This is a genomic window from Pseudomonas sp. PSB11, assembly GCF_014596605.1.
Lineage (GTDB): Bacteria > Pseudomonadota > Gammaproteobacteria > Pseudomonadales > Pseudomonadaceae > Aquipseudomonas > Aquipseudomonas umsongensis.
Genome location: NZ_NOIO01000004.1, coordinates 57,672 through 115,075, shown reverse-complemented (window position 1 = coordinate 115,075; position 57,404 = coordinate 57,672). Strand labels below are relative to the sequence as shown.

At 56.1% G+C, this 57,404-nt stretch carries 55 protein-coding genes and 3 pseudogenes (2 of these 58 cut by a window edge); 33 read left to right on the top strand and 25 right to left on the bottom strand.

Annotated features, from left to right (window positions below; translation table 11 throughout):
• From CGA21_RS07235 to rclC, 12 genes are all read right to left on the bottom strand, one after another.
• On the bottom strand, positions 1-242 hold the start of the coding sequence (locus CGA21_RS07235; protein ID WP_188263869.1) for a pyridoxamine 5'-phosphate oxidase family protein. Its footprint begins 1,831 nt before the window's first position; the window shows 242 of its 2,073 coding nt (coding positions 1-242); the start codon lies at positions 240-242; the stop codon falls past the left edge of the window.
• A 65-nt stretch (positions 243-307) separates the two neighbouring features.
• The gene (locus CGA21_RS07230; RefSeq protein ID WP_188263868.1) at positions 308-598 is read right to left on the bottom strand and encodes a glutathione binding-like protein; all 291 of its coding nucleotides are present in this window, start codon (positions 596-598) and stop codon (positions 308-310) included.
• 151 nt (positions 599-749) lie between these two features.
• Entirely contained in the window at positions 750-1,373 is a 624-nt protein-coding gene (locus CGA21_RS07225; RefSeq protein WP_110750126.1) for a DJ-1/PfpI family protein, read from the bottom strand.
• Positions 1,374-1,595: 222 nt separating this feature from the next.
• On the bottom strand, positions 1,596-2,507 hold the full coding sequence (locus CGA21_RS07220; RefSeq protein ID WP_188263867.1) for a LysR family transcriptional regulator: 912 nt from the start codon (positions 2,505-2,507) through the stop codon (positions 1,596-1,598).
• Positions 2,507-3,427 (bottom strand): LysR substrate-binding domain-containing protein, encoded by a 921-nt coding sequence (locus CGA21_RS07215; protein ID WP_110750129.1) that lies wholly within the window; start codon positions 3,425-3,427, stop codon positions 2,507-2,509. Before CGA21_RS07215 ends, CGA21_RS07220 begins: the two co-directional genes overlap by 1 nt.
• Before the next feature lie 203 nt (positions 3,428-3,630).
• Entirely contained in the window at positions 3,631-4,260 is a 630-nt protein-coding gene (locus CGA21_RS07210; protein ID WP_110750130.1) for a glutathione S-transferase family protein, read from the bottom strand.
• A 139-nt stretch (positions 4,261-4,399) separates the two neighbouring features.
• Complete coding sequence (cynR, locus tag CGA21_RS07205; RefSeq protein WP_110750131.1) at positions 4,400-5,284, bottom strand: transcriptional regulator CynR; 885 nt, start codon at positions 5,282-5,284, stop codon at positions 4,400-4,402.
• A gap of 234 nt (positions 5,285-5,518) precedes the next feature.
• The gene (locus tag CGA21_RS07200; protein ID WP_110750190.1) at positions 5,519-6,142 is read right to left on the bottom strand and encodes a glutathione S-transferase family protein; all 624 of its coding nucleotides are present in this window, start codon (positions 6,140-6,142) and stop codon (positions 5,519-5,521) included.
• 412 nt (positions 6,143-6,554) lie between these two features.
• Positions 6,555-7,916, bottom strand: a complete 1,362-nt coding sequence (gorA, locus tag CGA21_RS07195; RefSeq protein ID WP_188263866.1) for a glutathione-disulfide reductase — start codon at positions 7,914-7,916, stop codon at positions 6,555-6,557.
• Between the two features lie 46 nt (positions 7,917-7,962).
• On the bottom strand, positions 7,963-8,196 hold the full coding sequence (locus tag CGA21_RS07190; protein ID WP_188263865.1) for a hypothetical protein: 234 nt from the start codon (positions 8,194-8,196) through the stop codon (positions 7,963-7,965).
• A gap of 108 nt (positions 8,197-8,304) precedes the next feature.
• Complete coding sequence (locus tag CGA21_RS07185) at positions 8,305-8,547, bottom strand: hypothetical protein (protein WP_177411616.1); 243 nt, start codon at positions 8,545-8,547, stop codon at positions 8,305-8,307.
• Positions 8,544-9,119: a reactive chlorine resistance membrane protein RclC gene (gene rclC, locus CGA21_RS07180; RefSeq protein ID WP_110750135.1), complete on the bottom strand. Its 576-nt coding sequence runs from the start codon at positions 9,117-9,119 to the stop codon at positions 8,544-8,546. The genes CGA21_RS07185 and rclC overlap by 4 nt, the downstream gene beginning before the upstream one ends.
• Before the next feature lie 294 nt (positions 9,120-9,413).
• Between rclC and CGA21_RS07175 the strand changes: the two genes are divergently transcribed.
• From CGA21_RS07175 to CGA21_RS07160, 4 genes are all read left to right on the top strand, one after another.
• Positions 9,414-10,319 (top strand): AraC family transcriptional regulator, encoded by a 906-nt coding sequence (locus CGA21_RS07175; RefSeq protein WP_110750192.1) that lies wholly within the window; start codon positions 9,414-9,416, stop codon positions 10,317-10,319.
• Positions 10,320-10,628: 309 nt separating this feature from the next.
• Positions 10,629-11,405, top strand: a complete 777-nt coding sequence (locus CGA21_RS07170) for an alpha/beta fold hydrolase (protein ID WP_188263864.1) — start codon at positions 10,629-10,631, stop codon at positions 11,403-11,405.
• Positions 11,406-11,539: 134 nt separating this feature from the next.
• Positions 11,540-12,079 carry a cytochrome P460 family protein gene (locus CGA21_RS07165; protein WP_110750137.1) on the top strand — a complete coding sequence of 180 codons (540 nt, stop codon included), beginning with the start codon at positions 11,540-11,542 and terminating at the stop codon, positions 12,077-12,079.
• A 345-nt stretch (positions 12,080-12,424) separates the two neighbouring features.
• Positions 12,425-13,816, top strand: a complete 1,392-nt coding sequence (locus CGA21_RS07160) for an MFS transporter (protein ID WP_223194053.1) — start codon at positions 12,425-12,427, stop codon at positions 13,814-13,816.
• A 138-nt stretch (positions 13,817-13,954) separates the two neighbouring features.
• Here the strand turns inward: CGA21_RS07160 and CGA21_RS07155 are convergent, their stop codons facing one another.
• The gene (locus tag CGA21_RS07155; RefSeq protein ID WP_188263863.1) at positions 13,955-14,866 is read right to left on the bottom strand and encodes an SDR family NAD(P)-dependent oxidoreductase; all 912 of its coding nucleotides are present in this window, start codon (positions 14,864-14,866) and stop codon (positions 13,955-13,957) included.
• A 275-nt stretch (positions 14,867-15,141) separates the two neighbouring features.
• On the opposite strand from CGA21_RS07155, the gene CGA21_RS07150 reads away from it, so the two are divergent.
• Positions 15,142-16,062, top strand: coding sequence for a LysR substrate-binding domain-containing protein (locus CGA21_RS07150; RefSeq protein WP_110750139.1), 921 nt, complete (start codon positions 15,142-15,144; stop codon positions 16,060-16,062).
• Between the two features lie 176 nt (positions 16,063-16,238).
• Here CGA21_RS07150 and CGA21_RS07145 read toward each other — a convergent pair whose 3' ends face one another.
• On the bottom strand, positions 16,239-17,159 hold the full coding sequence (locus CGA21_RS07145; protein WP_188263948.1) for a LysR family transcriptional regulator: 921 nt from the start codon (positions 17,157-17,159) through the stop codon (positions 16,239-16,241).
• Between the two features lie 70 nt (positions 17,160-17,229).
• On the opposite strand from CGA21_RS07145, the gene CGA21_RS07140 reads away from it, so the two are divergent.
• Positions 17,230-18,144, top strand: a complete 915-nt coding sequence (locus CGA21_RS07140) for an SDR family oxidoreductase (RefSeq protein WP_223194052.1) — start codon at positions 17,230-17,232, stop codon at positions 18,142-18,144.
• Between the two features lie 253 nt (positions 18,145-18,397).
• Here the strand turns inward: CGA21_RS07140 and CGA21_RS07135 are convergent, their stop codons facing one another.
• Positions 18,398-19,282, bottom strand: a complete 885-nt coding sequence (locus CGA21_RS07135) for a LysR family transcriptional regulator (protein WP_188263862.1) — start codon at positions 19,280-19,282, stop codon at positions 18,398-18,400.
• A 166-nt stretch (positions 19,283-19,448) separates the two neighbouring features.
• Between CGA21_RS07135 and CGA21_RS07130 the strand changes: the two genes are divergently transcribed.
• The 3 genes from CGA21_RS07130 (at position 19,449) to CGA21_RS07120 (ending at position 22,704) form a co-directional block, all read left to right on the top strand.
• The gene (locus CGA21_RS07130) at positions 19,449-20,804 is read left to right on the top strand and encodes an MFS transporter (protein WP_042955354.1); all 1,356 of its coding nucleotides are present in this window, start codon (positions 19,449-19,451) and stop codon (positions 20,802-20,804) included.
• Between the two features lie 15 nt (positions 20,805-20,819).
• Positions 20,820-21,275, top strand: coding sequence for a type II 3-dehydroquinate dehydratase (locus CGA21_RS07125; protein WP_188263861.1), 456 nt, complete (start codon positions 20,820-20,822; stop codon positions 21,273-21,275).
• Between the two features lie 133 nt (positions 21,276-21,408).
• Positions 21,409-22,704: an OprD family porin gene (locus CGA21_RS07120; protein WP_188263860.1), complete on the top strand. Its 1,296-nt coding sequence runs from the start codon at positions 21,409-21,411 to the stop codon at positions 22,702-22,704.
• Between the two features lie 170 nt (positions 22,705-22,874).
• Here the strand turns inward: CGA21_RS07120 and CGA21_RS07115 are convergent, their stop codons facing one another.
• Together CGA21_RS07115 and CGA21_RS07110 are read right to left on the bottom strand one after the other, a co-directional pair.
• Positions 22,875-24,236, bottom strand: a complete 1,362-nt coding sequence (locus tag CGA21_RS07115) for a heavy metal sensor histidine kinase (protein ID WP_110750145.1) — start codon at positions 24,234-24,236, stop codon at positions 22,875-22,877.
• Positions 24,233-24,904 (bottom strand): heavy metal response regulator transcription factor, encoded by a 672-nt coding sequence (locus tag CGA21_RS07110; RefSeq protein ID WP_110750146.1) that lies wholly within the window; start codon positions 24,902-24,904, stop codon positions 24,233-24,235. The genes CGA21_RS07115 and CGA21_RS07110 overlap by 4 nt, the downstream gene beginning before the upstream one ends.
• A 150-nt stretch (positions 24,905-25,054) precedes the next feature.
• On the opposite strand from CGA21_RS07110, the gene CGA21_RS07105 reads away from it, so the two are divergent.
• The 14 genes and pseudogenes from CGA21_RS07105 (at position 25,055) to CGA21_RS07045 (ending at position 37,432) form a co-directional block, all read left to right on the top strand.
• Positions 25,055-25,558 carry a GlcG/HbpS family heme-binding protein gene (locus CGA21_RS07105; RefSeq protein ID WP_110750147.1) on the top strand — a complete coding sequence of 168 codons (504 nt, stop codon included), beginning with the start codon at positions 25,055-25,057 and terminating at the stop codon, positions 25,556-25,558.
• Positions 25,559-25,568: 10 nt separating this feature from the next.
• Positions 25,569-25,979, top strand: a complete 411-nt coding sequence (gene uraH, locus CGA21_RS07100; RefSeq protein ID WP_110750148.1) for a hydroxyisourate hydrolase — start codon at positions 25,569-25,571, stop codon at positions 25,977-25,979.
• Between the two features lie 262 nt (positions 25,980-26,241).
• A pseudogene (locus CGA21_RS30335) lies at positions 26,242-27,015 on the top strand (PAS domain-containing protein); the annotation flags it as partial.
• A 33-nt stretch (positions 27,016-27,048) separates the two neighbouring features.
• Positions 27,049-27,558, top strand: a complete 510-nt coding sequence (locus CGA21_RS30330; RefSeq protein ID WP_223194061.1) for a methyl-accepting chemotaxis protein — start codon at positions 27,049-27,051, stop codon at positions 27,556-27,558.
• A gap of 72 nt (positions 27,559-27,630) precedes the next feature.
• On the top strand, positions 27,631-28,401 hold the full coding sequence (locus CGA21_RS07090) for an EAL domain-containing protein (protein ID WP_218278469.1): 771 nt from the start codon (positions 27,631-27,633) through the stop codon (positions 28,399-28,401).
• A gap of 624 nt (positions 28,402-29,025) precedes the next feature.
• Positions 29,026-29,586 (top strand): GTP cyclohydrolase I FolE, encoded by a 561-nt coding sequence (gene folE / locus CGA21_RS07085; protein WP_110750152.1) that lies wholly within the window; start codon positions 29,026-29,028, stop codon positions 29,584-29,586.
• Between the two features lie 35 nt (positions 29,587-29,621).
• Positions 29,622-30,332, top strand: a complete 711-nt coding sequence (locus CGA21_RS07080) for an SDR family oxidoreductase (protein ID WP_188263858.1) — start codon at positions 29,622-29,624, stop codon at positions 30,330-30,332.
• 14 nt (positions 30,333-30,346) lie between these two features.
• On the top strand, positions 30,347-30,652 hold the full coding sequence (locus tag CGA21_RS07075; protein WP_110750154.1) for a DUF6482 family protein: 306 nt from the start codon (positions 30,347-30,349) through the stop codon (positions 30,650-30,652).
• 26 nt (positions 30,653-30,678) lie between these two features.
• Entirely contained in the window at positions 30,679-32,217 is a 1,539-nt protein-coding gene (locus tag CGA21_RS07070) for a cryptochrome/photolyase family protein (protein ID WP_188263857.1), read from the top strand.
• 13 nt (positions 32,218-32,230) lie between these two features.
• Positions 32,231-32,335 (top strand): annotated as a pseudogene (locus CGA21_RS07065) (DUF2256 domain-containing protein); the annotation flags it as partial.
• 49 nt (positions 32,336-32,384) lie between these two features.
• A complete protein-coding gene (locus CGA21_RS07060; RefSeq protein ID WP_110750156.1) occupies positions 32,385-33,320 on the top strand; it encodes a LysR substrate-binding domain-containing protein in 936 nt (311 codons plus the stop codon).
• 170 nt (positions 33,321-33,490) lie between these two features.
• Positions 33,491-34,942: an FAD-dependent tricarballylate dehydrogenase TcuA gene (gene tcuA, locus CGA21_RS07055; RefSeq protein ID WP_188263856.1), complete on the top strand. Its 1,452-nt coding sequence runs from the start codon at positions 33,491-33,493 to the stop codon at positions 34,940-34,942.
• Complete coding sequence (tcuB, locus tag CGA21_RS07050) at positions 34,929-36,086, top strand: tricarballylate utilization 4Fe-4S protein TcuB (protein ID WP_110750157.1); 1,158 nt, start codon at positions 34,929-34,931, stop codon at positions 36,084-36,086. The genes tcuA and tcuB overlap by 14 nt, the downstream gene beginning before the upstream one ends.
• 47 nt (positions 36,087-36,133) lie before the next feature.
• Entirely contained in the window at positions 36,134-37,432 is a 1,299-nt protein-coding gene (locus CGA21_RS07045) for an MFS transporter (RefSeq protein ID WP_188263946.1), read from the top strand.
• Positions 37,433-37,622: 190 nt separating this feature from the next.
• Here the strand turns inward: CGA21_RS07045 and CGA21_RS07040 are convergent, their stop codons facing one another.
• The 4 genes from CGA21_RS07040 to CGA21_RS07025 all read right to left on the bottom strand — a co-directional run bounded on the left by CGA21_RS07040 (position 37,623) and on the right by CGA21_RS07025 (position 42,873).
• Entirely contained in the window at positions 37,623-38,876 is a 1,254-nt protein-coding gene (locus tag CGA21_RS07040; protein WP_110750159.1) for an OprD family porin, read from the bottom strand.
• Between the two features lie 92 nt (positions 38,877-38,968).
• Positions 38,969-40,273: a CitMHS family transporter gene (locus CGA21_RS07035; protein WP_020797484.1), complete on the bottom strand. Its 1,305-nt coding sequence runs from the start codon at positions 40,271-40,273 to the stop codon at positions 38,969-38,971.
• Positions 40,274-40,414: 141 nt separating this feature from the next.
• Entirely contained in the window at positions 40,415-41,746 is a 1,332-nt protein-coding gene (gene dctA, locus CGA21_RS07030) for a C4-dicarboxylate transporter DctA (RefSeq protein ID WP_110750160.1), read from the bottom strand.
• 44 nt (positions 41,747-41,790) lie between these two features.
• Entirely contained in the window at positions 41,791-42,873 is a 1,083-nt protein-coding gene (locus CGA21_RS07025) for a 4-oxalomesaconate tautomerase (protein ID WP_188263855.1), read from the bottom strand.
• A 167-nt stretch (positions 42,874-43,040) separates the two neighbouring features.
• On the opposite strand from CGA21_RS07025, the gene CGA21_RS07020 reads away from it, so the two are divergent.
• Entirely contained in the window at positions 43,041-43,931 is an 891-nt protein-coding gene (locus CGA21_RS07020) for a LysR family transcriptional regulator (RefSeq protein ID WP_110750162.1), read from the top strand.
• A 35-nt stretch (positions 43,932-43,966) separates the two neighbouring features.
• Here CGA21_RS07020 and ilvA read toward each other — a convergent pair whose 3' ends face one another.
• Positions 43,967-44,980: a threonine ammonia-lyase, biosynthetic gene (gene ilvA / locus CGA21_RS07015; RefSeq protein ID WP_110750163.1), complete on the bottom strand. Its 1,014-nt coding sequence runs from the start codon at positions 44,978-44,980 to the stop codon at positions 43,967-43,969.
• Between the two features lie 494 nt (positions 44,981-45,474).
• Between ilvA and CGA21_RS07010 the strand changes: the two genes are divergently transcribed.
• The 3 genes from CGA21_RS07010 to CGA21_RS29880 all read left to right on the top strand — a co-directional run bounded on the left by CGA21_RS07010 (position 45,475) and on the right by CGA21_RS29880 (position 47,005).
• On the top strand, positions 45,475-46,290 hold the full coding sequence (locus CGA21_RS07010; RefSeq protein WP_110750166.1) for a DUF1206 domain-containing protein: 816 nt from the start codon (positions 45,475-45,477) through the stop codon (positions 46,288-46,290).
• A 136-nt stretch (positions 46,291-46,426) separates the two neighbouring features.
• Positions 46,427-46,675 carry a hypothetical protein gene (locus CGA21_RS07005; RefSeq protein ID WP_042955357.1) on the top strand — a complete coding sequence of 83 codons (249 nt, stop codon included), beginning with the start codon at positions 46,427-46,429 and terminating at the stop codon, positions 46,673-46,675.
• A gap of 78 nt (positions 46,676-46,753) precedes the next feature.
• The gene (locus CGA21_RS29880) at positions 46,754-47,005 is read left to right on the top strand and encodes a hypothetical protein (protein ID WP_411157059.1); all 252 of its coding nucleotides are present in this window, start codon (positions 46,754-46,756) and stop codon (positions 47,003-47,005) included.
• Here the strand turns inward: CGA21_RS29880 and CGA21_RS29875 are convergent.
• Positions 46,992-47,228 carry a hypothetical protein gene (locus tag CGA21_RS29875; protein ID WP_411157062.1) on the bottom strand — a complete coding sequence of 79 codons (237 nt, stop codon included), beginning with the start codon at positions 47,226-47,228 and terminating at the stop codon, positions 46,992-46,994. The genes CGA21_RS29880 and CGA21_RS29875 overlap by 14 nt on opposite strands.
• 371 nt (positions 47,229-47,599) lie before the next feature.
• On the opposite strand from CGA21_RS29875, the gene CGA21_RS07000 reads away from it, so the two are divergent.
• Both CGA21_RS07000 and CGA21_RS06995 read left to right on the top strand, forming a co-directional pair.
• Complete coding sequence (locus CGA21_RS07000) at positions 47,600-48,292, top strand: 3-oxoacid CoA-transferase subunit A (protein WP_168758081.1); 693 nt, start codon at positions 47,600-47,602, stop codon at positions 48,290-48,292.
• 8 nt (positions 48,293-48,300) lie between these two features.
• Positions 48,301-48,942, top strand: a complete 642-nt coding sequence (locus tag CGA21_RS06995) for a 3-oxoacid CoA-transferase subunit B (RefSeq protein ID WP_188263854.1) — start codon at positions 48,301-48,303, stop codon at positions 48,940-48,942.
• A 168-nt stretch (positions 48,943-49,110) separates the two neighbouring features.
• On the opposite strand, the pseudogene CGA21_RS30325 reads toward CGA21_RS06995, so the two are convergent.
• A pseudogene (locus CGA21_RS30325) lies at positions 49,111-49,512 on the bottom strand (methyl-accepting chemotaxis protein); the annotation flags it as partial.
• Positions 49,513-50,367: 855 nt separating this feature from the next.
• Between CGA21_RS30325 and CGA21_RS06985 the strand changes: the two are divergent.
• From CGA21_RS06985 to CGA21_RS06970, 4 genes are all read left to right on the top strand, one after another.
• Positions 50,368-51,291: a LysR substrate-binding domain-containing protein gene (locus CGA21_RS06985; RefSeq protein ID WP_188263853.1), complete on the top strand. Its 924-nt coding sequence runs from the start codon at positions 50,368-50,370 to the stop codon at positions 51,289-51,291.
• A 336-nt stretch (positions 51,292-51,627) separates the two neighbouring features.
• Entirely contained in the window at positions 51,628-52,917 is a 1,290-nt protein-coding gene (locus tag CGA21_RS06980) for an MFS transporter (protein WP_188263852.1), read from the top strand.
• Between the two features lie 4 nt (positions 52,918-52,921).
• Complete coding sequence (locus CGA21_RS06975) at positions 52,922-54,100, top strand: amidohydrolase (protein ID WP_188263851.1); 1,179 nt, start codon at positions 52,922-52,924, stop codon at positions 54,098-54,100.
• 202 nt (positions 54,101-54,302) lie between these two features.
• Positions 54,303-55,643, top strand: coding sequence for an OprD family outer membrane porin (locus CGA21_RS06970; protein WP_188263850.1), 1,341 nt, complete (start codon positions 54,303-54,305; stop codon positions 55,641-55,643).
• 20 nt (positions 55,644-55,663) lie between these two features.
• Here CGA21_RS06970 and CGA21_RS06965 read toward each other — a convergent pair whose 3' ends face one another.
• Positions 55,664-57,404: the 3' portion of a sigma-54-dependent Fis family transcriptional regulator gene (locus tag CGA21_RS06965; RefSeq protein WP_110754864.1), read on the bottom strand. 155 nt of this gene lie beyond the right edge of the window; only the last 1,741 of its 1,896 coding nucleotides appear in the window; its start codon lies beyond the right edge, outside the window; the stop codon is at positions 55,664-55,666.

Genomic DNA, 57,404 nt, shown 5'->3' with positions numbered 1-57,404 from the left:
GGAGAATGGATGAAGCCAGTGGGGCCTTCGATCAACGTGGCCCAAGGCATCCCTTGTTCATCGACCGCACCCACCACCAGGTAAGGCAACTGGTTGTAAAACAATCGATGCTGATCAGGCATGAAGTCACGCACGACCTTGCGTCCGAATATCTCCATTTGATCGGCGACGCCGACGCTTTCCTGCAATTCACGCTCACCCGCATGCCAAGGGGATGCTCCTGGCGCGTCCGACTGACTCATGATCACCTCTACGCATTCGTAAACAGGTGCCCTTCACCCGCCGCCCGGCGGGGGGAGCGACCCCGCTATGGAAGCCCATAAAGCTTTTTTCTGTCTTGATCAGTTTGACCAGATGGACGAATTTGCTCCCCTTTAGCGTAGGCCCGAACCACTGCTGGGCGCCTGCTGATTCTCTCTAGCCAAGCAGCGACGTTAGGATAACCATCGAGCATCATTCCTTGCTTGTCATGTTGCAGCACCCAAGGATAGATCGCCATATCGGCAATGGAATACTCGCCGGCGACGTAAGGTCGTTCGCTCAATTTCTGCTCCAGGACGCCATATAAACGTTCGGTCTCTTTACTGATCCGTGCCACGGCGAGCGGCACATGTAATCGACAGCATTGGAAAGACTGAACATTGCGTTACCTTTTTCGGCAGCAAATGAAAACCTAGGCCACATAGTCGTCAGTGCTCAGCACTTCGGCGTACCCTTGATAAAGAGTCGATCGGAGTTGGTGGAACATTTCAGGGCACTTGCGGCGTTTCGTACCAACCACGGTCGGGGGTGGCAAAGCGCATCTTCTTGCGGATGAAAGCGGCATTTTCGACGCTGGTTATTTTTTCGAGCAGTACGAATGCAACTTCGGTGGCAGTGCCCGGCCCGCTTGAAGTGATGATCTGGTCATCGACAACCACGGGGCGATCGACAAAGCGTGCACCGGTTTCCAACAGTTGGTTTTTCCGCTTGCCGCCCTCCTGGTGGTAGGTCGTGGCGTTCCTGTCACGCAGCACGCCGGCCACGCCCAGGCACACGGAAGACACGCAAACGCTCGCAACGGGTTTATCGGCTTCGACGAAATGCCGGATGGTTGCCAGGAAGGGTTCGCTCAAGGCTTCCTCGTAAAAACCCGACGGTTCAAAACCACCCGGCAGTGCCAAGGCATCGAAGCTGCTCAAGTCCAGTTCGCTCAATAAAAAACTCGGATTGAGCGTGAGACCGAAGGTAGTCACGATCTTTCTGCGAAGGCCGGCGTTGACCAGCTCCACAGGGTGATCACCCAGCAGGTTGGCCCAGCCAAGCACATCGGTAAAAGCGGCCATTTCCAGAGGCTCTACGCCGTTGGCCAGTAACATAAGCACGCGTTTCATCGGTCATGAACCTCTGCTGTACAGCATGGAAAAGTATGTGTGCTTATGCTCCGCCTTAACCGTGATGTAGAGAACGACCACAAAATACAATCCACTATTTCGCTCACTGAAATGCCCAAACGGCATGGAACGGCGTGGTCAAGATTCTGGAAAAAGACGACTACCCGGTGATGGCGGCTTCCAACCCGCAGTGAGCTCCGATGTTGCGTGCGCTGCAAGCGTTCAAAGAAAATCCGGCTGCATGGCCGGATGCTCGCGCAGGCCGCCAACGATGTGGTCAACAAAACTGCGCACCCGCATCGAGGCCTTGCGCCCTTCGCGGTACACCACGTGCACCGGCAGCGCCGGTAACTCATAGGTTTGCAATACACGCCGCAATCGCCCGGTGTTCAAATACTCGTACAACGGATAGCTCAGACAACGGGTAATGCCGGCGCCATAAGCGGCTGCATCGATGGCCGCCTGTACCGTCGCGCAACTGATCCGTGCCCGGGCTTTTAAGTGATTCACCTCACCGTCGTGTTGGAAGTCCCACTGGACCCTGTCTCGATAAGCATGGGTGGCGACCAGTCGATGTTTTTGCAAATCCTCAGGTACGCCGGGCTCACCGTGAGTAGCCAGATAAGCAGGGCTGCTGCATACCATCGAGCTTACATAGCCCACCTGTCGTGCGATCAATGAGGAACTTGGTAGATGGCCGACCAGCACCGCCACATCGATGCCCTCTTCATTCATGTTCGGAAAACGATCATGGTATTGCGCGAAGACTTTTACCTCAGGATAAAGACACATGTAGTCCGTCAGAATCGAGGTCATGACATAACGGCTGAACAGCAAAGGCATCAGCACCGTGAGATTGCCTTGGGCCTGAACGTGCAAGCCCCTGGCCGAAGCCTCTGCGTCTTCGATGGCTGCGAGAAGGCGTGAACAATCGGCCATGAAACCGGCGCCGGCCTCGGTCAGCGACACCCCACGGGTGCTTCGAATTAACAGAGGCACGCCAAGACGTTGCTCCAGCCGTGCAATGGCGCGAACGACCGTAGGTCCGGACACACCCAGGCGAAGGGCCGCAGCAGCCAGACTGGGACGCTCCGATAACGCTGCGAACATCAGCATTTCATGATAGCGATCCATCAGTTGGAACCCTTCACCACAGCCTTGAGCGCCGAGTCCTTGCCGAGTCGATCCGCGAGAAAATCCACGAAGGTACGAACCTTTGCCGGTATGCGGGTGCTCTTGAGGTAGACCACTTGAATGGGCAGCGCCGGTGGTTCGAAGTCCTCCAGCACCAGTTCCAGTTCGCCAGCCGCCACTTGGCTGGCCACCTGATAGGACAACACCCGCGTGACACCCCAGCCCAGGCTGGCGATATTGATCGCGGCCTGATTGGCGGTGACCACCAATCGCGGTTCAAATCGAAAGCTCAGGGCGTTGCCGTCGTTGACGAATTGCCAGTCGCTCAGCAAATGGCTGGCCGAAGACATGACAATGTTGGCGTTACTGAGTTCACCGGGATGACGCGGCCTGCCGTAGCGTTCGAAATAATCGGGGGTACCGCAGATCACCTGACGTACTTCGCCGACTTTTATGGCGTGCTGATTAGTCTCACGCAAGTGGCCGATGCGTATCGCCACGTCGATACCCTCGTCCGTCATGTTCACGACACGATCCACCAGCAAGGCATTGAGGTGCACCGAAGGAAACTGGTCCACGTAGTCGGCCAGCAGCGGCGCGATGTACAACTCGCCAAACAGCACCGACGCGGTCACGGTCAAATGCCCGCACGGTATCGAGTAACTACCGGCAGCCGCCTCCTCCGCCTCGTCGATATCACTGAGGATACGCCGACAATCCTCGAGATAGCGTTGACCCGCTTCGGTGAGATGAAGGCTGCGAGTGGTTCGAGAAAGCAGCTGTGTGCCGATTCGCTCTTCCATCGCGGCGATGGCACGGGTCACGCTGGGGGGAGAGATATTCAACAGGCGAGCGGCGGCGGCAAAGCCTTCTTCCTCGGCTACTGCCATGAATATCTGCATTTCTTGAAAACGATCCATAGGCGCCCCTGTCTTGATGAGAGGACAGCGAGGTATCTGGCCGCTTGAGCGGGAAGACCTGATTGCCAGTATCGTCGGCTACAGCGACTTTGGCACGCGCCGTCGGGCTGGCAGCATGTACGTAAAGCGTCCTGGGAGAACTGCGAAACAAGGAAAAGGAGCTTACCGGAATTATTCTCCCGGCAAGCCCCTTCTGAATCGAGTCAAGCCTCTTGCAAGCCTACAGCAGTGCGTTGCATGCCAACGAAGTTCTGCAACCCTTCGATGCGGCTCAACCAGGCACGGACATTCGGGTAGTCAGTCAGCGCCACGTTACCTTCCGGTGCGTGGGACACGTAAGTGTAGGCGGCAACATCGGCGACGGTCGGCTTGTCGCTGGCCAGGAATTTGCTCTGACCCAGCTCCTCCTCCATGACCTTGAGCAGGGCATGAGAACGTTTGATCGTTTCTTCGGCGTCATAACCGGCACCAAACACGGTAATCAATCGCGCGGTGGCAGGGCCCGAATTGATTTGACCGGCGGCCACCGACAACCAGCGTTGAACCTTGGCTTGCTCTAGCGGATCGCTCGGCAGCCATTGGTCCTTGCCATATTTGGCGGCGAGATAAACCACGATGGCGTTAGAGTCTGCCAGGACGGTGCCGTTGTCATTGATCACCGGCACTTGGCCAAAACGGTTGAGAGCCAGGAAGTCAGGCGCTTTGTGCGCACCCTTCATCAGATCCACGAATACCAGTTCGGTTGGCAGTCCAAGCAGGGACAGCATCAGTTCGACCCGATGAGAGTGGCCAGACAAAGGGTGACGATAAAGTTTGATCGCTTGCTGGGACATGACGTGCTCCGATTGTTGTTTGAGTTCGACCCGGTGATCGCGTCGATGGAGTTATCTTCCCCTCCTCTCATAAACAGCGGAATGACCAGCAATTACAATCCAGCATTACGTTGCGTGTAATGATCATTTTTTTCCGAACCTACTGCCCCACCGACACGCCCAGCATCAAGTCCATAAAAGCGACTGACGCCGCGCTGTGATAGTTGTTTTTACGCCGTAACAGGGCGGCGCCGCGCCGAGGCCCCTTGTCCAGCAGCGCGATCCTGCGCAGGGCTCTGTCCTGGGTAGCGATGGGCTCCGGAAGAATAGTGGCGACCGCCGTGTGCCGCATGACTTCCAGCAGAGTGTTGACCGAATTGACCTCGATCACCACCTTGGGTGTGATCTGCGTCTTGGCGAAGTACTCGTCAATACAGATGCGGGTGGCGAAGTCGGGAGTCAGCAACGCAAAGTCCAATTGAGCGACCTGCTCGGCGGTCAACGGTTTCTTACAGTCGTACAACGGATGATCCCGCCCCACCACCAGCCCCAGGGTTTCAATAAACGCTGGGATCGTTTCGATGTCCGGGTTTCGCACCTCATCAAACGCAATGGCGATATCCAGTGAGTCATCCGCCAGGCCGGTTTCGATATCGGCCATGGAGAGTTCAAAGATCTCCAGATGGATATTTGGATAGAGAGCCATGTAGTCGCGCATCAACGGTCCTACCAGGTAAGCCATGAACGTCGGTGTCATGGCCAGGCGCAGGGTGCCGCGGGACAGATCCTTCACATCGTGCAATGCGCGCTTGCCAGCTTCCAACTCAACCAATACTCGACGCGCACATTCGATGTAGGCTTGCCCCGCATCGGTAGGTTTTACCGTGCGCGAGGTTCGGTCGAACAGCACTACGCCGAGCGTCTCTTCCAACTGTCGGATCTGTTGCGACAAGGTCGGCTGGGAAACATGCAGCGCCTCGGCGGCGCGGGTGAAGCCGGCGTTATCGGCGACAGCCAACAAATAGCGCAAGTGTCGTAGCAGCATGGGAGGTTCCCGCTATAGGCCCCGCTTATGCGTACATTGTATATCGGTCTTGGATGCTATCGAGCAACCAGCAGAACATTGCTTCACACCCAAGAAACAGGCTGGATGCGAGCTTTAAAAAACGTTTTTACACAACCTCTATCGAGGATGTGTAAAAACGTCAAAGGGGAATTTTCAGTGCTTATTCCAGGGTGTTCGCATGCTTGGCTTTCGCAAGGGTGACCAACCACATACCTACTGCGGTGGTGTGGCTTTGAAGCTGGGTAGTGCCTGAATCCGATTCCACCAGTCAGCGAATCCGCTGATGGCAAATACTTGCTCCGCGTCCGGAGTCATCGCCAGATAAGCGCACGCCGGTGCCAGGTACAAATCGCCAATGCTCAACGCCGGGCCGGCAAGAAAAGGATCACTGCCTTTGATCTTCATCAACTCGGTTAGCACCAGTTTGGATTTTTCGATGCCTTGGAGGCGGGAGGCATCGTTCTGTCCTCCGATAAAGTCGGGGAACAGGTAATAACCGAAGACTGGAACCATCGAGCCATAGCCATAGGAGTCGTAGATTGACTGAGCCATATGACTTCTGGCTCGATCCCGAGGCGTTTTTGGGGTAAGCGAAGTCCCAGGCAAGACCTCGTCCAGGTAACTCATGATCGCCGCCGTTTCGATCACCCTGAATCCATCGTGATCAATTACCGGCACCTTGCCGAATGCATGACGTGCAAGATGTTCCGGTGAATGCGGCTCACCTTTCATCACGTTTACTTGTAGCTGATTGAACTCCGCACCTTTCTCCTTTAGCAGCATCTTTACCGTGCGTACGTATGGGCTGCCATCAAAACCATAGAGAGTGAGGCTCATGACAATTGCTCCAACCTGGATGGACATTATCGAGACCCTGGCCTGCACTCCTTGTTGCGGTGCCAGAAGAACCGAGTCTGCAACACATCAAAAACGAGCTTGTCGGCATACGGGAGCAACGGGGGCGTGAAGGCCACTAAGGAGGTCAACGTCAGTTTGACGCTGCTGTAACCGATGTTGGAGTTGGCGTACACCCGGGCAAGCCCATTTAATGTAGACCATCCGATGATGAGTGAACGGAGCATTGACGACGAGTTTCATCGAGGCTTACTTCCACTACTCCGTTCAAACCCAGCTCAATTTCAAGCAAAGGCGCGAGGCCGATTCCGCCTGTTCTTCAGTGCGAGCTTGCCTACCAACCGGATCGCAACGGCCGAAAACATGATGCCAAACGGCAACACATACCAGGCGCTCATGGACCAGAGACTGGTGTCCGCAAGGTCACAAACTCTTCTGCTGAGGTCGGGTGCACGCCGATCGTTTCATCGAACAGTCGCTTGGTGGCGCCCGCTTTGAGCGCGATGGCCAAGCCCTGGATGATGTCTCCAGCATCGGGACCCACCATGTGCGCGCCCAGTACACGATCAGTATGAGCATCCACCACCAGCTTCATCAGCGTCTGTTCGGACGACTCCGTGAGGGTCAGTTTCATCGGTTTGAATCGGCTCTCGAACACCACGACTTCGTGGCCGTTTTCGAGCGCTTGTTCCTCCGTCAGGCCAACGGTGCCGATGTTGGGCTGGCTGAATACCGCAGTGGGGATGTGGCGGTAATCCACTGGACGATATTGCTCGGGTTTGAACAGTCGGCGTGCAACTGCCATACCTTCCGCTGTCGCCACTGGAGTCAGTTGCACTCGGCCAATCACATCGCCCAATGCAAGAATCGATGGCTCGTGAGTTTCGAAATTGTCATTAACGTCGATGTATCCCCGCTCGTTGAGTTCGACGCGCGTATTTTCCAGCCCCAGATTGTCGAGCATCGGCCGCCGACCCGTGGCGTAGAAAATGCTGTCAGCCTCTAGTTGACGACCGTCGTTGAGCGTCGCCAGCAGGCTGCTATCTGACTGTTTGTCGATCCGCACTATATCGGTGTTGAATTGCAGTTGCAGTCCACGCTTGGTCAGTTCTTCAACCAGATGCGTGCGAACTGATTTATCAAATCCACGGAGAAACAAATCGCCGCGATACAGCAGAGTCGTGTCGTCACCCAGGCCGTTGAAGATTCCGGCGAACTCGACGGCGATATAACCGCCACCGACAACCAGAACACGTTTCGGCAGCTGCTTGAGAAAGAACGCCTCATTCGAGGTGATGGCATGTTCGCGGCCTGGAATCTCCGGAATTTGCGGCCAGCCGCCTGTGGCAATCAAAATGCGTTCGGCGCTGAAACGCTGCCCATTGATCTCTACATGATGCGCATCGGCCAGTCGTGCATGACCTTCAAGCAGTGTTACGCCGCTGTTGATCAGCAGTTTGCGGTAAATGCCATTGAGCCGTTCGATTTCACGGTTCTTGTTTGAGATCAATTTTTCCCAGTCGAATTGGGCCTTGCCAGCAGTCCAGCCAAAGCCCTCGGCCTGCTCAAAGTCGTCTGCAAAATGCGACCCATAGACCAACAGCTTTTTCGGTACGCAACCGACGTTGACGCAGGTGCCACCGAGGTAGCGACTTTCCGCTACCGCTACTCTCGCACCGAATCCTGCGGCAAAACGCGCTGCACGCACACCACCGGAACCTGCACCGATCACAAATAAGTCAAAGTCGTAAGTCATCTCAATTCTCTGCAAGGCAGCATTACACAGGTGCTGTCGAATGTCGTTAAAGGGGAGAAAAACGAAGTTTCAATGCACGAAAAAATGGCGCACACAGTTTCAAGACCGAAGTCTTGTTCTGGTGCGTATTGAATCTGCGCGTGACAGGCGCCGCCCTGAGTTCGCTAGCCAGCGCCCCCATCAGGTGTGGCAACAAGAAGCCGCCTTCGAATTCGGTAGCGTTCATGGTTGGAGTGTCCAACCAAAGATTACCGTCGCAGGAATGAGTAACTTCAATCATGTGGGGACTCCCAGGGTGGACAACGAATTAACCCGAAATGAGTAATTGCTTCTGAGGGCCAGTCTCGCCATCCAAAGGCGATTAGAGAACAAGCACGGATGTCATGACTTAATTGTGCTGGGTGAAACAATCCGGTGATGCATTGCTCTGGAAATGTATCTGGAAGAGCGGACGCCTGTTCGCCCGCAGCGCGATTCTCTCCGGCGAAGGCGTGTAGGTTTTGGCGATATCGAGGGGCACCCCAGTCCAAGCAACCTCCTCCGCCGCCGGTGCGGCCGAGGCGCTGCTGGATAAGATGGCAAACGTTTGAGTCATCACGGGTTTCCAGATATTTTCCGATAAGCGATTCATGCGCGACTTTCCCGCAGGAGCTGGCGAGCGGAGTCGGCCATGACGGGTAAAGAGCCGGCAAGCATCAACACGTCCTTGAGCACCAGACGACCGCCACCGGACAAGTAAGGAAAACCGTGTTGAGCGTCACCAAGAGCACCCACCCAGGCTTCGGGCGTAGTGATCAGAAAGCTCAACGTCACCAGTGGCGTGCCGAAGGCCAATGCACCACCGAGCAACCCGGTGCGCCGTGAGATCGGGTTGGACAGTACCAACAAGCCAATTAGCAGTTCGACAATACCCAATCCAGTCGAGAATCCGTATGTGTTGTTGGCTGTCTGCCAGGCACGCTTTTCAGCATTTAGTTCGCCTTCATGAGTCAGGTGTGCCTTGTACTCTTGCGGGTGTTCATAGAAGAACGACATGAACGGGCTGTTGGCGACAAACGGGGTGATGCTATCCGCCTCATAGGGCACGAATTTGAGCGCGCCAATCCACAGGAAAACAACGCCGATTGCCAGGCGCATAAGCGATGCGCCAAAGGTGTCCAGCGTGCTGATGAATTTTAACCAGGCCGTAAATGAAGTGAGCATGAGACTTCTCCAGAAGATTGAATGTGGAGGTAGTCTGCGGTGTCAATGAGCGGTGTTTTTGTTCGTCATGCTCAAGTTGTTGCTTGATCGTCTCAAGGTGCCCTCCACGTTCTGATGGCGTAAAAAAACCTCGGCACTTTGCAGTGCCGAGGCTCTAGGTGAACACATGGCGGGCTAGTTTTTCAGCGTGTCATACGCTTCAAGTGTGCGCAGCGAATAGATGTATGCAGCACCTGCGTTCATCGGGTAGGTGTACTGTTTCAACACGCTCAGTTTTTTCTGCGAAGCTCTCAAATGAATTCAATCGACAAACTCATCAGCTTGGCCAACGTTCGGGGCAGCCTGGATCTGCGTTGTCAGTTTCAGGGGGATTGGGCTCGAGATCACAAACAGGAAGCCTTGGGGAAAGCGCCCTATCACATTGTGTTGGAGGGAGCGTGCCGAGTGGAGTTTCCGGATGGTCAGCGCCTCCCCATGCGCGCCGGTGACATTTTGCTGCTGCCCAGGGGCGCACCACATGTCATGCATAGCCTCGGGAAAACGGTACAACCAACATCACCGACGCTCGTCTCAGGTGGGATTTTGCCGACATACCGCATTGGGAATGTCAGCACAGATCTGGACATGCTGTGCGGTGGCTTTCACTACAATCGGGCTTCGATGTTGTTTGCAGCTCTACCTGAGTACCTGGTGATTCCCAGGGGGGCCTTAGCGGACAATGGTGTGTTAACGGCGTTGGTCGAGATATTGCGCAGTGAAGCAGATGGCGACCAGATAGGCGCTCGATTTTTGCTCGATGCGTTGTCTCAAGCGTTGTTCACTTTGATTCTGCGCGCGCATCTGGTAAGTCACGGTCAAGACAGCGGCACGCTTGCATTACTCAGTGATAAACGATTGGGTCGTGCCTGGCAGGCGATGCTGGCTGATCCTGCTTACGAATGGACAATAGAGGGCCTGGCCGAGACCGCGAGTATGTCTCGTGCAACATTTATGCGGGCTTTTGTAAAGGTGGCCGGCGTTTCACCGTGGGTGTTGCTTACGCAGGTCCGGATGGAATTGGCCTTCAGCCTACTGAGTCATTCCCACTTGGGGTTGAGCGATATTGCAGCCCAGGTTGGGTATCAATCGCAGGCGGCGTTCAGCAAGAAATTCAAGGAGATTTATGGTGAGGCACCAGGTCGGGTGCGGCGCGGAATTTAACGTTCTCCGAGCTTTCCATTTGTCGGAGAACTATGCGCTCGAAAGGAAGGATCTCTCCATTGAGAACGCATCCACGACCATTTCATGCAGTGAAACAGAAGATTGTTTTTTCTGGTCGTTCTCACCCTCTTGATTCAAGCAGACCATGACCCTCGCAGTTGCCCGATTTGCTGTCGGTCATAGAGGCGCGTGTTCTAAACGCTCCACGGACGCTATGCCACTCCCCTTCCCTTGGGACGCATAGGCGCCTCCACATCAATGTCAAATCGCCCCCACTGCGTCAAACCTATTCATATACAGGAACATGAGATGAACAAGTTATTCGCAGGTCTGGCCCTGGCGACGGCGATGGTCAGTTCGACCGCTGCGCTCGCTGCTCCGGTCAAACCAACCGTGGTGCTGGTGCACGGTGCCTTCGCCGATTCCAGCTCTTGGAATGGTGTAATCAAGATCTTGGAGAAAGATGGCTACCCGGTGATCTCGGCCTCCAACCCTCTTCGTTCGCTCAAGGGCGACGCACGATCGGTAGCTGATGTGCTGGCCAGCATCAAGACACCCATCGTCTTGGTCGGTCACTCTTATGGCGGTCCAGTTATCAGCGAAGCTGCCTACGGAAATGCCAACGTCAAAGCTCTGGTGTACGTCGCCGGTATTGCACCCGATACAGGTGAATCCACTGCCGACTTGGCTGGCCGCTTCCCAGGTAACACCCTGGGTCCAACCCTGGCTCCGCCCGTTGAATTGGCCGACGGCGGTAAGGACCTCTACATCCAACAGGACAAGTTTCACGATCAGTTCGCTGCAGACGTGTCGAACGCCGACGCGAAAGTGATGGCTGCGACCCAACGCCCTGTGACTGCAGCAGCGCTCAATGAAAAGTCGAGCGAACCCGCGTGGAAAACGATCCCTTCATGGTTCGTTTACGGCGACAAGGACAAGAACATTCCGGCACAAGCCCAAGTGTTCATGGCTGAACGTGCGCACGCCAAAAAGACCGTTGTGGTCAAAGGCGCGTCCCATGTCGTGATGGTATCCAATCCGAAGGTTGTTGCCAGCCTGATTGAAACGGCTGCCACCGCCAAATGACGGCTGCTCGCAACCGTCAATGGAGCGGTCGCGGCAATCGATCTACCGCATCTGGCCGCAAGGCCGGATGCACTTGCAGACCCTCGACAATGTAGTCGACAAAATTGCGTACATTCATCGTCGGAGAATTCGTGATGACTTCAAAATTGCTTGTTCTAACCGCGACCGTCAGTTTTCTCTGTGGGCTAGTTTTTTCAGTTGCTGCATCCGCTGATTCAACCCCTGGCCCAGTCGCAGAAGGATCTCCTGTGTTTGGCGTAACACTCCCGCCGGGCTACCGAAATTGGCAGTTCGTCAGCATTGCTCATGAAGAAGGTGACAAGCCTGACATTCGAGTCATTCTGGGAAATGATGTCGCGATGAAGGCATTTCGGGATGGAACTCTTCCATTTCCAGATGGCACGATCATCGCTCGACTCGCTTACAAGTATGAGTCTTCCGCGCAAAACAATGCCGCTTTTGGCCGGGAACAATCGTTCATCGCTGGGGAGCCCACCAACGTCCAGATCGAAGTCAAAGACTCTAAGCGTTATGCCAGCACGGGCGGATGGGGCTACGGGCAGTTTGAAAAAGGCAAGCCCAATCCCAGTGAACAGATCATCAATGGCTGCTTCGCTTGCCATAAGAAATTGCCCCCAGCGACGGACCTGATCTTCACAAAATACTCCGAGTAATTGACCGTCTCAGTTACTCAGCTTCGTATCGATCATGAATGTGCTCATGCCTTGTCCTCCTCGTCGGGGGACAACAAGGTGGATCAGTCGCAGTGCATGGTGGCCGCTAACCGCCACAAAGCTGACTTTCACGTAAGGCGGGGGTTGGCCAATGAGTGTCTCCCTGCGATCAAGAAGACACGACGTATATCCATAGGCTGGACTTATCCAAAGGATTGCATATCGGTCTTGGACGCTATCAAGCAAGCGACAGAAGATTGCTTCACACCTAAGCACCACCCATTGAGCAATTCCAACGAAGCAAACTTGATAGAAGAAACCACCCCTCTACATCTAGGAGCCAGCATGTCCAGACTAACAACAATGGATGCGCAGACCACCATTTCTCAGCCTGATGGGTTGCCTGAAAACGCCCGCCGCCTCGCTATATTTTCTTTGGCGATCGGTGTCGCCATGGCGTCACTCGACACTGCAATAGCCAATGTCGCTTTACCTGCAATAGCCACTCAATTGCAGACAACACCTGCATCATCGGTCTGGATCATCAACGTCTATCAGTTGGCGATGGTTGCAACGCTCCTTCCATTCGCTGCGCTGGGTGAAATCATCTCCTACCGGCGGGTTCTACTTTTCGGACTGTTTTTATTCACATTGGCATCGCTTGCCTGTGCTCTAGCCTGGTCGTTGCCTTCACTGGTCATAGCTCGGTTATTTCAAGGAATTGGGGCTAGCGCCGTTATGGGTGTAAATACAGCCATGCTTAAAGCTATTTATCCGACGCGCATGCTAGGTCGTGGCTACGGAACCAATGCCTTGGTTGTTGCGGTTGCTTTTGCAATCGGGCCGACCCTGTCATCCCTTATTTTGTCAGTCGCGAGCTGGTCATGGTTATTCGCAATCAACGTTCCGCTTGGCTTGGTCGCACTTTTCCTAGGGCGCAAAGTATTGCCTGATACCCGCCGGGCGACCCACAAGTTTGATGGTCTGACTGCCCTCTACAACATACTCGCGTTCAGCTTTTTGATTTTGTTATTCGGGGATGCTGCTCACCAGGAAAAGTTCACCACCCTAGCATTGGAATTGGCCACAACTGCCTTGTTCTTCGCACTGCTCTTGAATCGGCAGGCAGACCACAAGGCACCGATGCTGCCGATTGATCTGCTGCGCCGGCCCATGTTTGCGCTTTCTGTCGTAACGTCCGTATGCACCTTCGCAGCACAAGGACTGGCGTTCGTAGCCCTGCCGTTTTATTTCTACACGGCCCTTGGAAAATCCCCAGTAGAGGCTGGTTTTCTAATGACGCCATGGGCTGTCATGGTCGCGACAATGGCCCCAATTGCCGGCCGCCTGAGTGATCACTACTCTCCTGGCGCATTAGGCGGAATCGGTCTTTCGATACTGGCGGTGGGGTTGGTAACGCTAGTACTTGTGCCTGATGACCCGTCGACTTTGAATATTAGCTGGCGCATGGCTATGTCAGGCATTGGGTTTGGTTTTTTCCAGGCACCTAACCTCAAAGGTTTTATGGGTAGCGCACCAACGACACGTGCCGGCAGTGCAAGTGGCATGGTGGCCACGTCAAGGTTGGTTGGACAGTCAATTGGTGCGGCGCTGGTTGCTTATTGCTTCATGTTATCGAGCGAGCATGGCGCAACGTTCGCGTTATGGGCCGCCGCTGGGTTCGCAGCGACCGCAAGCATTGCAAGCTTTGCCAGAGTCGTTGCTGTGCGAACTTGAAATCTCGAAGGCCAGCATACTTTAATGATCGCTCAGCCGATTGCTCCCTCATAGGCAGTCATCGGCCAGAAGCGGGGATTCGCCAACAACCTGAACACTTCCGATGCCTATCAAGGTTGTTTTTTTTTGGACATAACCTCACCCAATCATCCGCGTGGCAACTTCCCACAACCGCTGCGCGTTATCTGGGTCAACGGCGTAGGGTGCCACGCCTGTGTAATCGGCAGGACGCTTGGTGACCACCAACGCTTCATTACAGTCCTCGAAATAACGACCACCAATGCCTTCCAACAGTGGAGACGCCGCCAGTAATACAGATGTCGCTGCACCCTGTTGCACGTTCTTCTGACGTTCAATTGGGGTCTTGAGCCCACCGGTGTGCTTCTGAAGGTTGGTTGCGATTGCCCCAGGGTTCAAAGCGTTCGCGAAAATGCCTTGCTCCGCCCAGCGGCGGGTGATTTCTACGGCAATGAGTGCGCATGCCGACTTGGCCTGGGCATATGACGCGAAAGCATCGTATGTGCGGAAGTCGAAATTGATGTCCTCGAAAACCACTGGCCCTAATAGATTAGCGTTTGAACTCAGCGATACAATTCGCGCACCTTCAGCTTTGATCAGGGCGTCTTGCAAGCCAAGCACGACCGCAAAATGTCCGAGAAAGTTGGTTGCAAATTGCATTTCCCAACCCTGTGATGTCAGCTTCCTCTCAGGAACGGCCATGATCCCTGCGTTATTGACCAGGATATCAAGTGGCTCTGACCAAGACATAGCAAACGATTTCACAGAGGACAGATCCGCCAGTTCGATTGAGCGGATTTCAACGGTGCCCCTGCCCCCAGAGCGCAGTTCGGCAGCAACCGATTCCGCCGCTTCCGGACGCCGTACTGCAAGCGTCACGTCTGCGCCGGCATTGACCAATGCGCGCGCTGTCTCAATACCGATACCAGAGGCTCCGCCGGTTACGATCGCCCGTTTACCAGTGAGATCGACCCCTTCAATGACCTCTTGTGCGGTTGAATGAAACCCGAACGGTGTAGTGATACGCGTCATGAATTATTGCTCGCATGTTTAATGGCCGCTGAGTCGAACTGACTTGCGGGACCGCCGGATGACCGGCGGAGGAAGATGCCTTCAACTCCAAGCGGCAACTGCACCGGGTACCGAGCCGGATCGTGCTGAGCCCGATCAAATCCCTGAATGCTCTGGATGCCAACATCTCCCTATGAAACCCGATCCGTGCAAAGTTGCTGTGGACCAAGATAAGCCTCAGCACTGTCGCAAACAATCGGGCTAATATTGGATGAACTGATGCAGGAATTAGCACAATGCAGAAATCCGGGCTGCTCGAACTTAACGCCGTGGTCGCGGTTTCTACTCATCGCAGCTTTCGTCGTGCGGCCGTGGAATTGGGAATGTCGCCATCAGCACTCAGTCATGCGATCGCTGCACTGGAGAAACGCCTTGGCGTGAGGTTGTTCCACAGAACCACGCGAAGCGTTTCTCTGTCTGAAGCCGGGGAGCAATTTCTGATTCGTGTGCAGCCCGCTCTGCGTGATATTTCCGCGGCTATGGAGGCGGTAAGCGAATTCCGCGATACACCGGCGGGAACCCTTCGTCTGAACACCTCCGAAGGTGCTGCGCAAATGGTGCTGACTCCAGTGGTACTGGAGTACCTGAGGCGTTATCCAGACATGCGGGTAGACATCGTTACCGATAGAAGTCTGGTTGACATCGTTGCTGGTGGATTCGACGCCGGCATACGGTTGGCGGAAAGCGTTCCGCAGGACATGATTGCCATTGCGATCACTCCCCCACTGCGCTTTGCAGTGGTCGGTTCCCCTCAATACTTCGCGAAATGCAAAAAACCAAAGGTTCCGGCAGATCTCCTCGCACATAACTGCATACGCGTGCGTTTCCCCAGTGGCACGATCTACAAATGGGAATTCGAGAAGCGTGGTGAAGAGCAAACAGTAGACGTCAGCGGATCGTTGACGCTTGACAGCCACCACCTGATGTTAGAGGCGGCTTTGCAAGGCGCCGGTATCGCCTGGACTAATGATTTCGCCGCTTGCGCCCATATAGCGTCAGGAAGCCTTATCCGCGTATTGGAGGACTGGACTCCTTCGTACCCGGGGCTGCGTCTTTACTATCCTGCGAATCGCCATATGCCAGCGGGCCTCAGGGCTTTCGTCAACATCGTCCGTGAGATTGTGTCGCAGACCTCAATCATGAAAAAGAGAGGCTGAGCTTTTACACTCAAGTTGGGGGCTCCTCGCCATCTACCTGCCTTCGCATTAACGTGCGAGGAGTTTTTAGCGAAGGTGATAGTGCTTGTGCTTAATATCCATCGGAGGATCCAGTGAATTCGATCTTGATCTTGTAGCAAAGCCGAATTGTGGCGTGTGCTCAATTGGCGTAGGCGTCAATCGGCACGAAAGTGTTGGCAGAGCGATTGTTGAAAATGCTCCAACAGAAAGTCGACGAACACCCGGGTTTTGGCCGGCAAAGATTTTTTGGAGGAGTAGTAAATCGAGACAACGCCTAGATCCACATACCAATCTGGCAACAGTCGAACCAGCTCACCGCGCTGCAACCTGGGCCACGCGCGATCCAAGGGTAGCAGTGCGACACCTAATCCCATCACGGCACAGCTGCATAGCGCTTCCGGGTCGTTCATGATCGCAGCTGGTTTCAAGTTAAGATCGAACCTTCCCTCTTCAGAATCACGAAGCGTCCAGCTCAGCAAACGCCCTGAGTTTGTCGAACGCATCACGATGCCATCTACCCCCTGCAAATCGCTGGGCGTAGTGGGTAGCGGTTTACCCTCAAGCCATGACGGAGCTGCGACAGCCACGAGATGAAGTTTGGACAACTCGCGCGCGACGACGCCAGGTGACAGTTCCATTCCACCACCGATAGCGACGTCAAAACCTTCGCCGATCAAATCTACGCGTCGGATTTCCAAGTGCCAATCCGGTACCACAGCGGGGTAACGCTGCTTAAAAGTCTTGAGCAATGGCAATACATAATCATAAGCGAGTGATGGGGCCAAATTGACCCGCAATCGCCCTTCGGGGACTTCTCGGGCATCACCTATTTGAGCGATGGCATCCTGGATAGTCTCAAGACCTTGGGAGACCTGTTGATAGAACAACTCTCCCGCCTCGGTAAGGGTGAGGCTGCGGGTGCTGCGTTGGAACAAGCGAGTCCCCAAGTTGGCTTCAAGACGAGCCACGTTTTTACTCACGGCAGCAGAGGAAACCCCCATCCGCCGTGCGGCTTCGGAAAAGCTGCTGGCTTCCGCGGCACGGACGAAGGATTCGAGATTACCTAGGGTTTCCATATTCATCTCCAACTTTTGGTTAAAGCTAATACTACCTTTTGAAGACTAATTTATCCTTGATGCTTTGGTCATGATGGCTTCTCACCTGGTTATCAAGATTGGAAATCAAATCACCATGGCAAAAATTCTCGTTACTGGCGCGACAGGCAGATTGGGCAATGCTGTCCTGCGGTCACTGGTACAAAAAATCCCGGCATCAGAAGTCGTAGCAATGGCACGTGATACTGAAAAGGCCAGGCCTCTGGCCGAATTAGGTGTTGAGGTACGCTACGGGGATTACACGGACTACGATTCGCTGGTGGCAGCTTTCAGGGGAGTAGAAAAAATCTACCTGGTGTCCGCCGTCGCGTTCAGTGATCGTATTGGCCAGCATCAAAACGCGATCACTGCCGCCAGCCGGGCGGGCGTTCGTCATGTGGTCTACACCAGTATTCAGCGGATCAACGACGAGCTGGCGCCTATTGAGGGCGTGACAGAGAGCGATATAGCTACCGAGCAATTGCTGGTGAAGTCCGGCCTCACGTACACAATCATTCAACACCCGTTATACGCCGACGATTTGCCATTCCTCATTGGTGCTAATGCAGCAAAAGAAGACTTCTGTGCCCCAGTAGGTAAAGGTCGCGCTAGCTTCGCCACCTATGCAGAACTGGCAGAGGCCGGTGCTTCACTGTTAACCCAAACAGGATATGAAAACCGCACTTGTCTGCTGAACGCGGGACAGACCTGGTCATTCCAGGAGATCGCTGACGGCCTGGCCTTACTGACGGGCAAAGCGATTAGTTACCAAGCGATTTCCGTTGAAGCATTTATCGCCGCTCGAGAGGCTGAAGGCTGGCCAACCGCAGTCGCGAAATTCCTCAGTGGCTGGGGTAATGCCATCGACAAAGGCGCTTTCGACCAGAGCAGTCATGCCTTGGAAAGACTGCTGGGGCGTAAGCCAAAATCCCTACACGAAATGCTTCGGAAAGTTTACTCCCTGTGAGTCATCATTCTTCCCTTCTGTGCGAAGAGCCGGCGGGTTGAGGCCTGGATGCCAGGACGTATGTACGGGTCAAGCAGCTGCGAAGTCAGGTCATAGAATCAAACTCCTTCCAGTTTCCAGCTATCATTTCAGCTCGAAACTGGAAGGATCAACATGCCAAACCGCCGCTCGCCTTCGACGTTGAATTGCTGGAGTCAAAGAAGACCTTCATGCGCGAAAATGTAATTACCAGGCGATTAAGTTCGCAATAGCATCAACCCCAACCATGAGCTTCCTCGATGAAGTGCAACACGGCGTTGGAACGCTCATCAATGCGCGAAATCAGAGAAAGCTCACTGACCATTTCCGGCTGAGCCAACGGAATTATCCGCACGCCAGGCATGGTCAGTCGGGTCATGGTTTCCGGCACGATACTCAAACCGATACCCGCTGCGACCAGTCCGGGGATGCTCATCAACGAGGGCACATACATGATGTTCTCCGGATGCAGTTGATTCTGTCGGCAGGCCTGGAGTGTGTGCGAGGTTAAGCCGATACCGGCAGTGTCCTGCAAAAATACGAATTTCTCGTGCCGCAGCATCGCCAGCTCGCCGGTAAAGCGTTCGGCTAGTTCGTGGTTGTCCGGCATGAGCAGGACGAGACTGGACTGACTGAAATGATGCGTGCGCAACCGGTCTGGAAGGTGATCCTTGAACACCCTGGCAAATGCCAGATCCAGCTTGTGATCGAGCAGCATTTCAAACTGCGCGCGAATACCCGCATCCACCAGCGACACTTTGACTTCGGGGAAAGTGCTGAAGTAATGCCGCAGCAATTGCGGCAAATTGGCCTCGAACAATGCCGAATGGTAGCCGATGTTGATTTCGCCGACTTCGCCCCTCCTGGCACGCCGCGCAGCCGCAATCGCCAGTTCGCTGGACTCAATGGATTGCCTGGCATGGGGCAGAAACGCCAAACCGGCAGCGGTCAATGCCACGCCACGGCTCTCACGCCGGAACAGTGCCAGGCCTAACTCTGATTCAAGGGTACGCATCAATTGACTGAGCGCCGGTTGTGCAATGCCCAGCTGCTCGGCGGCCTTGCTGAAATGCTGGAGGTCGGCCGCAACGACAAAGGCCTTCAGATGTCGCAGTTCCATTAGGCGTACTCATAAGGTTGGCTTATGTATTTGTGCAGATTTCGATAATTATTCTGCAAGCAGGATGCGTTAACGTCTACCCACTTCGACACGTTCTGTCAGCAGCCTTGGCCTGAACGGGAACGCGTGAGTACCCATAACCATAAAAACAACGACGAGCACCTCTATGAGCACGACAAGTCACGAGACTCATGATTCGCGCATGCCTCGCAAAGCGGTGACCGCCGCGACTATTGGCACCGCGCTGGAATGGTTTGACTTCACGCTGTATGGCGCGATTTCGGCAACCATCTTGCCCAAGCTGTTTTTCCCGGCGATGGAACCAACGGCGGGCCTTCTGGCCTCGCTGGCAACCTTCGGTGTGGGTCTGGCCGCTCGCCCACTGGGCGCGATTACCTGTGGCTACCTCGGCGACAAACTGGGCCGTCGTAACCTGATGCTGGCCACCGTGACCCTGATGGGTCTGGCGTCAGTACTGATGGGCCTGTTGCCGACTTATGGTCAGATCGGTGTCTGGGCACCGATCCTGCTGGTGCTGCTGCGCATCATTCAAGGCTTCGCGCTGGGCGGTGAGTCCACCGGCGCCCAACTGATGGCCTTGGAACACGCCTCACCCGATCGCCGTGGTCGCTATTCGGGCATGCTGGGCCTGTGCTCACCGCTTAGCCAGATTTTGGCCAACGGCGTGCTCATGGGACTGGCCGCCACGTTGTCCAGCGAGCAGTTTGAAAGTTTTGGCTGGCGAATCCCCTTCCTCCTCAGTTTCATACTGGTGGTGGTCGGAATCTTCATCCGCCTGAAAGTCGATGAAACACCCGCGTTCGTTGCCTTGAAAAAAACTCCGGTCAAACAGGAAAAAAGCCCACTTAAATCCGCCGTCGGCAGCCACTACAAGACCATCCTGCGCTTGATGTTGTTCTTCTGCTCGCCCGCTGCCCTGTTCTATCTGATCGTGATCTTTTCCCTCAGCTACCTGACCAAGCACCTGGGCTTTAGCCAGCAGACGGGTTTTATGTCGCTGATGGTGGCAAACGTCTGCGCGATTTTCGGTGCACTGGCCGGTGGTTACCTGGCGGATCGCTGGGGTCGAAAAAAGGCGCTGGCGCTGGGTTCGTGCATGACCTTGCTGATCCTGTTCGTGTACTTCCCGATCCTCAACACCCTGAACGTCCCCGCCATCATGGCAATCATGGGGCTGTTCCTGGGCTTCACCCAATTCCAGAGTGGCATCCAGCCCGTGGCGTTCGCCGAAGCGTTCCCGACCCAGGTTCGTTATTCGGGGTCCGCACTGGCCTACACCGGCGCCAACCTGGTCATTGGCGGCCCAATGCCAATGATCGCGGTCTATCTGATGGCCCAGTCGAACAACTCGCCGTGGCCTCTGGTGACGCTGTGCGCGGTGATCAATCTGATCTCGCTGGCGATGATCGTCATCGGTCCGGAAACCCGAGGCATTGACCTAAATACCGTCGCCGCACAAGACACCGTTGATACCACCCCCACCGCCATACTCACTAAATAAAGCAGCAGGACGACCATGAACCGCACTGTCTTCATCCTCAACGGCCCTAATTTGAACCTGCTGGGTCGTCGCGAGCCGCACATCTACGGCCACACCACGCTTGATCAGATTCGCCAGACCAGTGAAAGACTGGCCGAGGAACTTGACCTGGTCTGCGACTTTCGCCAGACCAACCACGAAGGCGTGATGGTCGACTGGATCCAGGAGGTTTTTGAACAGGGCGCGGCGCTGATCATCAACCCGGCCGGCTTTTCGTTTCACTCGATTCCGGTACTCGATGCCCTGAAGTTGCTCGACGCACCGCTGATCGAACTGCACCTGTCGAACATCCACGCCCGCGATGAACTGCATCGTCACTCGATCATGTCCGGGGTGGTCAACGCCGTGATTTGCGGCATGGGGGCCGACGGTTATCCCCTGGCTATCAGGGCCATTGATGACCTGCTGCGCCGCAAGGCCCTGGGCAACTGACGCATCTCATCGCTTACCCCTGATACGGCGGTCTCTTTGGCAGAAGGTTGCCCGGGCCGCCTGCGCCTGAAATCCAGGTGCCGACCTCATAAGTGCACACAAAAAAACAACAATCCACTGCGAGAACACCTCCATGTACTCCCCTCTTTTTCACTGCAACGTGCCCGTACGACGCTCCTTGATAAGCCTGGCCCTGGCACTCGGTGCAGGACAGGTCGCCGTTGTCCAGGCCGATGAAAACAGCGGTTTTATCGAGGGCGCCAGCGCCACGCTGAATCTGCGCAACGCTTACATCAACCGCAATTTCGTCAACCCCGCCTATCCCAGCAGCGCCGCGCCTCAGGGTAAGGCTGAGGAGTGGACGCAAAACTTCATCCTTGACGCCCGCTCCGGTTACACCCCGGGAGTCGTAGGGTTTGGTGTTGATGTGCTGGGGCTTTATTCACAGAAACTCGACGGTGGCAAAGGCACGGGCGGCACTCAGCTTTTGCCTATCCATGATGACGGACGCCCGGCCGACAATTTCGGACGGCTTGGCGTTGCCGCCAAGGCCAAGGTGTCGAAAACGGTGGTCAAGGTGGGCGAGTGGGTCAGCACGCTGCCGATTCTCCGTTCCGATGACGGCCGTTCGTTGCCGCAGACCTTTCAAGGCGCCCAGATCACCTCCCAGGAAATCAGCGGATTGACGTTGTACGGCGGTCAGATCAGGCAGAACAGCCCGCGTAACGACGCCAGCATGGAAGACATGTCCATGAACGGCAAAGCGGCGTTCACGTCTGACCGATTCAACTTCGGTGGTGGTGAATACACCTTCAACGAGAAACGCACCACCATTGGACTCTGGTATGACGAACTCAAAGACATCTATCAGCAGCAATACATCAGCTTGACCCACAGCCAGCCGGTGGGCGACTGGACGCTCGGCGCCAACATGGGCTTTTTCACCGGCAAGGAAGACGGTGCCGCCCTCGCTGGCGACATGGACAACAAAACCGCCTTCGGCCTGTTCTCGGCAAAACTGGGGGGCAACACCTTCTATGTGGGCTTACAGAAACTGACCGGAGACACTGCCTGGATGCGCGTCAATGGAGCCAGTGGCGGCACGCTGGCGAACGACAGCTACAACTCAAGTTTTGATAATGCTCAGGAACGCTCCTGGCAGGTGCGCCATGACTTTAATTTCGTCGCAGTGGGCCTCCCGGGACTGACCATGATGAACCGCTACATCAGTGGCGACAACGTGCACTCGGGAGCGTTTACCGATGGCAAGGAATGGGGGCGCGAGTCAGAACTGGCTTATGTGGTGCAGTCCGGCACGTTGAAAAATCTAAGCGTCAAATGGAGAAACTCAAGTATCCGCAAGACTTTCAGCACCAATGAGTTTGACGAAAACCGGCTGTTTATCAGCTACCCAATGTCGTTGTTGTAGGGGGGGCAGTTGAGCCAACTGCGCTCATCAGTATGTAGTGGTCAACTAATCCCGGACACGACGTTAAGTTTTTCTTCGGCGCGAGCTGGGGCCAGCCCGCCGATGAATTGTGCCTTTATGTGTTGTGAACCTCTCTCGCAGCATTGAGTTTTATACCGCTCTACCCGGCTTTAAAGAGGGAATTCCAAGTGAAAGGTCGTGCCTGCTTCAATGCTATCAACGGATACGCGACCGCCATGCAGTTGCATGATTGAGCGAACAATGGCCAATCCCAGACCACCGGAATCGTCGGGTTGATTGCGTGAAGGGTCGCACCGGTAAAAGCGCTCAAACAAACGCGGTAGATGTTCTGCTGCAATCGGCTCGCCGTGGTTGTGCACCGTAATTTCGAGCGTGTCTTGCGAAACCCTGCTGCTAATCGTCACTGCAGATTCGGGAGTTGCGTAGCGCAGCGCATTGGCCAGCACGTTAGCCAATGCTCGACGGATCAAGCCTGGATCACCCACCAACTGATCCTGAGTCCGGTTTATCAGTTGCACATCTCGCTCTTGCGCCACGCCTTCAAAATACTCACATAGCTGCTCGATCAGACCGTGCAGGTTGATTTGCTCGCGTTTTACGCAAGCGTTTGGCTGCTCGGTGCGAGCAAGAAACAGCATGCTGTCGATCATTCTCGCCAGCCTTTCATACTCTTCCTGATTGGAAACCAGCAAGTTCTGATAGTCCTCGATAGATCGACTGCGTCTCAGGGCTTGCTGGGTATGTCCCATCAGGTTGCCAAGCGGGGTTCGCATCTCATGGGCGAGGTCTTCCGAGAAGCGTGAAAGCTGGGCGAATCCATCCTCAAGGCGTGCAAGCATCTGGTTGAGGGCGCTACAGAGCAGCTTGAGCTCATTCAGTTCATCGAACTGATCCAGCCGCAGATGCAGATGCTGCACATCGATTCCCGCTGCGCGCTTGGCCAGCAGGCGCACAGGGTGCAAGCCTCGTTGACTGACCCACCAGCCGAATGCGAACGCCAGCAGCGCACCGACTGACATGGCCAGCCAGAGCTTGAGCCGGTAAGCCCCCAGCATTTGGTCGCGCTCCCCCAATAACTTGCCAGCAATCAGGGTCAAACCGCGATCACCCTCTATTACATCCTGCCAGGCAAGCCGCACTGGCTCGGAGGAGTGATCGTCGACGAGGCGTGCGCGGGGTGCAGCGGGCAACTTAGGCAAAGTCATTCGCACTGGGTTGATTTCGATTAACACCTTGCCAGTGTCATCGACGATCCATAGCAGGCTGTCGCGATTGCCCAACATGTTTTCATAGAGCTTGGGCCGACCTCGCAGTTGCTCAATGCTGTCGCTATCGCTGATCAAGGCTTGCATTCGCTCCAGGCGTCCCAGTAAGGCCTGGTCATCGCGCCAGGCAATCTCTCGCTGTAATGATTGATAAAGATAAAAACCAATGGAGCCCAGTAACGCTGCGCTGACCAATGCGAACATGATCGCCAGACGCAGGCTCAAGGTGCGCGGAAACAGATTCAAGGTTGCACCTCAAGCATGTATCCGATACCACGCACTGTGTGTATCAACTTGAGCGTGTATGGATCGTCAACCTTGGCCCGCAGTCGACGGATAGCGACATCCACCACATTGGTGTCACTGTCGAAGTTCATCTGCCAGACCTGAGAGGCGATCAGCGAGCGCGATAGAACCTCCCCTTCACGACTCAGCAACAGATGCAGCAGGGAGAACTCCTTGTTGGTCAGGGTGAGGCGCTCTCCGTTGCGCGTCACCTTGCGCCGCAACAAGTCCAGGCTCAGGTCGCCCGCCACAAAATGCTCAACCTCGCGAGGCGGGCCACGGCGCAGCAAAGTGCGTACGCGCGCCAACAGCTCGGCATAGGAAAAGGGTTTGACCAGATAATCATCGGCCCCCAACTCCAGCCCCTTGACCCGATCATCAACCGAATCACGTGCGGTGAGAAACAGCACCGGGGTCTGCCACTTACGCCGGATGATTTGCAGCAATTGCCAGCCATCCAACCCCGGCAGCATGACATCCAGAATGATCAGATCGAACTCACTCTCCTGTGCCAAATGTTGGCCATCCAGCCCGTCAAGGGCGATTTCTACGACATAGCCCGATTCAGTCAGGGCTTTGCGCAGGTAATCCGCCATTTTCGTTTCATCTTCAACCACCAGGATACGCATTTTTTCCTCCAGGACTGGAGCACAGGCTAGCCCGCTTCGCTGATTTCTCACATTACATATTGGTAATCCGCAGGCAATCATTCTGACGGGGTGCGCTGTTCATGATGTCTGGCAATGACTCAGACAGACCCAACCCACCAAGGAAACAGCATGCGTAAAAGCCTATCGACTTCATTGCTGATCACACTCGCAATGAGCTCTGCATTCGCCGTTGCAGCCCCGGATCAAGTTGCGCAGCGCAAGGACGTGTCACTTGCAATGGCCAACGATTTGCTAAATGCCGCGCTGACGGCCTGTCACGCCGATGGCCTCACAGCCGTTGCCGCCGTTGTTGACCGAGGGGGCAATCTGGTTGCCGTGCAACGCGATGACAATGTCGGCCCGCACAACACGTTAGCCGCGCAACGCAAAGCTTATACCGCCCTGTCGACCAAGACTTCGACGCGGTTGTTAGCTGAACGCGCTCGCTCTAATCCGGATGCTGAAAACCTCAACACCCTTGATGAATTGTTACTGCTCGGTGGAGGCGTGCCATTGAAATTCGATGGTCAGGTCATTGGCGCCATCGGAGTGGCCGGTGCAGGGGGCGCTGCAAACGATGAAGGTTGTGCAGAGGTCGCTATCAACAAAGTTTTACCTGCCGTTAAAAATTAAGGACATCACCATGACTGTTTTGAAAAGTTTCTTCGCTGGCGCTGTATTGAGTGCCCTTTCAACCCTTGCATCAGCGTCAGCAAATCCATTGAGCGTGCATGTACTCAACTTGCAGGATGGCCTGCCCTCCCCTGGCGTCAATGTCACGTTGGAAAAACAGGACGGGAAAAGCTGGGACATGCTCAACAGCGCGGCAACCAATGAGCAAGGTCGTATTACCGGCCTGTATCCGGAAGGTCGGGGCCTGGAGAAAGGTACGTACCGTGTCACCTTCAAAACCGGTGAGTGGTTCAAGGCGCACAAAACGTCCAGCTTCTTTCCGGAGGTACCCGTCATATTTGAGGTGGACGGCACTGTCCCGCACTACCACATCCCGTTGCTTCTCAGCCCCTACGGTTTCTCCACGTACCGAGGAAATTGATAGTTAAGCGATACCCAATGGTAGCCGCCCGAAGGTGAGGACAGCCGCCCTACTCGAGAGGGCGGCACTGTGGCCTGACTTTGCGGCGTCAAAACCTTGGGCGATAACGCCGATGCGCAATCCCCTACCCGATCAATGCATGATCCGCGATCAACGTGCATCCCTTGTGTTTAAACACGGATTTTCTTGTACAATCTCTATCACCATGTATAAGTATTGCGTTTAATGAAAGTGCCAAGCAGTCCATCCCACTGAGGTACATATGTTCAACTCGCAAATCAAAATAGAACTGGCCATCAGCCAGCAGCGCTTGACCGACTGCGAAGCCACCCTCGCTGCACTGGGTGGCTCCATGGCTTTGATTGAGTTCCAACCTGATGGCACTGTCCTCGACGCCAATAACAATTTCCTGAGACTAATGGGCTATCGCCTTGAGGAAATTCAATCCCGGCATCACCGCTTATTCTGTACGCCGACATACGCCAACAGCGTTGCTTATCAAGATTTTTGGTCGCGCCTGAGCAAGGGTGAGGTCATAAACGACCACTTCCTGCGCCTGGACAAACAAGGGCGTGAGATCTGGCTTGGGGCCACTTATAACCCAGTTCGCGACATATCCGGACGGGTGATCAAGGTCGTCAAGATTGCGACTGATGTCACTGCCCGGGTACAGAAGGAACAAGAGCAGGCGAGCCAGATCAAGGCGATTAACCGTTCCATGGCAACCATTGAGTTCAACCGGCAGGGAGAAGTGATCAGCGCCAACGAAAACTTCCTTGCAGTGATGGGTTACCGCCTGGATGAGATTATTGGCAAGCACCATCGTCTCTTCTGTGAGCATAGCGAAAGTGAATCCAATGACTACCGACAGTTCTGGGAGCGCTTGAATCAAGGCGAATTTTTCTCCGGTAACTTCAAGCGCCTCAACAACCAGGGACACACCGTCTGGTTACGTGCGACTTACAATCCGGTGTTCGACGCCAACGGCAGCCTTTACAAATTCGTCAAGTTTGCGAGCGATATCACTGCTCAGGTGCTCCAGCAGGAAGCTGAGTCACGAGCCGCGCGCATGGCCTATGAGACTTCATTGAAAACCGATGGTGCAGCGCACGAAGGAGCACGAGTGGTGCAGGAGACAGTGGATGTCATGCAAAGCCTGGCTGGCGAATTGAATCACGCAGCCGACGGTATCAATGCTGTCAGTCAGCAGTCGGAAGTCATCAGCAGCATCGTGCAGACCATCCGTGGCATCGCCGAACAAACGAATCTTCTCGCACTTAACGCAGCCATCGAAGCGGCTCGTGCCGGAGAGCAGGGTCGTGGTTTTGCGGTGGTCGCCGACGAAGTGCGCAATCTCGCTTCGCGCACAAGCCAAGCCACCATCAAGATTGTCGAGGTGGTGCAACACAATCGTGAATTGGCCAAGGGGGCAGTGACCAGGATGGAGGCGAGTAAAGACAAGGCAGAACAAGGCGTCAAATTAGCCGGTGAGGCTGGACAAGTGATCCTGGATATTCAGGACAGTGCTCGCCAAGTCGTACACGCGATCAGCAATTTCTCGTCGGCATTAGCGCGATGATTCAGCCTTGCAGCCTTGTGCAAAGTCTTGACTAGATCGACACATTAATAGTCATTGAAAAATGGGTTTTGAATGAACGAAAAAACACGACCAGTCCCTCCTTGTAGTGCCTGCAGGGATGGCGAAGAACTGGATTTTGAGTTCAGCATGGCGTTCCAGCCAATCGTCGATCTGCGCGACAACAGTATTTTTGCCTACGAGGCTTTGGTACGAGGTGACGATGGCAATGGTGCCGCTGCCATTCTTGGAAAGGTGAACGAACAAAACCGGTATGCCTTTGACCAAGCCTGTCGGGTCAAGGCTGTTGAGCTTGCTTCACGCCTGCAAATCCCCTGTTTTGTCAGCATCAATTTTTTACCCAATGCGGTATATCAAGCAGCCACGTGCATTCGTGCGACGCTTGAAGCCGCAAGCAGATTTGGATTTCCCACCGAACGGCTGATTTTTGAGATCACCGAAAACGAAGAACTGGTGGACAAGGAGCATCTAAAAAACATCATTCGAGAATATCGTCGTAAAGGCTTCAAGACAGCGATAGATGATTTCGGTGCTGGGTACTCGGGGCTCAATTTGCTGGCAGAGTTTCAACCCGACATCATCAAACTGGACATGGCCTTGGTCCGTAGCATCTGCACTGACCCGGTGCGACAGGCAATCGTCCAAGGCATACTCGGTGTATGCAAAGCGCTCAAAATTGACGTGATTGCAGAGGGCGTCGAGACCCATGCTGAATTACAGCAGTTACTAACGCTCGGCATTAACCTCTATCAAGGCTATCTGTTCGCAAAACCAGAATATGAAACGCTGCCAAAGGTGAATTGGCCAGCCCCAACCATTGGCTAGACTTGTGACCGAGCTGTCTTAAAGCCGGTATACGTTCGCATCACGTTGTGACCGTACGACAGTAATATCGAGCTATTCAACGCGTGCGCTGCCACTTCAGGTGGCTTTTTTTTGCCTTTTGATTTCGCCAGCAGTTTTGCTAACCCTACCAATGAGATCTCAGATTTTTTGAGAGCAGAGGCTGCAAAGCGCAGAGGTGGCCGTTCTAACGTACGCCAACCGTCATAGGGGATTTGCACGCTGTCGCCCTCTTGATTGCCGGCAAAGAGGGAGCCACCTCGGCAAACGCAAACGCAAACGCAAACATCAGAAAGCAGGTGATTGTCAGGACGTAATTTTCGGCCTATTTTATACAAAACCTATACAGGACAATGCAGATTGTACAATAAAGAGCATCGTCCGCTGAGGCTGTAGTCGCCGTCCCCATTTGGCGTGGTTACCTCACCCTGCTCACCTTCAAAGCAAAGCAGCCGGAGATCGCTTCACTTTGGCCCGACGAATAACCAGAGACATAGGTGATTTGGCGAACCCCGTGTTATCTGCGTCAGATCACACGCAGCAGAAACGCCCCTACTGCCAAGGATTGCCATCACATGAAGCGCAGCATGGCTGCGAGGAATCTAAATGAACCCATCAATAGCCGAGCATTACCGTGAAATTCTCGTCGCCGTAGGCGAGAACCCTGAGCGTGAAGGACTGCTGGACACGCCCAAGCGTGCAGCCAAAGCGATGCAGTACCTGTGCAACGGCTACACGATGACTCTGGAGGAAGTCATCAACGGCGCACTGTTCGAATCGCTGAACGACGAAATGGTCATCGTGCGCGACATCGAACTGTATTCATTATGCGAGCACCACATGCTGCCCTTCATCGGCAAAGCTCATGTCGCGTACATCCCGACAGGGAGGGTATTAGGGCTGTCCAAGGTCGCACGAATAGTCGATATGTATGCCCGCCGCTTACAGATTCAGGAAAACCTCACCAAACAAATTGCCGACGCTCTTCAGCACATGACCGATGCAGCGGGCGTGGCAGTGGTTATTGAGGCAAAGCACATGTGCATGATGATGCGAGGCGTGGAGAAGCAAAACTCGGTGATGACCACATCGGTGATGCTGGGCGCCTTTCGCGAGTCGTCCGCTACGCGTCACGAATTTCTCCAATTGATAGGGCGAATCGGTTAGCGCCAAAAAATCATGTCTGTCTGCGCAGAGGCTAAATGAACAGTTCCTTGAGGATGAACTCCCTTGGCGAGGGCTACCGTGCCTTGGTGATAGGCGCCAATGGAGCGCTCGGCTCGGCGTTTTGTGAGTTGCTCAACGAAGATCCAAAATGCTCGGTTGTTCGTGAGCTGGGACGCAACAGTGTTCCAGGATTGGATCTTGAAAAGCCCGAAAGTATCGCCAGGGCGGCTGGCGCATTATCTGAAGAAGCCCCGTACCAGTTGATTGTGCATGCTGCGGGTCTGCTCCATCGTGATGAAATCAAGCCAGAAAAGAGTTACTCCGCAATTGAAGCGGATGCGTTACTGGCAGTATTCCAAGTCAACGCACTCGGGCCTGCGCTGGTTTTGCGACACTTTCTGCCCTTGCTTGACCCTCGTGGCGCGATGGCTGTGCTCTCCGCCAAGGTGGGTAGTATCGGCGATAACCGTTTGGGCGGCTGGTATGCATATCGCGCCTCCAAGGCGGCGTTGAACATGCTGATTAAAACCGCTGCCATCGAACTGGCAAGAACGCGTCCTCATGCCCGCTTGTTGAGTCTACATCCCGGCACCGTCATTTCCGTCCTGTCACAACCCTTTCGTGGCGCCTCTGCAGCCAGGCCGGCAACTATTGCTGCCCATGAATTGTTATCGCTGATTGACCGCTTGGGGCCCGCGGACAGCGGCAATTTCTTTGCTTATAACGGTGAACGCCTACCTTGGTAGGCAGGGAGTGAACCTTGAATCTGCAAGCGTTGACCGAACGGGCCACGAATGGCGAAGTGCGCGAGTTGGAGTTGCTGTCGCTGGAGGGCGGTTTTTATCTGGCGCGAGTCAGGCTGGATCACGGCCAGTTAACGTTACTGGACGATGTAGCGAAGCCTATGCACCTTCGCTCCATCAATCACCTGCGTGAGTTAATGCAGCTTGTCCCGCCATTTCCATGCGTGCTTGTGCAGCAGTGTGTCCATGACGAGATGTGCGGCTCACGTGAGGGTCCCATCGAGCCGTTGCGCATTCCTTTCTCCCTGGCTGCGCCTTGGTAAGTCACACTTACGCTGGATCCTGTCAAATGAACAAGACTCACCGACTATACCTGGTCTTGGGCGATCAATTGTCCTTCGACCTGGCCTCATTGAAAGGGCTGGATGCGGAGCAGGATACGGTTTTGCTGGTGGAGGTAATGGAGGAAGCCAGCCATGTGCCCCATCACCCGCAAAAAATCACCCTGATCTTCAGCGCCATGCGCCATTTTGCCGAAGCGTTGAAGCAGCGTGGCATCCGCGTGCAGTACGTCACCCTTGATGACCCACACAATAGCGGAACGGTGCCGGGCGAATTGCGCCGCTGGCAGACGCTGCTGCACGCAGAGGAACTGCACCTGACTGAGTGTGGTGACTGGCGCTTGGAGCAGTCGCTCAAGGACTGCGGCTTAGCGATCCAATGGCATAGCGATAGCCGTTTTCTGTGCAGCCGCGCCGAATTTTCGTCCTGGGCCAAAGATAAAAAACAACTGCGCATGGAGTTCTTCTACCGAGAGATGCGGCGCAAGAGTGGCCTGTTGCTCAATGGCGACGGCAGCCCGGTCGGCGGCTCCTGGAACTTTGATGCCGAAAACCGCAAGGCATTACCCAAAGGCGTGAGCCCCCCCTCGCCCGTGCGCTTTTCGGCAGATGCGATTACCCAGGAAGTGCTGGCGCTGGTCGTAAAGAATTTCTCCAGCCACTATGGCGTCCTCGACACCTTTGACTACCCGGTAACCCACGCCGATGCCCAGGCGTTGTGGGACTATTTCCTCGATTGGGGCCTGGCAGCCTTCGGCGACTACCAAGATACGATGGCCAGTGATGAGCCCTTCCTGTTCCACGCGCGGATCAGCGCTGCACTCAATATTGGCCTGTTGGATCTGCGTGAATTGTGCAATGACGTGGAAGCTGCTTACTGGGCGCACAGGATTCCGCTGAACGCTGCCGAAGGTTTTATTCGCCAACTCATCGGCTGGCGTGAATACGTGCGAGGCGTCTACTGGCTGAAAATGCCCGAGTACGCCGGCGGCAATCTGTTTGGCAACAGCAGGCCGCTTCCGGAGTTCTATTGGACAGGCGCTACGAAGATGAACTGCATGAGCCAGGCGATTGGTCAAAGTTTGAAACACGCCTATGCCCATCATATCCAGCGCCTGATGGTGACCGGCAACTTTGCGCTGCTGGCCGGCATCGTGCCGAGCCAGATTTGCGACTGGTACCTGGCGATATACATGGACGCGTTCGACTGGGTCGAACTGCCGAATACGTTGGGGATGGTCATGCACGCCGATGGCGGTTACGTGGGCTCCAAGCCTTATTGCGCCAGTGGCCAATATATAAAGCGAATGTCTGACTACTGCCGTAACTGCGCTTACAAAGTCAGTGAAAGTACGACGCACGACGCTTGCCCGTTCAACTCGCTCTACTGGCATTTCCTGATGCGTCACGGTGACCTTCTGCGTGGCAATCAGCGCATGAGCATGATTTATAAGAACCTTGATCGCATGCCTGAATCCAGGCAGCAGGCGTTATGGCAACGTGGCCAATTTTTGCTCGCGAAACTAGATGAAGGTGAGTCATTCTGAAAAAGAGTGAACGCCTGTCAAAGCATGCCTGGCATGCGGCGTTCCCTTCACATGGAGGAAGAAGTGGGCTCACGGCCGGGAGGAAGTGCACTACTGCCCGGAATGCTGCCATAGGTAGTCTTCAGACGTAGGCATTCCAACAACAAATTGACCTGGAGCAGCAACGCTTGGAATTAAGACAACTGCGTTATTTCGTAAAAATCCTCGAACACGGCAGCCTGGGACGCGCAGCGCTTGAACTGGACGTGGGCGTATCAGCCCTTAGCCAACAGATCGCGAAACTTGAAAGTGAACTGTCAACCCGCCTCCTTAATCGCACCACCACTGGCGTCACACCAACCAGCTCCGGTATGGCGTTCCTGCACCATGCCCAGCTGTGTTTGCGGCAGGCCGACAATGCGATCATGGCGGCTCACCGTGGGCGAATGAGTGGGTATGTCACCGTCGGAATGGCGCCCACGACTGCCACTGTTCTCGCCCTGCCATTGATCAACGCGATGCGAGAGCGCTACCCGGATATTCAATTGCACCTGGTCGAGATGCTGTCCGGGCATTTGGCCACGCAACTCAATGCTCGCCAGATCGACCTGGCCATTCTGTTCCAACTCGAAGGGGGTAAGCGCTGGAGCGTGACACCGCTGCTCGACGAGAAACTATTTGTCATCAGCTCACCTCACCTGCTCCACGCACCCCAGGGAACCAGTGTGCAACTCGCGGATCTGGGTCAACTTCCACTGGTGATGCCGAGTGTGCAACACGGTTTGCGTTCTACGCTGATGGTTGCGTTTGAACGTTCGGGATTGGCGCCCAACATCATCATGGAAGTGGATGGTCTTGCCGTATTGATGAACGCCGTTCGCGCAGGTCATGCCGCCACCATCCAGCCCGGTGCGGCAGCGGCGCTCAAGGGTGAGTCGGGACTTTCAGTGGTGGAAATTTCCGATGCTCACGTGGGTCGACGAAACCTGCTGGCGACACTGCCTGATGATGAGCTGTCTCCCGCTGCTCTGGCGGCGCGGGTGGTCATCACTGATGTCGCGCGACAGTTGGTGATTGATCATCAGTGGCCGGGCGCTTCGTGGATCGAAGACGTCGCGCCATGATCTCCATCCCCCCTGCCCCGGCTTTACGATGAGCGCCAACCGGAAAAGCCTTTACGAAAACTAAACACCCCAACTCATTTCGCGCCTTTCGACAATAAGCTGACAGCTCTACCTTCTCCCCACTCGCGAGGAGCACTTCGTTCATGCCTCCTTGCGATTGAGGAGTGATGATGATCGACGTATTAGTAATTGGCGGTGGCAATGCCGCCTTGTGTGCAGCATTGATGGCGCGAGAGGCCGGCGCTAGCGTGATGCTGCTGGAAGGCGCACCGAAGATCTGGCGCGGCGGCAACTCGCAACACACCCGAAACCTGCGCTGCATGCACGACGCGCCGCAAGATGTACTGGTCGATGCCTATCCCGAGGAAGAATATTGGCAGGATCTGCTGAAAGTCACCGGTGGGATTACCAACGAAAAGCTTGCTCGTATTGTCATCCGCGCCTCGTCAAACTGCCGTGACTGGATGCGCTCCCATGGTGTGCATTTTCAGCCGTCGTTGTCTGGTGCCCTACATGTTGCGCGCACCAATGCGTTTTTCATGGGCGGCGGCAAAGCGTTGGTTAATGCCTACTTCCGCAGCGCCGAGCAGCTGGGCGTCAAGATCCGCTACAACGCACAAGTCACTGACATTGAGTTGAAGGGTGGGGAGTTCGTCGCGGCGTGCATCGGTGAACGTGAGGTCGATGGTCAGCGCTTTCCCGCCGAGCGTATCCAGGCCAAAGCCTGCGTTCTGGCCGCTGGCGGATTCGAATCCAACCGCGAATGGCTCCGCGAAGCCTGGGGTCAAAACGAGCGCGGAGAATGGCCTTCAGACAACTTTCTGATTCGCGGGACGCGTTTCAATACCGGCGTACTGCTTCGGCGCATGCAGGCCCTCGGTGCCGATTTCATTGGTGACCCGACGCAAGCGCACATGGTGGCCATCGACGCGCGCGCCCCCCTGTATGACGGAGGTATCTGTACCCGTATCGATTGCGTATCGCTGGGCGTGGTGGTTAATCGCGACGGTGAACGCTTCTATGACGAGGGCGAAGACTTCTGGCCCAAGCGGTATGCGATCTGGGGGCGCCTGGTCGCGGGTCAACCCGGTCAACAGGCTTACTCGATCATCGACCAACAAGCCCTCGGCCGGTTCATGCCGCCTGTGTTTCCGGGCACTAAAGCCAACTCGTTGGAAGATCTGGCCCGCCAGTTGAAGCTTCCCGTTACCCAATTCGTCAAAACCATCGAGCAATACAACGCGGCCTGCCGCGTCGGCACGTTCGACCACACCGCACTGGACGATTGCCACACCGAGGGTTTGGCACCCGCCAAAACCCATTGGGCCCGCCCGCTGGTAAAGCCACCGTTCTGCGCCTACCCACTCAAGCCCGGCGTGACATTCACCTATTTAGGTCTCGCTACCGACGAAACCGCCGCCGTTCACTTCAACGGCAAGCCTAGCCCCAACCTGTTTGTCGCAGGAGAAATGATGGCGGGCAACGTATTGGGCAAGGGCTATACCGCCGGCATCGGCATGGCCATCGGTACCGCATTCGGTCGCATCGCCGGTGTGCAAGCCGCGGCTGCGGCCGGCTTCCTTACCTCTTCATCCACGGAGCCCCAACATGCAGCTGTTTGATCCCCAGGCACCGGGTCAATTGATACCGGTACTCAACCTTGAAGAAAGCGAAGTCCAGCGACAAATGACCGTTTGCAATGCCTGTCGTTATTGCGAGGGCTTCTGCGCTGTATTCCCGGCCATGACAAGGCGTCTGGAGTTTTCTCAGGCGGATATCCATTACCTGGCGAACCTGTGCCATAACTGCGGTGCGTGCCTGCATGCCTGTCAGTATGCTGCCCCTCACGAGTTCGAAATCAATGTGCCCAAGGCCATGGCCAAGGTCCGCCTCGACACTTACGCCGAGTACGCCTGGCCACAGGTGATGGGCAAGTTGTACCGGCGCAACGGACTGACTTTGGCGCTGGCATCCGGTGCAGGGCTCGCGCTGTTTCTCTGCCTCACGTTGTTGGCCATGGGCAATCTGTTTACCGCAATGCCCGGGGGGAATTTCTATGGGATCTTCCCGCATAACACCCTGGCACTGATGTTCGGTGCGGTCTTCGGCTTCGCGGTACTGGCTTTGACGATTGGCGTGCGACGCTTCTGGCGCAACGTTTCACCGGCGGATGCACCCCACCAGGAAAAGACAGCCGCTGCGCTGGAAGCCACGGCCAACGTCGCCCGACTCAAATACCTGGACGGGGGTCATGGCGAGGGCTGCAATAACGCCGATGATCAATTCACCCAGTGGCGGCGGCGCTTCCACCACTTCACCTTCTACGGCTTCATGCTGTGCTTCGCCGCCACGGGTGTCGCCACGCTCTACCATTTCCTGTTGGACTGGTCGGCGCCCTACCCTGTCCTGAGCTTGCCGGTAATGCTGGGTATCACCGGCGGGCTCGGCCTGCTGATCGGCCCCGCAGGCCTGTTGTGGCTGAACCTGCGTCGCCACCCCGAGCACGGCGACGAAAATCAGAAACCCATGGATCGCGGCTTTATCGCGCTGCTGTTTCTAGTAAGCGCCAGCGGCCTCGCACTTCTCGCGTTTCGCGATACCACTGCCCTGGGCCTGTTGCTGGCGATCCATCTCGGCCTGGTCATGGCGTTTTTCCTGACCATGCCCTACAGCAAATTCGCCCATGGCATCTTCCGCAGCGCCGCGCTGCTCAAATACTCCATCGAAAAACGCCAACCGAATCCGATCAACGCTGGAAGCGACTGATCGTTGAGCCATCCATTCCAAAAACAATATTGATCACCACGGTAGCCATGATGAAAACAACAACTCAAGACACCCGATCCAAGGGGTCGAAACTGGGCGCCATTCTGCGGGTCACCAGCGGCAATTTTCTCGAACAGTTCGACTTCTTTCTGTTGGGGTTCTACGCGACCTACATCTCGCAGACATTCTTCCCCGCCACCAGCGAGTTCGCTTCGCTGATGATGACCTTCGCCGTATTCGGCTCGGGGTTCCTGATGCGTCCGTTGGGCGCTATCGTGCTGGGGGCGTACATCGACAAGGTGGGACGGCGCAAGGGATTGATCGTGACACTGTCGATCATGGCTGCCGGAACGGTATTGATCGCGTTGGTGCCCGGCTACGCCAGCATAGGCATCGCAGCGCCGATATTGGTGTTGCTCGGGCGATTGTTGCAGGGATTCTCCGCGGGTGCGGAAATGGGGGGTGTTTCCGTGTACCTGGCTGAAATCGCCACGCCCGGACGCCGGGGTTTCTTTACCAGTTGGCAGTCGGCCAGCCAACAAGTGGCAATCATTCTTGCGGCTTCATTGGGTTATGCGATTAACGCGTCCATGGACGCTGCCGACGTTGCAGCATGGGGCTGGCGTATCCCATTCTTCATTGGTTGCCTGATTATCCCGTTCATCTTCATCATTCGCCGCTCGCTACAGGAAACCGATGCTTTCAAAGCGCGCAGCCATCACCCAAGTGCCAGTGAAGTCTTTCGCTCGATGCGCGACAACTGGCGCACGGTACTGGCTGGCGGTCTGTTAGCGTCGATGACCACCACCACGTTCTACCTCATTACCGTCTACACCCCGACTTTCGGCCGGTCTGTACTGAACCTGAGCACCAGCGACAGTCTGGTGGTCACGCTGTTCGTCGGCCTGAGCAACTTCATCTGGCTGCCCATCGGCGGTACGATCTCTGATCGCATTGGACGCCGCCCCTTGTTGCTGGCGGTCAGCTTGCTGTGCATCTTCACCGCCTATCCCGCCATGCATTGGCTGGCCGCGGCGGCAAGCTTCGAACGACTGCTCGCCGTGCTGCTGTACTTCTCTTTCTTCTTTGGGATTTACAACGGCGCGATGGTTGCGGCTTTGACCGAGGTAATGCCACAGAATGTACGAGTCGTAGGATTTTCGCTGGCATTCAGTTTGGCAACGGCTGTGTTTGGCGGTTTTACGCCCGCCATTTCAACAATCCTGGTGCAGGCAACAGGTGACAAGGCGTCGCCCGCCTACTGGCTGATGTTTGCTGCGCTGTGTGGGTTCACAGCGACGACGATCTTGTATCGCAGGCAAAAAGCTGTGCCAGTCAACGCTTGATCAAACAGGGGTTTCGGCGTAATTCAGGGCTTTGCGCTGAATAAATATCGCGCCCTGGCCTGCATTGACTGATCTTCGTCTCAATGCAGGCCAACAACCGACCTATCCTTTGCAGAGCCCTGCTCCTCGGTGCCCAAACCTAAAACCAGAGCAAACAACATTACGGGGGCGCGAGGCCGCGATCAGGGGATCACCAAAGAACGATGTCGTAGGTAAAGTAGACCCGGTTGCTGTCTCGGCCACGGGAATAATCCGAGCGGTAAACGTAGTTACGCAACCGCACACCCAGGCCTTTGAAGGTGCCTTGCTGCACGACGTAAGCCAGTTCGGCATCACGCTCCCACTCTTTTACGGTGGTGTTGGATTTACCGTCGTTGCCGCTTAAATAGCGGGTGGAGAACGTCAGGCCTGGCACACCAACGGCAGCAAAGTTATAGCCGTAATTGAGCATCCAGGTTTTTTCATCTTCCTCGACGAACTTGCCTATCCCGGCGTTGCTGAACGAGTAAACCGTAGCGCCACTGATAAAGGGCAAACCAGCATCACCACTCAGGGTCTGGTATCCGCCACCGAAGGTATGGCCGGAGATGGCGTAGGACAGTTGCCCGCTCAGCATGTTGTTGTCGATCTTGCCGCTGTAGGCAGAACCGGTATCAACACTGTTGAAGTAGCGCAAATCACTGGTCAGCACGCCGCCGCCCAACGGAAGATCGTGCTGGATACCCGCAAAATTCTGACGGTAGAAATTTTCCAGCTCGCCGTAGAAGTAACTCAAGCGAATGGTTTTCCCCAGCTTGTATTCGGCCCCTGCGTAGCTGAAGTCGCCTGATTTATCACCGCCATAACCGTCGGGCACAATCGGCATGCTGTCGGTGGAGTCACGCTGTTTGAATCGATCCAGGTAGCCCCCGGTGAGGGTGAGGTTGTCGATGTCGCCGCTACTGATCTGTGTGCCCTGGAACGTTTGCGGCAATAGTCGCGCATCGTTGTAAATCAGCACCGGAGTCTTGGGTAACAAGGTGCCGTATTTGGCCGTGGTCTTGGCCAGTTGGGCCTTGGCGGTCATGCCCAGGCTTGAAAACTCGTCAGCCGCACGTCCGTCATCATGGACGGGCAACAAGCCAGTGCCGCTGCGGCCCCGGCCGGAGTCAAGCTTGACCCCGAGCAGGCCAAGGGCATCCACACCAAACCCGATGGTGCCGGGGGTAAACCCTGACTGGTAATCCAACAGGAATCCCTGGGCCCACTCGGTTCGCTCGCTCTTGGCCGTCCTTGCCGATTTGGCACTCAAACCATGCTCGTCGCGGAAGTTTTCATTGAAATAGACATTGCGCAGTTGCAGCTTGAGCTTGCTGTCATCGATAAATCCTTGCGCACTGGCACTGGCCAGCGGCAACAGACAAAGAAGTGGAAACAGCGCCCGTTGGGTGTGCAAAGTGGTCATGACAAGCTACTCATTGTTGTTTTTTTGGAGTGCAGGACAGCGCGCGCCTCACTGGCGAGGCGCGTCAGGAAAATGCAATGGAGTTGGGGGAATCAGGTAAACAGACTGATCGCCCCGGTCAACAGCGCTAGCGCGGTAATCACCAGGGAAGTGAGCACCGCCCATTTGACGGTGGCTTTCTGGAAGTCGCCGATATCGCGATCAACCATGCCCACCAGCAACAGGGTTGAAGCCACCAACGGACTCATCAGGTGTACTGGCTGGCCGAGAATCGATGCGCGGGCGATCTCCACCGGATCAATGCCATACGCCGCGGCGGCATTCGCCAGGATGGGCACCACACCGAAGTAGTAAGCATCGTTGGACAGGACGAAGGTCAGCGGCATGCTGGTAATCGCCACGACCAGTGGGAACAGATGCCCCCAAGACGGTGGAATCCAGTCAACCAGGGTTTGCGCCAGCGAGTCCACCATCTTGGTGCCCGAAAAAATCCCGGCAAAGATACCGGCGGCAAACACCAGGAGTACGACTGTCATCGCGTTGCCCGAATGGGCAAGGATGCGTTCCTTCTGAATATCCAGTTGCGGATAGTTGATCATCAGCGCCAGTACGAACCCGATCAGAAACAGGATTGCGGAATGCATGATCCCCATCACCAGCGCGACCATCACCACGATCACCAACAGCAGGTTGACGTAGGCCAGCTTCGGGCGCTTGTGCGGAGTGTCTTCAAGAATCGCCTTGATGTAGCAATCACCGCCGCCGCTTTCCAGTTGGATATTACCGATACGCTTGCGCTCGGCACGCCCCAGCAGGAAGGCGGTGAAGACCACCCACATTGCACCGCCGATCATGGTCGGCAGCAACGGCACGAAGTAGGCGCCGGCATCCAGGCCCAGCGCCGCGATCGCTCGGGTCGCGGGCCCTCCCCAAGGGGTCATGCCACTCATGATGCTCAGAGAAAGCATGGCAATGGTCGCCAGGATCATTGGATTCATCCCGATACGTTTGTACAGGGGAAGCATTGCCGCACAGGTAATCATGTAGGTGGTGGTGCCATCACCATCCAGGGCCACCAGCAGCGACAGCAACGCTGTGCCGACCGCGATTTTCATCGGGTCGCCGTTGACGCGTTTGAGGATCTTGCGAATCAGCGGGTCAAACAGGCCGGCGTCGATCATCAAGCCAAAAAACAAGATCGCGAACAGCAGGAGCGCGGCCGAAGGTGCGACCATTTTCAAGCCGTCGAGCATCATCTTGCCGGTAGTGCCCCCAAAACCGCCAATGACGGCAAACACAATCGGCACCACTGTCAGGGCGACAATCGGCGACAACCGTTTGGTCATTATCAGGACGGTGAAGACCACCACCATGGCCAAGCCAAGCAATGCGAGCATAGGTAAGTTCTCTTGTTCTTATGAGTAGCGTGGCCGGCGCACAGACGCACGACCCCGCGCCCGCCAGATGGCACGATCAACGTAACCTGGCGGGGGGTGTTCATTGAGGTATTTAAGGGAGCTCGATTCAGCCGTGACCGGTCAGACGTGTTCCGTGACCTTCAGGCCGTCCCAGTCCGGCTTCTGGACTTGGGTAGGGGTTACCGCGGGCAAAGGTGTGCCGTCCAGGGTGCGCATCAGGGTCTCGCGATCGCAGGCGTTCTCCGAGATGGACATCACCACGGTAGCCACCGCGTTGCTTGCCAGACTGGTCAATGCCCGGGCTTCCGACATGAATCGGTCGATACCGATCAGCAGGGCGAGGCCGGCCAGGGGAATGTCATGGATCACGGTGAGTGTCGAAGCCAGCGCGACAAAACCGGCGCCGGTGACACCCGCTGCCCCCTTGGAGGACAAGAGCATGATCGCCAGCATGGTCACGGTCTGGGTCAGGCCCAGTTCGATGTTGCAGGCTTGGGCAATGAACACTGCTGCCAGCGAGAGGTAGATCGCCGTACCGTCGAGGTTGAACGAGTAACCTGTTGGCAGCACCAACCCCACCACACCTTTCTTGCAACCCAGGGCTTGCAGCTTTTCCAGCATCCGCGGCATCACAGGCTCAGTGGAAGACGTTCCCAACACCACCAGGAATTCTTCACGGAAGTAGCGCAGCAACTTCCAGAGGCTGAAACCATTGGCTCGGCAAATGCTCCCCAGCACCACAAAGACGAAGAACGCACAGGCGATGTACAACGTCATGATCAACTTGGCTAACGAGCCCAGCGATGTAATACCGTACTGGCCTACGGTGAACGCCAGGGCGCCGAAGGCACCGATCGGAGCGAAGCGCATCAGGTAGGAGAAGATCTTGAACACCATGTGCGAGGCAGACTCCAGTACATCCAGTACCGGCTTGCCACGCTCGCCGATGGCCGAGAGTGCAAAACCGCTAAGCACTGCGATGAACAACACCGGCAGTACTTCACCTTTATTGAAAGCCCCGATGAACGTATCCGGGATGATGTGCATGAAAAACTCGACCACTCCCAGCTTCGCGGCAGAATCGGTGTACTGCGACAGGCCCTTGGTGCTTAACTGGGTGGGGTCAATGTTCATGCCCACACCGGGCTTGAACAGGTAGACCGACACCAGGCCGATGATCAAACTGATCACGGTCAGCGCCAGGAACAGCAGCATGGTCTTGCTCAACAGGCGGCCGAGGGAGCGTTTGTCGCTCATGCCGGCGATGCCGGTGACGATGGTGCAGAACACCACCGGAGCGATCATCATCTTGATCAGCTTGATGAAGGCATCACCCAGCGGTTTCAAGGCAATGGCCTGTTGCGACCAAAAATGTCCGACGAGCACGCCCAACAACACGGCGAGGAGGATCTGGAAGTAGAGCGATTTTACGATTTTCATGGCATCACCCATTTTTAGAATTGTGCTGATGCAAAAACGGCAATGACTAGGGGGAATTATCCGGCGAGTCGTTGGGAAGCCGCGGCGTAGACAAAACCGGAGAACAGCCGGCGCGCTGTACGTACCACCGAGGCGCGAATGGTCTCACCCTGATCGCCGGTGTAGGACAAAACGACATCTATTCCACCACTTGGATGTTCAATGCGTACGTGCTTCAAGCGCGGCTCGCTAACCCCGCCAAGCAATTGCGCGACCACACTGCCTGGCGTGACGCAAGCAGTGGCCAGGCCGATGGAACCGGTGATCGCCAAGGCCCGGTGGCAGTTGTGGGGCATGAAGTAGCGCACCTGGATTGTGCCGCCAGCCTTGGCCGGAGATACCAGCACGGGCTTGGGAATCACTTTATCGCTGACATCACCCAGGCCCATTGCCAGGCCGGCTTGCAGTCGCAAGGACTCCAGGCGACGCAAGAACTCTTTGTCGGCATCCAGCTCAGCAGGACTTTCATCACCCTGTTTACCCAGTTGGCCGGCTTCGACGATCATCATCGGCATTGCCATGTCGATGCAGGTCACTGCGATACCGTCGATAAAATCCTGCGTTCGCCCCGTCGGGAAAAGTTTACCGGTCTTGCTGCCCGCAGCATCCAGGAACGTCAGTTGCACAGGCGCGGCGGTACCCGGCACACCATCGATGGCGGTGTCGCCTTCATAGCTGACCGTGCCACCGGGGGTCTGAACCTCGGCGTTCACAAAAGTCCCGGTATTGAGGTTGCGAATACGCACACGGGTCAGGTCTTTGCAGGCTTTGACCAGCCCTTGCTCGATGGCGAACGGGCCAACGGCGCAGAGCATGTTGCCGCAATTGGGCGCGGTGTCGACTCGACGTTGGGACACCATGACCTGAACGAACAAATAGTCGACATCTGCCTCAGGATGCAGCGACGGGCTGACGATCGCCACCTTGCTGGTTTGTGGGCTGCCGCCACCGATACCGTCAATTTCCAGCTCATGTCCAGAACCCATAAGGTTCAGCAGCAGTTCATCACGCTCTGCGATCGCAACAGGTAAATCCCAGGCGAGAAACACTGGGCCCTTGGAAGTACCACCGCGCATTAGCACACAGGGAATTCGTTGCATGAATACTGACTCTTGTTGATCAATGGGGGTTATTGATGTCTTGTGAGCAAGAGTCGCAGGCTTTCAAAATTGTTTCCAATGCAAATATCAGCCTGATTATTGCGTTTGACGAATGATAAACCTAGGATGACCGGGCTGAACAACGTTCCTCTGAGGGGATAAAAAAAGTGAATTATGAGCTTAATGACATCCGATCTTTCGTGAAGATCGCAGAACTTGGCAGTTTCCACGAAGCAGCCGATGCGTTGCATCTCTCTCAACCGGCGTTGAGTCGCAGGATGAAAAAGCTAGAAGAAGGATTGGGAACAGCGCTCCTCGATCGCACGACAAGACGGGTAAGCCTCACCAGTGTCGGGCGAGACTTCCTGCCCAAGGCACGACGCTTACTGGATGACTTCGACGACTCGATACTCAACATCCGGGAGCTGGCGGAGCGCCAGAGCGGCCGGGTAACCCTGGCCTGCATCCCCACCGCTGCCTTCTACTTTCTGCCATCGGTCATCCGCCTCTACAACGAGCGCTATCCACAAATTCGCATTCGCTTGCTTGACCTGAGTGCGAACGAAGGACTGGAGGCTGTCCTGCGCGGCGAAGCCGACTTTGGCATCAACATGATGAGCGGCCAGCACCCGGACATAGAATTCGTGCCGTTGGTCAACGAGCCTTTTGTCCTGGCATGTCGACGCGATCATGAGTTGGCCAAACGAAGCTCCGTCACCTGGTCTGAACTCAGCAATTACCGCCTGATCGGGGTCGGTCGCCTGAGCGGCAACCGAATGTTGCTCGACCACGCTCTGTCGGGCTTGAGCTGGCGTCCGCAGTGGTTTTATGAGGTGCAACACCTGTCTACATCGCTGGGTCTGGTAGAAGCTGGATTAGGCGTTTCGGCAATGCCGAGCCTGGCGATGCCTGCAGTGGATCATCCAACGTTGGTGAGCATCCCTTTGACCGAGCCTGTTGTGAACCGTTCGTTGGGACTGGTTTACCGACGGGGCGCCTCCCTCTCCCCGGCAGCGGAAAAATTCGTCTCCATCCTCCTGGAACAGTGGGAGCAATGACCCATGGCCGGATTAACCCGCCCTGGAATCCGGCATTACGCTGATGCCTCACTCAATGCAGCGCGTTCGGCCACATGGCGTAAAGCGTCGAAATTGATATTGGCACCGGAGTCGATGGCAATCAGCGTCTGATCCCGCACACCCGTTCGCGCAACGTATTTCTTGATGCCAGCAACGGCCAGGGCGCCAGAAGGCTCAGTGATAGAGCGTGTATCGTCGTAGATATTCTTCATCGCGATGCAAAGCTCGTCGTTACTGACAGTCAGTACCTCATCGACGCAAAACCTGCACACCTCAAAGCCGTGGGCGCCGATCTGCGCGACCGCCACGCCATCGGCAAAGGTACCCACACTTGGCAGCACCACTCGATCATCGGCCTGGAGGGCTGCATCCAAACAGGCTGAATGTTGCGACTCGACGCCAATGATGCGCACCTCTGGCCGCAAGTATTTAACGTAAGCCGCGATGCCGGCGATCAAACCGCCACCGCCCACCGGAACAAAGATGGCATCCAGCCCTCCTTGATGCTGACGCAGTATTTCCATGGCGACCGTGCCCTGCCCGGCAATCACATCCGGATCATCGAAAGGCGAAACAAACGTTTTGCCGGTTTGGCTTGCCAGTTCTAGTGCATGAGACAAGGCAAACGGAAAGCTTTCGCCGTGCAACAGTGCCTGGGCGCCACGACTACGGACACCTGACACCTTCAACGCTGGCGTCGTGGTGGGCATGACAATCATGGCGTCGATGCCAAGTTGCCGTGCGGCCAATGCCACCCCCTGGGCATGATTGCCCGCGGAAGCGGTGATCACTCCACGGTTCTTTTGCGCCGCGCTCAAGTTGACCAGTTTGTTGTAGGCCCCTCGGATCTTGAAGGAAAAGGTCGGTTGAAGATCTTCGCGCTTGAGCAGGATCTGGTTACCCAAGGCCAAGGATAATGCAGGTGCCGGCTGCAGGGGCGTATGCACGGCCAGTTCGTAAACCGGCGCGGCGAGGATCTTTTTGACGTACTGCTCAAGTAGGGTGTGTTGGGCGAGCGTACTGGGCATGATCGTCTCCTGACATTGATCAGAGCCCCGAGACAGAAAATGAAAACCCGCCTCCAGGGCGGGTTGGGTGCTGCAGTCGTGAGCTAGCCCGCCAAATGAGGAATGGCGGTAATAATGCTTGGCTGGCAGCGCAATACGGTGAAAGTCATGCTCGGAAATTAACCGGGTGCCGATGGCAAGTCAACGGCCAATTTTCAAATACTTCGGTAGCTGATCGGCAACACTTCATCTACGTCTGCGTGGCGACAAAAGCACCGACTTGGAAGTGTTTCGTCACACAGTTGCCCCTTTATGTGAAACATCGCAGTGGGATTAGACCGCACCATTCAACAACGGACTGGCCCCAGCTAAGGCCGAGAAAGAACTGAACGCCGTGTCCGGGATTAGTTGCCCACTACAGAGTGTCCATTCTGAGTGATTGAAGAACTCGACCTTTATCGAACCCTTGCCGAAGCGATAGGTCTGCTCTTGTACACGTCCACGGAAATAACCGAATGTCCGCTCAACACACCCTTGTCGTCCTCGCTCGGGGCGGATATGCCGCTCGCGGCGTTCTGTATCTGATCATTGGTATCTTCGCGCTGCTGGCGGCTCAAGATTCAACAAAACCGAAGGACAGCCACAAGAGCCTTGAAGCGTTGTTGAGCCAGCCATTCGGATATGTCCTGGTTGGGCTAGTGGTGGCGGGTCTGCTGGCCTTCGCAGGGTGGCGAGTGCTGCAAGCCATTCGCGACGTCGATCATCACGGTACGAAACTAAAGGGATTGGTGATTCGTGCGGGTTTGTTGGCGGGCGGTTTACTCAATGGTGCTCTTGCGTTTTTTGCCTTAGGGCTGCTCATTAGCGGCGTCAGAAGCTCAGGTAATGCCGGAGCTGGGGAGACGAAGGATCTACTGGCGCATCTTTTGTCCTGGGATCACTCAAACGTGGTCGTCTACCTCGTGGCGCTCGTTCCATTAGGCGTAGGAATTGCTCACATCATCAAAGGATGGAAAGCGTCGTTCGAGAAGTATCTTGAGGCTGATGAGGACGTGATGCGATACGTCCGTCCGGTGGCTCGTTTCGGACTCATGGCTCGCGGCGTGGTGTTTATTGAGATCGCCCTGCTGCTGGCGATCAGCGGCTCCCGTTATCAAGCCACGGATCCACCCGGCATGAAGGAAGCGCTCGATGCCCTTCAGAACCTGCCTGTTGGCGGTTTGATTCTGATGGTGATGGCTTTGGGATTGATCGCCTTTTCGGCCTACAGCTTCTCCGAAGCCGCATGGCGCAAGATAAACATGGATGTGCCTGGGGTAACGAAAACATAGGCGCGTGGCAGGAGCCACCGCCAAGGCCGAACCCTCAGTATTAAATTAATTTGAACCGCTTTGGGACGTGCCCGCCTAATGATCAGCTTGTGATGAATTGCACAGGCAATGTGCCAATAACGGCATACTCCGAGAGGTGATCGACGTGGCTAAAGACGAGAAGAAAAGCAAAGGTGACGCTTCGAAAGCAAGCAAGGATTTGAAAGACAAAAAGGCATCACCGGCGAAGAAATCAGCTGCGGCCTCGGCTCTTTCGAAGTCTTCCGAAAAGAAAGACAAGAAAAAAGATGCCGAACCAAAGAAATCTGCAAAAAAAGCTGATAGCAAGCCAGAAAAGGCCAAGAAATCAGAGAAAGCAGAAAAGTCCACGAAAAAGAAAAAGTGACATCCTGGTATTTGCTAGGGCTTTACGCCCTAGCTTACTCAGGCCGAGCTGTTCGCAACCGCGATCAGTACCTTCGCCATGAAGGTGGAGCATTTGGACAATCTTGATTGGGTTCAATGGCCGGCGATGTTCGTCACGGTACTTGCGGCGTGGCTGATCGGATCACAGCGCCCTGGAAGGCGAATGACCGGGTTCGTATTGTTCAGCTTGAGTAACGTGCTATGGGTGATTTGGGGCATTTATGCGCAAGCTCATGCCCTTATCGTGTTACAGATTTGCCTGTTCCTGATGAATCTCCGTGGGTTCAAAAAGAACTCTAGAGCCCCGTAGCATCAGGATCCCGGGATACCCTCGAACCCTTGAGATTCTTTCTGAAACCCCGGGCGTTCATCCCTAGAAGAACACACTCAAGTACGATCAACGCATAAGCGTGCGAGTGAAGGCCCCAGACAACCCACAACGCATTGCTTGCGATGAACCCCCAAAAAGCGATCATCCGTCGGCGTGGTCGTTGGGAACCGACGAACCAGGCCGAGATCACCGTGACCACCATAGCGGGCCATTGCACAAGATCGATGTATTCCAAGCCAGCCCCCCTCGCGCTACAGCCTTATTCAATGTGCAACGCCAGCACTCGCCAGCGAGTTGAGAGTGGGCAGTCCACTCAAACCGTGGATATGGCGAATAGGTGATCCAGGCCATCGGCCCGGTAGATGTAAGGGTCTGGACACCGCTGCACAGCTCAAAGTTCTAAGCGAAGCCTTCGGGTTACGGTTTCGTTCGCTAATCGCACGACATCTCCTGCCAGGACACCCGCCTGCGCCCATTGTTTGGCACCCTATGCACATCGTTGCAGTAACCATGAATTCATGCGGTTTGGCGTCAGAGCATTCTGTTCGGCCAACTTGAAAACAGGAGTAAGCCTTGATCAATAAAACATTTGAATCCGTCGCTGCTGCACTGGACGGTATTGCCGATGGTTCGGTCATCATGGTGGGTGGCTTCGGCACGGCCGGGATGCCGTCGCAGCTGGTGGATGGCGTCATCGCCTCGGGCGCTCGCGATCTGACCATCATCAGCAACAATGCCGGCAATGGTGAAATCGGCCTGGCCGCCTTGCTCAAGGCCGGGCGCGTTGCCAAGGTCATCTGTTCGTTTCCGCGCCAATCCGATTCCTATGTATTCGACGAACTCTACCTGGCGGGAAAGGTGCAGCTTGAAGTAGTGCCGCAGGGCAATCTGGCGGAACGTATTCGTGCGGCAGGCTCTGGAATCGGTGCGTTTTATTCGCCTACCGGATATGGCACGTTGCTGGCCGAAGGCAAGGAAACTCGGGTAATCGACGGTCGTAACTATGTGCTGGAAATGCCGTTGCACGCTGATGTCGCCTTGATCAAGGCCGAAAAGGGCGATCGCTGGGGCAACCTCACCTATCGCAAAGCCGCGCGAAATTTTGGACCGATCATGGCGATGGCAGCGAAAACGACAATCGCCCAGGTCAACCGGATCGTCGAGTTGGGAGAGCTGGACCCCGAACACATTGTCACCCCGGGGATCTTCGTTCAGCGCGTGGTTGCAGTGCCGCTCGCCCCTATCTCGAATGCCAACGTCAACTGAGGCCCGCCATGACTGTCATGAAAAAACTATCGCGTAGCGAAATGGCCCAACGTGTGGCCGACGATATTCTCGAAGGCTCTTACGTGAACCTGGGCATTGGCGTGCCCACGCTGGTGGCCAACTACCTGGGTGACAAGGAAGTGTTCCTGCACAGTGAAAACGGTGTGCTGGGCATGGGCCCGAGTCCTGCACCGGGCGAGGAAGACGATGACCTGATCAACGCGGGCAAGCAGCATGTGACGCTGCTACCCGGTGGTGCCTATTTCCACCACGCCGATTCGTTCTCGATGATGCGCGGTGGGCACATCGATATTGCCGTGCTGGGCGCCTTCCAGGTTTCGGTCAGCGGCGACCTTGCCAACTGGCACACCGGCGCCGAAGGTTCCATTCCCGCAGTGGGCGGCGCGATGGACCTCGCGACAGGCGCACGCCAGGTGTTCGTCATGATGGATCACCTGACCAAGACTGGCGAAAGCAAATTGGTGCCGCAATGCACCTACCCGCTGACCGGCATTGGCTGCGTGACTCGTATTTATACCGACCTGGCTATTCTGGACGTGACTGCCCAAGGCTTGAAGGTGCGGGAGATCGTTGCCGATATCAGCTTTGAGGACTTGCAAACGCTCAGTGGCGTGCCGTTGATTCGATAACGGCTCGAGTTTGCGTGGCCACGCAGCCATGTGCCGGACGGCTTCAAGCTTGTCCGGCAACGTGGCTGCGTTGGGTTGCTTGTTTGCGGGCAGCCGGACGCAGGCTGAAATTGAACGTCATGTCGACGTTGTCGCCCTGGGTCGAACGGGGAAGAATAGTCAGCCTGCTCAGGCCGCTATCCGGGTTGCCTGCAGCGCCAGCTCGTGCAAGCTGGCCAAACGCTGCATGATGCGCTCGACCACTTCCAGCCTGGCCACCGCACCACTGCGTAACTCCCCCATCGATTGCAAGGCGACCTCGGCCTTGTCCAGGCCCAGGCGCGTTGAATCGGTAAGCTGTTCAAGCCCCTGACGGGCATCTTGGGCCGACTTTTCCAGGCCTGTGGCAATCTGCCGGATTTGCGCACTGGAGTCCGCTGCCTGGCGCGACAGATTACGGACCTCGTCCGCCACCACTGCGAAACCGCGGCCATGATCACCGGCCCGTGCGGCCTCGATCGCGGCATTGAGTGCCAGCAGGTTGGTCTGCCGGGCGATGTCCTGGATGCTGCCGACAATCGCACCGATGCGTACCGACTGGCTGCCCAACTCGTCGAACACCTGGTCCAGGCGCTGCAGATACTGATCAAGGTCCCCAAGCACCGCAGCCGAAGACTGCATGCTCACCGCACTGGCCTGTACCCGCTCGCCCGCGCCACGCGCCAACTGGTTGGCAAAGCGCATGTCTTCTTCAGTTTGCAGCACCACTCGCGTCAGGTGTTCAAGTGCCACCTTTACTTGAGCCCCCGGCCAAGCGGGCTCGACCACTGGTAACGACACGAGCGGGACCGGCTCGCTGCAAATCATCGGTTCCGGCTCCCGCTGTACGAGCACTTCAACCACCCGCACTGGCTGACGGTGATAAAGCACCGCCGCTGCCACCAGCAACAGGTCGATGATGCCGGCATATATCAGGTGCAGGCCATTGCCGGCAGCGAGCAGCAGCACCGCGCCGCCAGCTGCAACCAGGGCCAATCGCGCCAGAATTTTATTATCCATACTTGTCTCCAGGTCACTCACAGCAACGTCCAGGTGCAGCTCAGGATCAGTGTGCTCTTATTGTTGTTATGAACGAGGCAAGGCGTGGCGGCAGCATTGTTGCGCGCCATGTAAAGCACCGTTACGCAGGAAGCAAGTGGAAGGTATTGAGACTGTGAGAGTGGCAATATCCGCTTTGCGCTTATCGCTATCCGCTTTGTGCAAAGGGTGATATCGCGAGAGAAACGATGCCTGGCTTTTTGGCTCATGGGGCTTGCAGTCACAAGCGTCCGCCAGCAGCGCTGATTCCGGGGTTCTTCAGATTGCCATCGCATTGTTGCAGCTGTGACAGGCATGACACTATGCAAGCGATTGAATCTTCATCGCACCGCAAGGACCTGTCAGTACGTGAAACTCCATCAAATCAAGGCACTGGTAGCCATCCACCAGACCGGAAGCATCAGTGAGGCCTCGCAGATTCTGCATGTCACCCAGCCAGCCATCAGCCGATCGATCAAGGACCTTGAAAGCGAGCTGAGCCTGGCCCTGCTGCAACGCTCCCACAGGGGGATGTCGCTCACCGACGAAGGCCGTCGCATCATTCGCCATGCACAGTTGACAGTCGAGAGCATGCGACGGCTACAACTGGAGGCTGAAAACATCAGGGATATGCAGGTCGGTGAAGTCACCATCGGTGTCACGTCCCTGACATCCGTGCTCAAAGGACTGGGAGAATGCATCGCCGGGTTCCAGACGAAAAATCCCCGTGTTCGCATCCGCCTGGTGGACCTTCGTCCCAACCAGATGCTGCAGCGACTGCGGGACGGCACCCTGGATTTCGCCATCACTTCGCAGCAGCATACACAAAGGCTCAACCTGGATTGGGAAGCGCTGAGCCGCATGCGGGGTCTGGTGGTGTGTCGAAAAAACAATCCACTTCGCCACTCCCACTCGCTGCGCCAGTTGCAGTTTGCGAACTGGATCAGCCTCGATGCGATCGACGATCACTCGTCTCAGTTCTACCAGATGTTTGAAGACAATGAGATACCTGCCCCACAGCGGATAACCGAGTGTTCATCGGTCCTGTTGGCCCTTGATCTATTGCACCATGCGGATGGGTTCATGACGCTCAGTGAAGCGGGAATGGAGAACACGCTGCCCAAGGGGCTCATTGAAGACCTGATGCAGGTCATGATCGAAGAAAGCATCCCCGAGTATCCCATCTACCTGGTTTGCATTGACCGACACGCCCTGACCACTACGGCTCGAGACCTCTACTACGCGATTCGCAGCGTGCTCTCGCAGAATCAGCCAATGGGTGCTTCACGCTAGCGTGCGGTCGAATCGAGAAACTTAAGAAAAACGCAACGATATGCCTATCGGTTAAGTCTGTCCCTGTTTCGTTGGGGCCGACCACCCTGACGTCCGGCATATTGGGGCAAACCCCGTACCCTTTTCTTGTGGTGGCTTGCCACGACGCCCGCCTCGTTGTAGTCAAACAGTGCGTTTGATCGATAATCGGGCGAAATCGCACCTTGCTGGCGCGGTCTTCCCTCACCGCGTCCCGGCATCATAACCAACGGTTAATCATCGAAAAAAAGCGCAAGTGCGCAGTGACAATGTTTGCCGGATATTCAGGCCACAACAAAACTGTCACAGGATCAATCGATGACAACTCTGCAAGCGTCTCCCCTCCCTTGCGCCGCAACGCCCTCCGTGATCGGTTCCAGGAAAGCCACCGTCGCCTGCGCCCTAGGCAATGCCCTGGAAATGTATGACTTCACGATCTACAGCTTCTTTGCCGTGGTGATCGCCAAGAACTTCTTCCCCGCACAGTCGGCCATGGCATCGCTACTGATGTCGCTGGCCACCTTTGGCGTGGGTTTTCTCATGCGACCGGTGGGCGCACTCGTGATTGGCCGCTTTGCCGACCGCCGTGGTCGCAAGGCCGCCTTGAGCCTCACCATCAGTCTGATGACCTTCGGCACAGCGATGATTGCCTTCGCGCCTTCCTACCAGGACATAGGTTTGTTCGGCACCTTGATGCTGGTGGCAGGTCGCCTCACCCAGGGCTTTTCCGCTGGCGGAGAAATCGGCACCGCATCGGTGTATCTGATGGAGTCCAGCGCTAGCGCAAATCGCTGCCGCAATGTGAGTTGGCAAGCGGCCAGCCAGGGCTACGCGGCCATGGTAGGCGCAGGTCTGGGTTTATTGCTCAACAACGCGTTGAGCGCCGAAGACCTTGAAAGCTGGGGCTGGCGCATCCCCTTTGTGCTGGGGCTGCTCATCGGACCGCTAGGCTGGTACATCCGTCGCTGCCTGCCGGAAACCCATGAAGCCGAACCTGCCAAGCGCGATGGTCGACTGCGCGATCACATCGATCTGCGTCACACCCTGCTGGCGATCGGCCTGATGGCCAGCGCCACCATCGGCATCTACCTGTTCATTTTCTATATGCCCGCCTACCTGACGGTCACCCTGGGTTACCCGCAACGCAGTGCCTTGGCTATCGCCTGCGTGGCAAGTGCCTGCCTGGCAGTCATTACGCCTCTGGCAGGACGTTTTGCCGATCGCCACGGCCTGCGCAAGAAACTGCTGGCCTGGACCATCACCTTGCCCGTGTTGCTGGCGTGGCCAGCGTTCCATGTGCTCAGTTTGAGCACCGATTTGTTCGTGGCGATGTTCGTCATAGCGATTCTGGTACTGCCTGGCTGTATCGGTTCGGGTGCCTTCTTCGCCCTGATCATGGAAGCCTTTCCAAAAAATCGTCGGGCCCTGGGCACCGCCGTCAGCTACAGCTTCGGCGTCACGTTGTTCGGTGGTTTTTCCCCTTTGATCGCCACATGGCTTACGTCGGCCCTGGATACCCCCCAGGCACCGGCCCTGTACCTGCTCGCCGGCGGCGCCCTCAGTCTGGCGTGCCTGGCGGTATTCCCCGAAAACCCTGGTCGGGAGTGACCTGATGAATGCAATAAACCAAACCCGGCCCCTTGCCGAACTGGACCTGGACGCTTTTATCCAATTGCGCCGGGACATCCACCAAAACCCGGAACTGGGTGCGCATACCCCGCTGACCGCCGAGTTGGTGGCCAGCAAGCTGGAAAGCTGGGGCTACGAAGTACATCGGGGTATCGGCGGGCATGGCGTGGTCGGCGTACTGCGCCGAGGCAACGGCACTCGCCGCTTGGGCTTGCGTGCCGACATGGATGCCCTGCCAATGCAGGAGAAAAACCGCTTCGCCCATGCCAGCCAGATCGAGGGCCGCATGCACGCCTGCGGCCACGACGGCCACACTGCCATCCTGTTGGCAGCCGCGTGGCGAATCTCTCAGTCGTCGGACTTCAATGGCACGCTTAACCTGATTTTTCAACCTGACGAAGAAGGTCTGGGTGGAGCCAAGGCCATGATGGACGACGGCCTTTTCACCCGTTTTCCTTGTGACGCGATCTTTGCCTTGCACAACTTGCCGGGAATACCGGTGGGCACCGCTGTGGCCCAGGAAGGTCCGACCATGGCCTCTTCGGAATGCGTGCGCGTGTTGATCAAAGGTCGCGGCGGCCATGGCGCAATGCCCGAGCGCGCCGTCGATCCGATACCGGTGCTGGCCAGCATGATCAACGCGATCCAGACAGTGAAGTCGCGCAATCTCTGCGTCGATGAACACGCCGTGATCAGCATCGGCATGGTCGAAGCTGGCAGTGTCTACAACATCATTCCCGACACGGCATCGATGCTGATCAGCGTGCGTACCGACACTGCGCAGACCGAAGGCAAAATCAATCAGCGCCTGGCGCAAATCGCCCAAGGTCATGAATTAACGTTCGGCGTCAAAGTCGAACTTGAAACCACGCAACTGGCGCCAGCGCTCGTCAATAGCGTGACGCAAACGCAGATGCTTCGCCAAAGCCTGGCGCCACTGTTCAAGCCCGGCCACTTGTTGCCACACGCGGCGAAGATCATGGCAACAGAAGATTTCGCCTGGATGCTGACCGAGGTTCCCGGCTGCTACTTCTTCCTGGGTAACGGCGAAGGCGAGTTTCATGGCTGCTCGGTGCATAACCCCCACTACGACTTCAATGACCAGCTGATTCGCATCGGTTCTGACTGCTGGCTGAAACTTGTGAAGGATTTCCTCGACTGATACCGCAGGCTCGGATGGCGTCTTCATCGATGCTTGGTGACTCGAACCGCTAAACCAACAACCCAATATCCGAACGATCACCAGCAAGCCGCTTGCGGCCTGCTGGACAAGTCGGGCCACGCCCTGCCCGCGCAACAACTTCATAACGATTACTCGGCGACTTTCTTCTTATCTGCCCTAAAAACAACAACAGGCAAAGTCTATGTATCGCAAAGGTAATTTGGCGCTTTTCACCGCTGGCTCGCTGGCAGCCGCCGTTTCTACTTCTCAGGTCAATGCCCGGGAACAAGGGTTTCTGGAAGACAGTTCACTGACACTTAATACCCGACACTGGTATTCACACGAAGTTGGCCATAAGGCCACGTATTTCAAATTGCCGACCCCCGACGGCGTGCGCAAGCTGCGTGACCGGACCGCCTGGCTGGAAGGTTTCAGACTCGACTTCGTCTCCGGCTTTACTGAAGGGCCGGTGAAGTTTGGGCTGGATCTTTCAACCTTCTCGGCAGTCGCGCTGGAGCGCAGCCGGACAGCGGCGGCAGGCGGCAGCAATCGAATGTTGGTGGACAAGGACGGCGATGTGGTCGATGACTGGAGCAAGCTCGGTATCGCGGCGCTGAAGTTCAAAGTTGCCAACACACTGCTCAAGGTGGGCAGGCAGCAAGTCAGGACACCGATGATGTCCTACACCGACACCCGTACATTGCCGTCATCGTTCGATGGAGTGTCCCTGGAAAGCCGTGACATCGAAGGCTTGACGATCAAGTCTGGCTATTTCGACAAGGGTTCGCCGCGTACGGGAGCTGGAAGTCAGGACTTGACTCCCACTTACGGTTCGCCGCTGGTCACCAGTGACTTTAACGCTTACGCCGGGGCCGACTATGTGTCGAGCGCTGGCTGGCGCAGCAGCGCCTATGTCTCTCGCTTCGACGATATCTGGGATCGCGAGTACGTGGGCCTCGGCATGAAAACCCACTGGGGACCGGTTAACGTCGATGTGCAACTGGATGCGTATAACACCCGGTCGAGTGGTCGCGAAATCGGCGGCAATATCGACCAGCAGGCCTACGGCCTTGGTATCACGCCCCAATGGCGCAACCACTCGCTGAAGATCGGCATGCAGCAAATCAAGGGCGACGAATATTTCGACTATCCCTACGAATCCAATGCCATCAACCTGCCCAATACCATGATGTCCTTCTTCAACGGCCCCAATGAGCGCTCGATCGGAGTGTTCTACAACAACGATTGGGTCGCTTATGGCCTGCCTGGTCTCAAGACCACGCTCTGGTACATCAAGGGCATGGACATCGACGGCAGTCATTACAACGGTGGGCCAAACGGCATCTACAACTCGGTACTCAAGCAACGGGGTGACAGCCATTATGAAGTGGGCGTCAATGCCAGCTATACCGTGCAATCCGGCACCTTCAAGAACATCAACCTGATCACCAGTTACTCCACGCACCGTGCCAGCGAGTATCAACTGGAAGGCAACCTTGATGAGTTCAGGCTTATCGTCAACGTACCGATCAAGGTGTTCTGAACAGCATGAGCGCGCCCGGTTCAACCGGGTCGGGAAATACCGTGCTGACGCAGTTTGCGATAGAGCGTATTGCGGCTAATCCCCAGGCGTGCGGCAACATGGGCGATATGCCAGTGTTCTGCCTCAATCAACGTCAGCAGCGTCTGCCGTTCGGATACCCCAAGCGGATTTTCAGCCAGCGCGGCGGTCGCTGGCGGTTCCGGCAGCAACTCTGCCAAGTCGTCCAGGGTGACACGTCCCTCCAACGCCAACGCCACCAGTGTGCGCAAACACGTACGCAACTGCCGGACATTGCCCGGCCACGGCTGTTTCAGCAAGCGATCCCTGACGCCTGCCTCCAGCCGAATCCTTGCACCTTTGGTCTCTTCGCGCAGCAGCAGGTCGAGCACACTGCCTTTGTCTGATCGTTCGCGCAACGGCGGCAGCTGCACGGCGAATCCGGCGATGCGATAAAACAGATCTTCGCGAAAGCGCCCTTCGGCCACACAGGTCTGCAGATCCTGGTGGCTGGCACTGATAAGGCGTACGTCGAGGGGACGCGCCGTCGAGCTGCCTAGCGGCACCACTTCACGCTCCTCCAGCACCCGCAGCAGGCGAGTCTGTAACGCCAGTGGCATATCGGCGATCTCATCGAGAAATAGAATGCCGCCATGGGCCTGTTCCAGCTTACCGATCATCCCGTCCTTGCGTGCACCGGTGAAGCTGCCGCCGCGATAGCCGAACAGTTCGCTCTCGATCAGCGTTTCTGGAATGGCCGCGCAATTGATCGCCACAAACGGCTGGCTCGCCCTGGCGCTGGCGCGATGCAGCGCCGCCGCAAAGGCTTCTTTGCCAGTACCGGTTTCGCCCTGCAGGAACACCGGAACGTCACGTTCCAAAACACGCAATGCGCGAGCAAAGCCGCGTTGCAGGCGCGGGTCTTCCAGGCACACGCGCACATCGTTGATCTTGGGGATAGCCGGAGTGACCAAAGGCACCTGGCGCAGGGGTTCTCGCAACTGCCCGTAGAGCAGGCGCCCGTCCACCAGCCGCATTGGCCAACAGACACTCGGCTGGGCGCTGGCCTGACTCATCACCTGATCGATAGGTGTTTCCAGCAGCATCGTCAGAGATTGCCCGATCACTTGATCACGGCTGAGGCCCAGCAGGTCCAGCGCCGCGTGGTTGATGGAACAGATACGGGCGCCCTCGTCGAAACTGAGCAGCCCTTCACCCAGCAGCCCAACGAAGCCGGCCTCAGGATGGAAACGCAGCAAGTATCGCTGCGGATCATGCCCCAGGAAAAAACAGTTCTCGATCAACTTGGCTGACAGGTTGGTCAATGCCATGGCCTGGAAGTGTTGCTGAAGACTGTGGTCATCCCTTGCAGAAGAGAGGTTGAGCACGGCAAGCAATTCTCCACTGGCATCGAATATCGGGCTGGCCGAACAGGTCAGGCCGACGTGTTTGCCACGGAAATGCTCATCTCGACGGATGGTCACATGTTGGCGCTCGACCAGGCAGGTGCCGACACCGTTGGTGCCTTCACAATCTTCACTCCACACCGAGCCGAGCCACAGCCCGGAGCGCTGGGCATCGGCGCGTTCCGATTCGTTGAACACACTGTCGATCGCCACACCGCGAGCATCGGTGAGCAGTACCACGTGGCCGTCCCGCCCAAGCTGTTGGTGCAAACTGTTCATCTGCCAGTGCGCCACGGCAATGATGTGTTCCAGGGGCGCACGGTGATCCTGCAAGCGTGCTTGTTCAACCACATTCGGT

Bases quoted from the DNA above. Each gene is read 5' to 3' on its own strand.
- CGA21_RS07225 (WP_110750126.1), bottom strand. From the start codon at position 1,373: ATGAAACGCGTGCTTATGTTACTGGCCAACGGCGTAGAGCCTCTGGAA.
- CGA21_RS07220 (WP_188263867.1), bottom strand. From the start codon at position 2,507: ATGGATCGCTATCATGAAATGCTGATGTTCGCAGCGTTATCGGAGCGT.
- CGA21_RS07215 (WP_110750129.1), bottom strand. From the start codon at position 3,427: ATGGATCGTTTTCAAGAAATGCAGATATTCATGGCAGTAGCCGAGGAA.
- CGA21_RS07210 (WP_110750130.1), bottom strand. From the start codon at position 4,260: ATGTCCCAGCAAGCGATCAAACTTTATCGTCACCCTTTGTCTGGCCAC.
- cynR (WP_110750131.1), bottom strand. From the start codon at position 5,284: ATGCTGCTACGACACTTGCGCTATTTGTTGGCTGTCGCCGATAACGCC.
- CGA21_RS07200 (WP_110750190.1), bottom strand. From the start codon at position 6,142: ATGAGCCTCACTCTCTATGGTTTTGATGGCAGCCCATACGTACGCACG.
- gorA (WP_188263866.1), bottom strand. From the start codon at position 7,916: ATGACTTACGACTTTGACTTATTTGTGATCGGTGCAGGTTCCGGTGGT.
- CGA21_RS07190 (WP_188263865.1), bottom strand. From the start codon at position 8,196: ATGATTGAAGTTACTCATTCCTGCGACGGTAATCTTTGGTTGGACACT.
- CGA21_RS07185 (WP_177411616.1), bottom strand. From the start codon at position 8,547: ATGAATCGCTTATCGGAAAATATCTGGAAACCCGTGATGACTCAAACG.
- rclC (WP_110750135.1), bottom strand. From the start codon at position 9,119: ATGCTCACTTCATTTACGGCCTGGTTAAAATTCATCAGCACGCTGGAC.
- CGA21_RS07175 (WP_110750192.1), top strand. From the start codon at position 9,414: ATGAATTCAATCGACAAACTCATCAGCTTGGCCAACGTTCGGGGCAGC.
- CGA21_RS07170 (WP_188263864.1), top strand. From the start codon at position 10,629: ATGAACAAGTTATTCGCAGGTCTGGCCCTGGCGACGGCGATGGTCAGT.
- CGA21_RS07165 (WP_110750137.1), top strand. From the start codon at position 11,540: ATGACTTCAAAATTGCTTGTTCTAACCGCGACCGTCAGTTTTCTCTGT.
- CGA21_RS07160 (WP_223194053.1), top strand. From the start codon at position 12,425: ATGTCCAGACTAACAACAATGGATGCGCAGACCACCATTTCTCAGCCT.
- CGA21_RS07155 (WP_188263863.1), bottom strand. From the start codon at position 14,866: ATGACGCGTATCACTACACCGTTCGGGTTTCATTCAACCGCACAAGAG.
- CGA21_RS07150 (WP_110750139.1), top strand. From the start codon at position 15,142: ATGCAGAAATCCGGGCTGCTCGAACTTAACGCCGTGGTCGCGGTTTCT.
- CGA21_RS07145 (WP_188263948.1), bottom strand. From the start codon at position 17,159: ATGGAAACCCTAGGTAATCTCGAATCCTTCGTCCGTGCCGCGGAAGCC.
- CGA21_RS07140 (WP_223194052.1), top strand. From the start codon at position 17,230: ATGATGGCTTCTCACCTGGTTATCAAGATTGGAAATCAAATCACCATG.
- CGA21_RS07135 (WP_188263862.1), bottom strand. From the start codon at position 19,282: ATGGAACTGCGACATCTGAAGGCCTTTGTCGTTGCGGCCGACCTCCAG.
- CGA21_RS07130 (WP_042955354.1), top strand. From the start codon at position 19,449: ATGAGCACGACAAGTCACGAGACTCATGATTCGCGCATGCCTCGCAAA.
- CGA21_RS07125 (WP_188263861.1), top strand. From the start codon at position 20,820: ATGAACCGCACTGTCTTCATCCTCAACGGCCCTAATTTGAACCTGCTG.
- CGA21_RS07120 (WP_188263860.1), top strand. From the start codon at position 21,409: ATGTACTCCCCTCTTTTTCACTGCAACGTGCCCGTACGACGCTCCTTG.
- CGA21_RS07110 (WP_110750146.1), bottom strand. From the start codon at position 24,904: ATGCGTATCCTGGTGGTTGAAGATGAAACGAAAATGGCGGATTACCTG.
- CGA21_RS07105 (WP_110750147.1), top strand. From the start codon at position 25,055: ATGCGTAAAAGCCTATCGACTTCATTGCTGATCACACTCGCAATGAGC.
- uraH (WP_110750148.1), top strand. From the start codon at position 25,569: ATGACTGTTTTGAAAAGTTTCTTCGCTGGCGCTGTATTGAGTGCCCTT.
- CGA21_RS30330 (WP_223194061.1), top strand. From the start codon at position 27,049: ATGGCCTATGAGACTTCATTGAAAACCGATGGTGCAGCGCACGAAGGA.
- CGA21_RS07090 (WP_218278469.1), top strand. From the start codon at position 27,631: ATGAACGAAAAAACACGACCAGTCCCTCCTTGTAGTGCCTGCAGGGAT.
- folE (WP_110750152.1), top strand. From the start codon at position 29,026: ATGAACCCATCAATAGCCGAGCATTACCGTGAAATTCTCGTCGCCGTA.
- CGA21_RS07080 (WP_188263858.1), top strand. From the start codon at position 29,622: ATGAACAGTTCCTTGAGGATGAACTCCCTTGGCGAGGGCTACCGTGCC.
- CGA21_RS07070 (WP_188263857.1), top strand. From the start codon at position 30,679: ATGAACAAGACTCACCGACTATACCTGGTCTTGGGCGATCAATTGTCC.
- tcuA (WP_188263856.1), top strand. From the start codon at position 33,491: ATGATCGACGTATTAGTAATTGGCGGTGGCAATGCCGCCTTGTGTGCA.
- tcuB (WP_110750157.1), top strand. From the start codon at position 34,929: ATGCAGCTGTTTGATCCCCAGGCACCGGGTCAATTGATACCGGTACTC.
- CGA21_RS07045 (WP_188263946.1), top strand. From the start codon at position 36,134: ATGATGAAAACAACAACTCAAGACACCCGATCCAAGGGGTCGAAACTG.
- CGA21_RS07040 (WP_110750159.1), bottom strand. From the start codon at position 38,876: ATGACCACTTTGCACACCCAACGGGCGCTGTTTCCACTTCTTTGTCTG.
- CGA21_RS07035 (WP_020797484.1), bottom strand. From the start codon at position 40,273: ATGCTCGCATTGCTTGGCTTGGCCATGGTGGTGGTCTTCACCGTCCTG.
- dctA (WP_110750160.1), bottom strand. From the start codon at position 41,746: ATGGGTGATGCCATGAAAATCGTAAAATCGCTCTACTTCCAGATCCTC.
- CGA21_RS07025 (WP_188263855.1), bottom strand. From the start codon at position 42,873: ATGCAACGAATTCCCTGTGTGCTAATGCGCGGTGGTACTTCCAAGGGC.
- ilvA (WP_110750163.1), bottom strand. From the start codon at position 44,980: ATGCCCAGTACGCTCGCCCAACACACCCTACTTGAGCAGTACGTCAAA.
- CGA21_RS07010 (WP_110750166.1), top strand. From the start codon at position 45,475: ATGTCCGCTCAACACACCCTTGTCGTCCTCGCTCGGGGCGGATATGCC.
- CGA21_RS29880 (WP_411157059.1), top strand. From the start codon at position 46,754: ATGAAGGTGGAGCATTTGGACAATCTTGATTGGGTTCAATGGCCGGCG.
- CGA21_RS29875 (WP_411157062.1), bottom strand. From the start codon at position 47,228: ATGGTGGTCACGGTGATCTCGGCCTGGTTCGTCGGTTCCCAACGACCA.
- CGA21_RS06995 (WP_188263854.1), top strand. From the start codon at position 48,301: ATGACTGTCATGAAAAAACTATCGCGTAGCGAAATGGCCCAACGTGTG.
- CGA21_RS06980 (WP_188263852.1), top strand. From the start codon at position 51,628: ATGACAACTCTGCAAGCGTCTCCCCTCCCTTGCGCCGCAACGCCCTCC.
- CGA21_RS06975 (WP_188263851.1), top strand. From the start codon at position 52,922: ATGAATGCAATAAACCAAACCCGGCCCCTTGCCGAACTGGACCTGGAC.
- CGA21_RS06970 (WP_188263850.1), top strand. From the start codon at position 54,303: ATGTATCGCAAAGGTAATTTGGCGCTTTTCACCGCTGGCTCGCTGGCA.